The following is a 54044-nucleotide window of genomic DNA, read 5'->3' as shown; positions in this document are numbered from 1 at the left end:
GTGCCACCGCCCATTATGTCACCGCCGATTTGGACGAAGGACCGATCATCGAACAGGCGGTGGAGCGCGTCGATCACCGAGCGAGCGTCGAGGATCTCGTCCGCATCGGTCGCGACGTCGAAGCGCAGGTGCTGGCCCGCGCCGTCGGCTGGGCGGCGGAGCGGCGCATTTTGATGAATGGCGGCAAGACGGTGATCTTCCGGTGAGGCGCGCGCGTGCGGGACGTTGTGATCCTTCGACCCACTCGCTAGGGCTGGGCTTGTCGAAGTCCGGTCCGGCACATGCTCACGCCCTTCGACAGGCTCAGGGCTAGCGGAGGTGTGATGTGACTTTGGATACTCTCTGCACCAACAAGGCCCATGGCGGCACCCAAAGCGTGTACCGGCATACGAGCCGCGCGACGGGCACGGACATGACGTTCAGCGTCTTTCTCCCGCCACAGGCCGTCGGGGGGGCGAAGTGCCCCATCGTCTGGTATCTTTCGGGCCTTACCTGCACTCATGCAAACGTGACGGAGAAGGGCGAATATCGCCGCGCCTGCGCCGAACTTGGCCTAATCTTCGTTGCGCCCGATACATCTCCGCGCGGCGCGGAGGTTCCGGACGACGAAGCCTATGATTTCGGCCAGGGCGCAGGCTTCTATGTCGATGCGACGGAAGAACCCTTTGCCGCTAATTACCGGATGTATTCCTACATCGTGGACGAGCTTCCGGCACTGATCGCGGCGAACTTCCCGGCGGATATGGCGCGGCAGGGCATTACCGGCCACTCCATGGGCGGCCATGGTGCGCTCACCATCGGCCTTCGCAATCCGGATCGTTTCAAAAGCGTCTCGGCCTTCGCGCCGATCGTCGCGCCGGGGCAGGTGCCGTGGGGCGAGAAGGCGCTGGGCCGCTATCTTGGGGATGATCGCGCGATCTGGCGGCGTCACGATGCGGTGGCGCTGATCGAGGATGGAGCGCGTGTGCCAGCTTTGCTTGTCGATCAGGGCGATGCCGACACCTTCCTCTCCGATCAGCTTAAGCCGCATTTGCTGGAGACCGCTTGCCGCGACGCGGGGATCGCGCTCACCCTCCGGATGCAGGAAGGTTATGACCACAGCTATTATTTCATCTCCACCTTCATGGAGGATCATCTGCGCTGGCATAGGGAAAGGCTGATCGGGTGAGAGCGGCCTGCTTTCTCTCCCTGTGCCGTCATGCTGGACTTTTTTCAGTATCCATGCCGGAGACATCTGGACAGGTGGACAGATGGACCCTGAAACGAGTTCAGGGTGACCACGGGGCTGGGGAAAGGGCATGAGTGACCTCCTCAACCTTCTCGTCCAGACGGCGCTCGAGGCGGGCGCGGAGATCGAGGCGATTTACGGCGCGGGTTGCGCGGCGGAGATCAAGGAGGACGGCTCCCCCGTTACCGAGGCGGACCGGAAGGCCGAGGCGATCATTCTCGCGCGCCTTGCAGCCGCTTATCCCGATATCCCTATCCTGGCGGAGGAGGAGGCCTGCGCGGGCCGCATCCCGGTGCTCGGCAGCCGCTTCTTCTGTGTCGATCCCCTGGATGGCACCAAGGGCTTCGTCCAACGCAATGGGGAGTTTACGGTCAACATTGCCCTGATCGATGATGGCGCGCCGGTCGCAGGGGTTGTCTACGCGCCTGACAGTCACGCTTTATTCTATGGGGCAAAGGGTGAGGGAGCGTTCCGCCAGCGCGAGGGTTCGGCTCTGCAGCCCATTCGCACCCGCAAGCCTCCGGCTGAGGGCCTCGTCGCGATCGGCAGCCGCAACCACCCCAAGCAGGAAACAGAATGCTGGCTCGCGGCGCATGGCATTACGGAACTCCTGCCGTCGGGATCCTCGCTCAAATTCTGCCTGATCGCGGAAGGCGCGGCGGATGTCTATCCGCGCCATGGACCGACGATGGAATGGGATACGGCGGCGGGCCAGGCGGTGCTTGAGGCGGCGGGAGGCCGCGTCGTCGTGCTCGACGGCGATTGCGAGGGCGGGCCGCTCCGTTATGGGAAGGTGGAGGCGGGATTCCTCAATTCGAATTTCGTCGCATGGGGAGTTTAAGGGGAAAACATGACGAAGACGATATTGAAGGCTTTGGCGCTCGGCACGGCGCTTGCGGGGAGCGCCGGTGCATCGGCTCAAACGCGCACAGACGAGACGGCGTTGATGTCCAACGATCCGGACACGCGACAATTCCAGGACGAATATGGATTTTCCGACGCGGTGATCGCGGGCGATCTCATCTTCCTGTCGGGCATCGTGGCTGGCAGCCCGGGCCGCGATCTCGAAAAATCATATGACAGCGCCTACAAGTTGATCGGTGAGATCTTGAACCGGGCTGGCGCCAGCTATGACGACATCGTCGACATCAACTCTTTTCACGTGGACGTGAAGGCAGAGATCGGCGCCTTGTCCAAGGTGCAGAAGAAATATCTGAAATCGCCTTATCCCGCTTGGACCGCGATCGATGTCGATCGGCTGCTACCCGACAATGCGCTGACTGAAATCAAGATCGTGGCGCGCAAGCCTGCGGCGAAATAGTCACGCGGCGGACGGCATAGTCGCTGCCAATGCGGTCTTCAAAGCTGACAAGGTTTAGGCGTTCGCACGCGCATCCTGTCAGCTTTGTCAGTTTTCGCCTGCTCTTTGTGGGCGTCGTTCCGAGTTCGCTTACAAGGAGAAAGAGCGACAGCGACATTATCATGGCCGCGGCCGTGTAGGAAAATGGTTTGGCGGAACCGGTGTGAGATCAGATGATCGGGTGCCGTTCCCAATTGCACTTGTCGACCCGGCCAGTCATCCGGCCGTAAAGGCCGCGGATCGTCTTGCTTCCCGTCTCGATGAACAGGAAGGGCAGCAGCGCGTGGATCATGCAGGCGAGGCCGCCGAGCATCATCTTGAGACCAAAGCCGCCCGCATGGACGAGGTGCTGCGAATAGCTTTCGCCAACTTCCGTAGGGTGCTTGGTGAAGAGATTGTCGGCCATGGCCGGATTATGCCTTCATCACACCGAAGCGTCCACCCCGCGCTTGTCGGATGGCGGTTTTACCCTTTAGTGCGGGCGGCAAGATCAAAGGGATCAGAGAGGAACGATCATGAAACTCGACAGCAATATTGCCGCCGTCGTCACCGGCGCCGCATCCGGCCTTGGCGAGGCGACGGCCCGCGCGCTCGCCGCCAAGGGCGTGAAGGTCGCCGTGTTTGATCGCGATGCCGAAAAGGGCGAAAAGATCGCGACGGAAATCGGCGGTATCTTTTGCCAGGTTGACGTCACCTCCGACGAAGCGGTCAATGCCGGGTTTGAAAAGGCCCGCGCGGCACATGGGCAGGAGCGCATTCTCGTCAATTGCGCGGGTGTCGCCAATGCCGTGAAGACGGTGGGCCGCGACAAGGAAACGGGCGCGGTCAATCGTTACCCGATCCACCAGTTCGAGCTTGCCATCCAGATCAACCTCATTGGCACCTTCCGCATGATCGCCGCGTCGGCCGCGGGCATGGCGGACCTTGAGCCGATGGAAGATGGCGAGAAGGGCCTCATCATCAACACCGCGTCGGTCGCCGCGCAGGACGGGCAGATCGGCCAGGCGGCCTATTCGGCGTCCAAGGCCGGCGTGCTCGGCATGGCGCTGCCGATTGCCCGCGACCTCATGAACGAAGGCATTCGCGTCAACACGATCCTGCCGGGCGTGTTCAAGACGCCGATGGTCGCGATGATGCCGCAGAATGTGCAGGACGCATTGGGTGCGCAGGTGCCGTTTCCCAAGCGCCTGGGTCAGGCTGAAGAATATGCGCGGCTTGCGGTGTTCATGGCGGAAAATGTATATTTGAATGCGGAATATGTGCGCCTTGACGGCGGCATCCGCATGGCGCCGCGTTGATTGCGGCAGGGAGGCGAAGAATGAAAAAATATGCCCTTGCGCTCATCCTGACCGCTGGTTGTCTGGCACCCGCCGGTGCTGCCGAAGCCCAGGCCGCTGCACCCAGTGTCGGGCGGCTGCAGGCTAAATTGGCCGAATATTTCAAACCCTCGCGCGACATCCTGCTCTACAATTGGCGCGGAACGGGCGAGGGGAAGGACGATTGGGGCATGTCGCGCAAGATATCGGGCGCGCGCACGACCAAGCGGTGCGTCACCGTTCTGGATGCTTCGATCATCGTCGAAAAATACAACACCAATCCGGTCGGCTATTACGGAATCGATTGGGCCTATCTAGAGGTCGAGAAGCGCGAGGGCAGGTCCATCTTCTTCTATGCTAGCCACATGGCGGACGATGAATATGGCCGGCTCGATCTCGAAACGGAGGCGGAAGCCCAAGATATCGAGGCGACGTTCCGGACGCTTTCGGCGGAGTGCCGTAAGCCTTAACGGGCAGGGGGAGATTAGGCCCTCCTCGATGTTTCGAGGCCTCACCTAGCCCCAGCATCACCCCTCCCCAACCCCTCCCCATCGAGGGGAGGGGCTTAAAGGCGACGAGCGAGGGTTATGTGTTCCGTCGACCTTCGATGAGGTTGTCGACGAGGCCGGGATCGGCGAGGGTTGAGGTGTCGCCCAAGTTTCCGAATTCATTCTCCGCAATCTTACGCAGGATGCGGCGCATGATCTCGCCCGAGCGGGTCTTGGGGAGAGCGGGGGTGAAGTGGAGGATGTCGGGCGTCGCGATCGGGCCGATTTCCTGGCGGACGAGTTGCTTGAGCTCAGCTTCTAGCGCATCGCTTGCTTCCTCACCCGCGATGAGGGTGACATAGCAATAGATGCCTTGGCCCTTGATGTCGTGCGGATAGCCGACGACGGCGGCTTCGGCGACCTTGGAGTGAAGGACGAGGGCTGATTCCACCTCCGCCGTGCCGAGGCGGTGACCTGAGACGTTCAGGACATCGTCCACCCGGCCGGTGATCCAATAATAGCTGTCCTCGTCGCGGCGGCAGCCGTCGCCGGTAAAATATTTGCCCTTATAGGCCGAGAAATAGGTCTGCACGAAGCGGTCGTGGTCGCCATATACTGTGCGCATCTGCCCCGGCCAGCTGCGGGCGATGCAGAGGTTTCCGGAGGCCGCGCCGTCCAGCACCTTGCCGTCCGCATCGACCAGTTCGGGCAGGATGCCGAAAAAGGGGAGGCCCGCCGATCCCGGCTTCATGTTGTGCGCGCCCGGCAGGGTGGTGATCATGATGCCGCCCGTTTCGGTCTGCCACCAGGTGTCGATTACCGGGCATTGCGCGTCACCCACCGTGTCGTAATACCAGCGCCATGCCTCCGGATTGATCGGCTCGCCCACCGTGCCGAGCAGGCGGAGGGAGGAGCGGTCATGCTTCTTCACCGGTTCCGCACCGTCGCGCATCAGGGCGCGGATCGCGGTGGGGGCGGTGTAGAAGATGTTGACCTTATGCCGTTCCACCATGTCCCAGTTCCGGCTAACGTCGGGGTAGTTGGGAACGCCTTCGAACATCAAAGTCGTCGCGCCGTTCGCGAGCGGGCCGTAGACGACGTAGGAGTGGCCCGTTACCCAGCCCACATCCGCCGTGCACCAGAAAAGCTCGCCTTCCCGGTAGTCGAACACATAGTGAAAGGTCGTCGCGGTCCACACCGCATAGCCGCCGGTGGTGTGGAGCACGCCTTTCGGTTTTCCCGTCGAGCCCGACGTGTAGAGGATGAAGAGCGGGTCTTCGGCATTCATCGGCTCGCAGGGGCAGTCGTCAGGCACATTGGCGCCCAATGTGTCGTACCAATGGTCGCGCCCGTCTTTCATCGCCACGGCGTTGCCGGTGTGGCGGACGACGATGACGGCTTCGACGCTGCTTCCTTCCAGTGCCTCGTCCACATTGGCTTTCAAGGGCACATGCTTGCCGCCGCGCATGCCGCCGTCGGCGGTGACAACGAAACGGCTGGCGCAATCGTCGATCCGGCCGCGCAGGGCATCGGGTGAGAAGCCGCCGAACACCACCGAATGGACCGCGCCGATCCGCGCGCAGGCGAGCATCGCGACCGCCGCCTCCGGGATCATCGGCATATAGAGAGTGACACGGTCGCCCTTCGTGGCGCCCAGCTCCTTCAGGCAATTGGCCATGCGGACAACGTCGGCATAGAGATCGGCGTAGGTCACGATGCGCGTGACCCCGGGCTCGTCGGCCTCCCACAGGATCGCGATCTGATCGGCCCGCGCTTCGAGGTGCCGGTCGACGCAGTTGAAGCAGAGGTTCAGCACGCCGTCCTCAAACCACTTGATGTCCACCGGGTCATAAGACCAGCCCGCAATCCTGCTTGGAAAACGGTCCCAGTCGATCCGCCGCGCCTGTTCAGCCCAAAAGCCGTTCGGATCGGCGATGGAACGATTATGGAGGTCCGAATATTGTTGCGCCGTGCAATGGGTGTTCGTGACCGCGTCTTGGGGAGGAGGAAGAGTATCGTCCATCTGAACCTCTTTTACCGGAGCGTCAGCCTAGACTAGCCGCTGGAAAGGCGAAGTCACCCCCGGTTCAGGCCGTCCGCTCTAGGGCACGATTGACCGGAGCATTGCCCCGGTTATTTGCTTTTTCGGGGCAGGAAGCGTAACCGCCCGCCCTTCCGGAGAGTCGAATGATTGCTGCGATCTTGTCGAAGCCATATCCGCGTATCCCGGAAATTCGCCGGGACCATTGGTGGAGCTCCCTGATGCTCGCCGTGGCGGTCGCGCTTTACCTGGTCGCGGGGCTCAGCGTCACGGGCATAGGCGTATCCGACGAGCGTGCCTTGGCCCAGGTGCCGCAGGCGCAGCCGAACACCTTTCGCCCACTGCCAAAGCAGGATGCGCTGACGCTGAACGCCGCCATGCCGGCAGCCGAGGGCCTGGTTCCGGCCGCGCGGCCGTTCAAGCTTCTCGCCCGGTCGGCAGCGGATCGCGAACGGTCCCTCGACTGCCTGACGTCGGCCATTTATTATGAAGCGGCGACGGAGCCGACGGACGGCCAGCGCGCCGTGGCGCAGGTCGTCCTCAACCGTGTCCGCCACCCCGCTTATCCAAGTAGCGTCTGCGGCGTGGTCTATCAGGGCTATGAGCGGGCTACCGGCTGTCAATTTACCTTTACCTGCGACGGGTCGCTGACCCGGGCGCCAATGGCGTCCTATTGGAGCCGGGCGCGCGAAGTCGCGAAGGCAGCGCTCAATGGCTATGTCCACGCGCCTGTCGGCTGGGCGACGCATTATCACACCAATTATGTCGTGCCTTATTGGAGCAGCAGCCTGGTGAAGCTCGGCACTATCGGCACGCACATTTTCTACCGCTGGTCGGGAGGATGGGGACAGCCCGCGGCCTTTACGAGCCGCTATGCGGGTATCGAACCAGATGTCGCGGGGATCGCACGCAACCTCGCGCCGATGAAGTTTGCGACGTTCAACGCACAATTGGCGGACGAGCCGGTGAGCTCCGTCGACAAGGCTGCGCAGCAGGCTGCGCTCGCCGCCGTTGCTGCCAATCCAGATATAGCTCTGAAGGCCGGTACAGGCGTGCCGGAAGGGCCGCGCGCAGTGATCCGCCGCTATGAGCCGGTTTCCCGCGAAGCCACGGGCTTGATCGCAACCACCGGACGCAAGGCGGAGGACGGCGTCCCCGCCAGCCTGCGCTGGGCGATGACGGGCGAGGATAAGGGGTCGGGCGAAGCGCTTGGAAAGAAGGCTGAGGCGGACGGGCCGCCTGCTGCGGCGCCGACGAAGTAGCGATTTTTCTGCCGGTCGGGCTGAGCCGGTCGAAGCCTTGCCTTATATTTTGTTTGAGTGATGAAGGAGAGGGCAGGCCTTCGGCAAGCTCAGGCCGAACGATGTGGGGGCGGACCTCGAACTTTCGCCATCGGTACACCATATCCTCCGCATGATCCCGTTTTCAGTCCTCGATCTCGCCCCTATCGTTGAAGGGGGTGATGCCTCCCAATCCTTTGCCAACTCGCTGGACCTCGCGCAGCATGCGGAGCGCTGGGGCTATAAGCGCTTCTGGATGGCCGAGCATCACAGCATGCCGGGCGTCGCGAGCGCGGCGACTGCGGTGATCCTTGCCCATGTCGCGGCGGGCACTTCGACCATCCGCTTTGGGGCAGGCGGAGTGATGCTGCCCAATCATTCGCCGCTCGTCATCGCCGAGCAATTCGGGACGCTGGCGGCGCTCCATCCCGGCCGGATCGATCTTGGCCTTGGCCGGGCGCCGGGGACCGATCAGGCGGCGGCCTATGCGCTTCGCCGCAATCTCGACAGCGATGCAAACCAATTCCCCCGCGATGTCGTTGAACTGCAGCGTTATTTCGACGCGCCGGAGCCTGGCCAGCGTGTTCGCGCCATTCCAGGCGAAGGCCTGAAGGTGCCGATCTGGATCCTGGGATCGAGTCTTTTCGGCGCACAGCTCGCCGCCGCTCTTGGCCTACCCTACGCCTTCGCCTCGCATTTCGCGCCGGGGCTGATGGAGGAAGCAGTCGCCATCTATCGCCGCGACTTCAAGCCTTCGGAGCAGCTCGACCGGCCCTATGTGATGCTCGGCTACAATGTCTTCGCGGCCAATACGGACGAGGAGGCGCATTTCCTTGCCTCTTCCATGCAGCAGGCCTTCGTCGCGCTACGCACCGGCCAGCCCACGCCGCTTCCGCGCCCGGTTGAAAATTATCTCGAGACGCTGCCGCCGCAATATCGCGCGATGCTCGATCAGGTGTTGTCCTGCACCGCCATCGGTTCAACGGATACGATTGCGGCGCGCATGCGGGACTTTGTCGATCGGACCGGCGCTGACGAACTCATGATCACATCGCAAATCCACGATCACAAAGCGCGTCTGCGCTCCTTCGAAATCGCCGCTTCTGTCCGTTGAGGGTTGGATCGGGGGCGATTCCTGCTAACGGGAAGATGAACTTTCTAGGGTGATTGAATGCGTATCACGATGATCGGGACGGGCTATGTCGGCCTGGTGTCGGGGGCCTGTTTTTCGGATTTCGGCCATGACGTTGTGTGCGTGGACAAGGATCAGGGGAAGATCGATGCGCTGCATCGCGGCGTGATGCCGATCTTCGAGCCGGGCCTCGACCAGCTTGTCGAGCGCAATGTGAAGGCCGGGCGCCTGTCCTTCACCACCGATCTAAAAGAGGGTGTGAAGGATGCCGAGGCGATCTTCATCGCGGTCGGCACGCCCTCGCGCCGGGGCGATGGCCATGCGGACCTGTCCTATGTGTTCGGCGCCGCGCGGGAGATTGCCGAAGCGCTGACCGGTCCTGCGGTTATCGTCACGAAATCGACGGTGCCGGTCGGCACGGGAGACGAAGTCGAACGGATCTTGCGCGAAGTGCGCCCCGACGCGAAAGCCTATGTCGTCTCCAATCCCGAATTCCTGCGCGAAGGCGCGGCGATCGAGGATTTCAAGCGGCCCGACCGCATCGTCGTCGGCAGCGATGAAGAGGATGCGTGCGAGATCATGCGCGAGGTTTATCGCCCGCTCTATCTCAACAAGTCGCCGCTTCTCTTCACCAGCCGCCGCACGGCCGAGCTGATCAAATATGCGGCCAATGCCTTTCTCGCGACCAAGATCACCTTCATCAACGAGATTGCCGACCTGTGCGAAGTGGTCGGCGCGGACGTGCAGGACGTGTCGCGCGGCATCGGCCTCGACAACCGCATCGGCGACAAGTTCCTGCACGCGGGGCCGGGCTATGGCGGCTCCTGCTTCCCCAAGGATACTTTGGCACTTTTGAAGACGGCCGAAGATTATCAGACGCCGCTGCGCATCGTGGAATCGGTCGTGTCGGTAAACGATGCCCGCAAGCGTGCCATGGGCCGTAAAGTCATCCAGGCTCTGGGCGGCGATGCGCGGGGCAAGACGGTCGCTTTGCTGGGGCTCACTTTCAAGCCCAATACGGATGACATGCGCGACGCGCCGTCCATCGCCATCGTTCAGGCGCTGCAGGATGCGGGCGCCACCGTGCGGGCCTGCGATCCGGAAGGCGTCGAGCAGGCGAGGGCCGTGCTCAAGAACGTCGATTTCGCGAGCGGCGCTTATGAAGCGGCACAAGGCGCCGACGCCGTCGTCCTCGTCACCGAATGGAATGCCTTTCGCGCGCTCGACTTAAAACGCCTTGCCTCCGACATGGCCCAGCCCATCTTCGTCGATCTGCGCAATGTTTATCCGCGCCACGAGATCGAAAGCGCGGGTTTCCAGTGGCATGGGGTCGGGAAACCGTCCTGAAGGCAACCGTTTCGGTTCCGGGCCGTTCCTTGCTCATCTAACAGGGAGTGATGAGATGAAGCCTGTGCTTTTCGGCGCCGCGGCGCTTTCGATGACGATGCTTGGCGCGTGTGCGCGGACGGACATGGCGCCCGCGCCCGTTCCCGCGCCGGGCCCATCCATGGTGAGCGCCAACCTCATGGACGCGAACGGCCGCGCTATGGGCACGGCGAGCGTCACCCAGGTGGGCGACAGCCTGCGCGTTGCGATTGACGGCATGAACCTTTCGCCGGGCGCCCATGGGGTCCATATCCATCAGGTCGGCCTCTGCACGCCGCCGGGCTTCGAGAGTGCCGGGCCGCATTGGAACCCGACCAATCATCAGCATGGCAAAGACAATCCGGCCGGCATGCATAAGGGTGACTTGCCGAACGTCCTGATCGGCGCGGACGGTCGCGGTTTGATCGAATATACGGTACCGATGGCAAGCCTTGCCAATCTGATGGATGCGGACGGCGCGTCGATAGTGGTTCACGCGACAGCGGACGATTACCGCACCGATCCTTCGGGCAATAGCGGCGGCCGCATTGCGTGCGGGGTATTGCGGTAAGCCATTTCCCTTCAGCGCTAATTCCCTCACCCGCTAGGGCTGAGCTTGTCGAAGCCCGTTCCAGCTGGAACCGTCCTTCGACAGGCTCAGGACTAGCGGGGCAGGATTAGTAAATTGGGTTGGAAGGAATGACAGTTTCGGTTCTTTTCGTCTGCCTCGGCAATATCTGCCGCTCACCGCTTGCTGAAGCCGCGTTTCGGGACGAGGCGCAGCGGGCTGGGCTTGCGGTGACGGTGGATTCGGCGGGTACGGGCGACTGGCATATCGGCCATCCGCCCGATCGCCGTGCGCAGGCCGTAGCGCAGCGCAACGGCGTCGATATTTCCGGCCTCCGCGCGCGTCAGGTGCTGGCGGCGGACTTCCATGCCTTTGACCATATCGTCGCGCTGGATGCTCAGAATTTGCGGGATCTCACCGCCCTTGCGCCTGTAAATGCGACGGCGCGGCTGTCGCTGCTCCTCGATCATGTCGAGGGGCGGGCAGGGGAAGCGGTCGCCGATCCATATTATGGCGAGGATACGGGCTTCGACATCACCTGGGCCGATGTCGTGGCGGGTGCCAAGGGTCTTGCCCAGAGGATTGCGGCCGAACGGTGAGCGCCTTTGTCGCCCGCGTCGCCGCGCTGGCGGGCGTGGCAGAGGACAGGCTTCAGCGCCTTCATGGCGGCGATCTGTCCGAAGTGCTGATGATCCCGGGCGGTCTCGTGGCGAAAGGCGGCCCGGCTGTTCCGACCGAGGCCGCCATGCTCCGCGCCCTCCATGCGGCCGGAGCGCCCGCGCCGGGAATCGAGGGGGAATATCAGGACGTCCTGCTTCTCCAGCATATCGACAATGACGGCGTGATGAGCCCGCGCGCATGGGGGGATATCGGCCGGGCGCTTCGTGACCTCCACGACCATCGCGGCGAGACTTATGGCTGGCCCGCCAATTACCGGCTGGGAACGGTGGAGCTCGACAATCGCGAGAATGGTGACTGGCCAGCTTTCTGGGGCGAACAGAGGCTGGCCCATACGGCAGCGATCCTCGACCGGCCGTGGCGGGAGCGGGTGGCCGCACTCCTCCCGCGCCTCGTCGATCTCCTTCCGCCCAGCCCGCTTGCCGCCTTGCTTCATGGCGATTTGTGGGGCGGCAACATCCTGGTGAAGGACGGCGCGCTTGCCGCCTTCATCGATCCGGCCTGCTATTACGGCCATGTCGAGGTGGACCTTGCCATGCTCCACCTGTTCGACGCGCCGCCCGAGGATTTCCATGAGGCCTATGGGCCGCTGGAGCCGGGATGGGAGGAAAGGCGGCTGGCCTATCAGCTGTTTCCCGCCCTCGTGCATTTCCGGTTGTTCGGCGCGACTTATGCGCCGATGGTGGACCGGCTGTTGAGCGCCTTAGGGGTTTAGCGGATAAGTCTCGGCGATCCGGTAGATCGGGCCGCTGGGCGTCAGGTGGCTTTCGAAAAGGTGGAAGGCGCTGACGGTGAAGGGCAGCGAGCTGAGGCCGCCTTCCGCCGCCAACATCCCGCCGACCGGCCCGGAGGAGCGGTTGAGCCGCGCCAGCGTGATATGGGGATGATAGGCGCGGCCTTCGGGCGAGAGCCCTGCGCGTTGACAGGCCTGATCGACTTTTCTGTGAAGATCACTCAGGGCTTCGCGCGGGTTCACGCCTGCCCATAAGGCCGTGGGTTCGCCGCGCCGGTCGAAGGTGCCGAGGCCTGCCAATGCGATGTCGAACGGGGCCTGTCGGACCCCGGAAAGGGCGGCGTGAATGTCGTCCGCTTGGCGCCCGTCCACTTCGCCGATGAAACGGAGGGTGAGGTGAATTTGCTCATCACTTTGCCAGCGGGCGCCGGAAACGCCGCCCATGATGTCGAGCAATTGGCTCCTGATCGAAGCGGGCGGGCGGATGGCGACGAAAAGCCGGTGCATGGGGGGAATTTACTCCTCCCGTCACGTCATTCCAGTGAAAGCTGGAATCCCTGAAAGGAAGCGTGCCGAGACTCCGGCCTTCGCCGGCGTGACGTTCCGAGAAAGCTCAATGTCCGGTTTTCCTTGAAAGCGCGGCGAATCCCTACGATATTGTATCTCAACGGCCCCTTTCGCCGTGAAGGAGAGATATCGAAGATGGCAAATTGGTCTGACCCGCGAGCGACCGCGTCGCCGCAGCCGGGTACGCTCGGCAGGGAGAGCGTGGCCCAGGACGCGGGCCTGCGATCCTACATGCTTTCTGTCTATAACTACATGACGTCCGGCGTTTTGCTGACTGGTATCGTCGCACTGCTGTTCGCCAATTCGGAGTTCGGGCGTAATATCCTGATCAACGGCGGCGGGCTGCGCTACCTGATCATGTTCGCGCCGCTGGCCTTTGTGATGGTCCTGAGCTTCGGGATCAACCGCCTGTCGACCGGCGCCGCGCAGGCCCTGTTCTGGGCATTCGCTGTCGTCATGGGCATTTCGCTCTCGTCGATCTTCCTGGTCTTCACCGGCCAGTCGATCGCGACCACCTTCTTCGCGACGGCTGCGGCCTTTGCGAGCCTTAGCCTGTGGGGTTATACCACGAAGAAGGATCTGTCGGGCTTCGGCACCTTCCTCGTCATGGGCGTGTTCGGCTTGCTCATCGCGATGCTGATCAACATCTTCGTCCAGTCGACGGCCTTCCAGATGGCGATCAGCTTCATCGGCGTGCTGCTCTTCGCTGGCCTGACGGCTTATGACACGCAGCGCATCAAGAGCATGTATTTCTACGTGCAGGGAACCGACATGATCGGCAAATCGGCGATCATGGGCGCGTTGAGCCTGTATCTGGACTTCGTGAATATGTTCACGTTCCTGCTCCAGTTCATGGGCAGCCGCGACTAAGCGGTTTGTGCGGAATTGAATTAAAGAGGCCCGGTGGCGACACCGGGCCTCTTTTTGTGCTCGCGTCATCCCGGCGGAAGCCGGGATCTGGTGACTAAGAGGGTGCAGGCTGGTCCTGAGGCCCCGGCTTTCGCCGGGGTGACGTGTTAGGTGAGATGGCGTTTGAAGAAGCCGACCGCCTCGCCCCAGGCCTTGTCCGCAGCCGCCTTGTTATACCGCTCGGCCGACGTATCGTTGTGGAAGGCGTGGTTGACGTCTGGATAGGTGATAGCGGTGACGCTGTGGCTGCTCTTCTTCAGGGCTTCCGCCCATGGGAGTGCGGTGGCGTTGACGCGCTGGTCGAGGCCGGCGAGCAGCAGGAGGAGGGGTGCCTTCACTCGCGCGGCCTGCGAGGGATCGGGCGCGCTGCCGTAGAAGGAGACGCCTGCGTCGAGCTTGTCGCCTGCCGCCACCGCGAGGCGGTTGACGAAAGCGCCGCCCCAGCAGAAGCCGACCGCGCCGACCTTTCCATTGGCATGATCCAATGTTCGGAGATGATCGGTAAGGGCGACCGCGCTCGCAACGCTTTCCTCAAGATTGAGCTTGCCGATCTCCTCCCGTGCCTTGTCCTCATTCGTGGGCGTGCCGCCGAGTGGGGTGAGGAAATCGGGCGCGACCGCGAAATAGCCCGCTAGCGCGACGCGGCGCGTGACATCCTCGATATGCGCATTGAGCCCGCGATTTTCGTGGATGACGATGACGGAGCCGATCTTCTTGCCCGCCGCCGTGCGCGGGACCGCGATATAGCCGTTCAAGGCGCCCTGCTGCTGGCCGAGAGGGCCGCGCTTCGTGATGAGCCGGGGATCGTCGACGGGGACGATGGCCGCCGCCGCCGGGCTCGCGGCGATGGAGGCGATGAGGGCATTAGCCGCCGCGACGCCGCCCGCGAGCTTCGTCATATCGGCCATGAAGGCGCGCCGGCCCATGCTGCCGTGGGTGAAGCGATCGTAGAGGTCGATAGCGGTTTGTCGCGTGCGGGCGTCCATGGGGGCTTCCTTTCCGTGGTTATGAAGCGGGCTTCTCCGGCATGAGGGCGTTGTCGATCTCGTTCGCACGGGCGGCGGCTGGGCGGGACTGGATGCGGGCGAGATAATCCATGAAAGCGGGGCGCTTCTCGATCGTGCCGAACATCGTGCCCCAGCCGATCTGGGAGCCTGCATAGAGATCGGCGGCGGTGAATTGATCGCCGCAGATATAAGGGTTTTGCGAGACCGCATATTCGAGCGCGTCGATGACGGCCTCATAGGTGCCGTAGCCGACGCTCGCGCTCTTGTCGGCGGGCGGGAGGAGGCCGAACGCCTTGGCGGTCACGGCGGCCTCCACCGGGCCCGCCGCGAAGAACAGCCAGCGATAATAAGTACCACGGCGCGGATCGCCGGGCGGCGGTGCGAGCTGCTTTTCCGGGAACGCGTCGGCGAGATAGGCGCAGATGGCGGCGGCCTCGGTGACGACAATGCCGTTGTGGACGATGGTCGGCACCTTGCCCATGGGATTGAGGGCGAGGAAGTCTTCGCCCTTCATCGTCGTGCCGTAATCGAGGACGATGGTTTCATAAGGTTCGCCAACCTCCTCCAGCATCCAGCGGACGATGCGGCCCCGGGACATGGGGTTGGTGTAGAAGGTGAGGCTGGTCATGGCTGGGCTCCCTTGATTGTGACTAACCTACATCTTCACGCGCTCCTGCGAAAGCAGGAGCCCAGCGGCGCCGGGCGTTTCATCTGGGCTCCTGCTTTCGCAGGAGCACGGGAAGCGTCATGCTGAACTTGTTCAGCATCCATCGTCGAGCAACGCGATGGCGGACAGATGACCTTGAAACAAGTTCAGGGTGACGGCTGTGATAAGGCGGAAAGAAAAAGGCCCTCCGGTTAGGGAGGGCCTCTTCGTTCAAGCCTTGGTGGCTTCCGTCTTTTTCCCGCCGCCCTTCTTGCGCGGGGCTTTGGGAGGAGCGGAGATGATTTCGAAGCTGGGTGCATTGTCCTTGATGCGGACCTTCACCTCGCCGCCATTCACTAGTTTGCCGAAGAGGAGTTCCTCGGCGAGCGGCTGCTTGATCTTCTCCTGGACGAGGCGGCCCATCGGGCGGGCGCCGTAGAGCTTGTCGTAGCCGCGGATAGTGAGCCACTTCTTCGCTTCATCATCGAGGCTGATGTGGACGTTGCGGTCCGCCAGCTGCAGTTCGAGTTGGAGGATGAACTTGTCCACGACCCGGGCGACGACTTCCGGAGGCAAATAGCCGAACGGCACGACGGCATCGAGGCGGTTGCGGAATTCCGGCGTGAACATCCGCTTGATCGCTTCTTCATCCTCGCCCTCGCGGGTGATGTTGCCGAAGCCGACGCCTTCGCGCGCCATGTCGCTGGCGCCCGCATTAGTCGTCATGATGAGGATGACGTTGCGGAAATCGACCGTCTTGCCGTGGTGATCGGTGAGCTTCCCATTGTCCATCACCTGCAACAGGATGTTGAACAGGTCTGGATGCGCCTTCTCGATTTCGTCCAAGAGCAGCACGCTGTGCGGATGCTGGTCGACGGCGTCGGTCAGGAGCCCGCCCTGATCGTAACCGACATAGCCCGGAGGCGCGCCGATGAGGCGGCTGACCGAGTGGCGTTCCATATATTCCGACATGTCGAAACGCTGGAGCGGGATGCCCATGATGGACGCAAGCTGACGGGCAACCTCGGTCTTGCCGACGCCGGTGGGGCCGGAGAAGAGATAGTTGCCGATCGGCTTGTCCGGATCGCGGAGACCCGCGCGGCTGAGCTTGATCGCCGAGGACAGGACGCCGATCGCGGCATCCTGGCCGAACACAACGCGTTTCAGGTCGCGCTCGAGATGCTCGAGCTGCTTCTTGTCGTCGCTCGACACCGATTTCGGGGGAATGCGGGCCATGGTGGAGATAACGCTCTCGATCTCCTTGGTCGTGATCGTCTTCTTCCGCTTGTTGGGCGGCACGAGCATCTGCATCGCGCCGACCTCGTCGATCACGTCGATCGCCTTGTCCGGAAGCTTGCGGTCGTTGATGTAGCGCGCCGAAAGCTCGACCGCCGCCTTGATCGCATCGGGCGTATATTTGACGCTGTGATGTTCTTCGAAGGCTGAGCGAAGCCCGGTGATGATCTTGATCGTATCCTCGATCGTCGGTTCATTCACGTCGATCTTCTGGAAGCGCCGGAGTAGCGCCCGATCCTTCTCGAAATGATTGCGGAATTCCTTGTAGGTCGTCGAGCCGATGCAACGGATCGTGCCCCCGGAGAGAGCCGGTTTCAGCAGGTTCGAGGCGTCCATCGCGCCGCCGCTGGTTGCGCCCGCGCCGATCACCGTGTGGATTTCGTCGATGAAGAGGACGGCGTGGGGAAGCTTTTCTAGCTCGTTCACAACCGCCTTCAGCCGCTCCTCGAAATCGCCGCGATAGCGGGTGCCCGCGAGGAGCGCGCCCATGTCGAGCGAATAGATGATTGCGGGCTTCAGCACGTCCGGCACATCGCCTTCGACGATCTTGCGGGCGAGGCCTTCGGCAATGGCGGTCTTGCCGACGCCCGGATCGCCCACATAGAGCGGGTTGTTTTTCGAGCGGCGGCAAAGGATCTGCACGGTCCGGTCGACTTCCGGCCCGCGCCCGATCAGCGGATCGACGCGGCCTTCCAGTGCCTTTTCGTTCAAATTGACGGTGAATTGCTTGAGCGCGCTTTCGCTCTTCTTCTTGCCATCCTCGACCTTGGTCTCTTCGGCCGCGCCCTTCACCTCGGGCGTTTCGCCTGGCGTCTGGCCCTTGCCGACGCCGTGGCTGATGAAACTGACGGCGTCGAGGCGGCTCATATCCTGCTGCTGCAGGAAGTAGACGGCATAGCTTTCGCGTTCGCTGAACAGGGCGACGAGCACGTTGGCGCCGGTTACTTCATCGCGGCCCGAGGACTGGACGTGAAGGATCGCGCGCTGGACAACGCGCTGGAAGCCGCTGGTCGGGGAGGGGTCGGTTTCGCCCTCCACCTTCAAGGCTTCGAGTTCGGTATCGAGATAGGTGCGAACGGATTCGCGCAGATCGGTGGTGTTCACCCCGCACGCCTGCATGACCTTCGAGGCATGTTCATCCTCGATCAGGGCAAGCAGGAGGTGCTCGAGCGTCGCATATTCGTGCCTGCGGCCGCTCGCTTCGGCGAGCGCCGTGTGGAGCGTCTGCTCCAGTTCGCGGGCAAATGACGGCATGTCTTACTCCTTACTGCCCGGCTGTGACGCCGGGCGCCTTGCCCTCAATGTCGGGACGCGGGCCCCGATCATCAAGCTACAGTCTCAAATCGCTGGAGGGTCGACCGATGTTCCCCCCGCTTCCCGAGTCATTTCTTGAATAGAGACTCAGCGCTTGCCCGGTGGTTAACCGCGGCAACGATTTTCCCCTTCGTGCGCGCGATTTCGCCTTCGAGTGCCGCAATGCGGGCATGAAGCTCCTCGACCGACAGGGGATCCAGATCCTGCTTCAAAAGCTGGGTCAGCGGATCGCCGGGTTTATTCGGGAAGAGTTCGTCCAAATCCATGGTCGCAGCGTTGACCCCTTGGGAACCCGAGTCAATAAGCCCCGCGCGCTCTTGCGACGAAATGTGGAGATGACATGGCCGCTTTGCCCGAACGCATGATCGCCATCGATCTCAAGGGGGCGGGCGGGCCGGAGGTTCTGGTGCCGGTGGAACGGCCAGTGCCGGTGCCTGCGCAAGGCGAGGTGCTGATCCGCGTCGCCGCCGCCGGGGTTAACCGGCCGGATGTGATGCAGCGCCAAGGGCTCTATCCGCCGCCGTCGGGTGCGCCGTCCATTCCGGGGCTGGAAGTGGCGGGGGAGGTGGTCGCTACAGGCAAGGGCGTCGAAGCCGACTGGCTCGGCAAGCCTGTTTGCGCGCTCGTCTCCGGCGGTGGCTATGCGCAATATTGCGCGGCGCCAGCGGGCCAGTGCCTGCCGGTGCCGGAAGGTCTCACCATGATCGAGGCGGCGGCCATTCCTGAAACGCTCTTCACGGTCTGGACCAACCTTTTTGAACGGGGCGGCGCGAAAGCGGGTGATGCGGTTCTCGTTCATGGCGGAACGAGCGGCATCGGGACGATGGCCATTCTCCTCGGGCGGCTGTTCGGCCTCAAGGTGATTGTCACAGCCGGATCAAACGAGAAATGCAGCCGCGCGCTGGGCCTCGGCGCGGCTAGGGCGATTAACTACCGCTCCGACGATTTTGTCGAGGCGGTGAAGGCCTTCACCGATGGGCGGGGTGTCGCGGTCGTCCTCGACATGGTGGGTGGCGATTATGTCGCGCGCAACATTGCCTGCCTCGCCGTGGAGGGCCGCCACGTGTCGATCGCGGCGCAGCGCGGCGCCAAAGCGGAAATTCCGGTCTGGCAGGTGATGGCGAAGCGGCTGGTTTTGACCGGCTCAACGCTCCGTGCAAGGGGCGGGGCGTTCAAAGCCCGCGTGGCCGCCGATCTTGCCGCCAAGGTCTGGCCCAATGTCGCAGCGGGCGATTTGAAGCCGGTGGTGGATGCGGTGTTTCCGCTTGAGCAGGCGGCGGAGGCCCACAAGCGGATGGAGGAGGGGAGTCACGTGGGGAAGATCGTCCTCACGACGTAAGCACCGATCGGTCATGCTGACGGCTAGAGCTGGGAAGCCCCCCCGATCCTCACCTTCCGCTTGCTTCGACTCGTCCTTCCGCCTACATCCTGCGCCAGCTTCGGCCGCTCCGTGAGGGGCGGCCCTTATTGTTTTTGGGAGGATTACGTGGCCCAGCCGCTCATGCCGCATGCGACCGCTTCCTGGCTGGTCGACAATACCGCTCTGACGTTCGAGCAGATCGCCGCTTTTTGTGGCCTCCACGTTCTGGAAGTGCAGGCGATCGCCGACGATGCCGCCGCGACCAAGCTTACCGGCCGCAGCCCGCTGCGCGCAGGCGAACTGACACAGGAGGAGATCGACAAGGGTCAGGCCGATCCCAATTACCGGCTCGTCATGCAGAAGGAGCCGGATCAGGCCATTCGTACCAAGGGGCCGCGCTACACGCCGGTTTCCAAGCGTCAGGACAAGCCGGACGGCATCGCCTGGATCATCCGCAACCATCCGGAAATTTCGGACGGCCAGATTTCCAAGCTGATCGGCACCACCCGCACGACGATCGCCGCGATCCGCGACCGCACGCACTGGAACATCGCCAACATCCAGCCGAAAGATCCGGTGACGCTCGGCCTCACCTCGCAGCGTGAGCTGGATGCGATCGTCGCCAAGGCCGCGAAGGCCGCTGGCACGGACGGCCAGCCGCAGGACGCGCGCCTCGACGGCGACCGCGAAGCGCTGATCGAAGAACTGCGCCGCGAGCGCGAAGCCGCCGCCCGCGAGGCGGAGGAAGTTCACGCGCAGGAAAAGGCTGGTTTCGACTCCGGCGAAGACGATCTGGGTTTCGTCGATCCGTTCAAGAAGTAACTGCTTAGGTTAGCTCGGTGACACTGTGGGCGCCGCTCCACAGTATCACCGAGTGGCCGTCGAAATCGAGTTGCTGACATTGATGTCAGCAAAGCGCTTGTCAGCGCTGAAACGCGCGCTAGGTTGGCACTATGGCCGACCCCCAAGCCCCCCATCTCGCTCTAAATCCCGAAGCCCTGTGGCGCAGCGCCGCCTATCAGCATCCCGCCCCCTGGGACCGCAGCTATCCGCCCTTGTCGCTCCCCGATCTGTTCGACGAAGCGGCCCGAGCGGTGCCCGATGCGATCGCGATCGATTTTCTGGGCCGGAAATATAGTTACGCGGAGACGGCGGACGGCGTGAACCGCGTTGCGTGCGGCCTTCAGGCTCTGGGCGTGACCAAAGGGGACAGGGTTGGCCTGTTCCTTCCCAATGTGCCTCATTATGTGGCGGCTTATTATGGCGCGCTGAAGATCGGGGCGACGGTCGTCAACTTCTCGCCGCTCTATACGGCGGATGAACTCATCCACCAGATCGCCGATTCCGGCACGCGCCTGCTCTTCACCATCTCCGCCACCGCGCTTTTGCCGAAGGCCATCCAGGTGATGGAAAAGAGCGGGGCGGAGCGCCTGATCGTCGGATCTGTCGCGGGTGCGCTGCCGCCCGCCAAGTCGCTATTTTACCGCCTGTTCCGTAGCGCCGACATTGCGACGAAGCCGCACGATCCCCGCATCATGGCTTTCTCCCAGCTCATCGCCAATGACGGCATCTGCGCCGCCGCGCCGATCGATCCGGAAAAGGATGTCGCCCTCCTCCAATATACCGGCGGGACGACCGGCGTGCCGAAGGGCGCGATGCTGACCCATCAAAATCTGAGCGCCAATGCGCGCCAGGTCGAGGCGTTGGATCCGCAGCCCGGAGCGGAAGACCGGATCATGGCCGCGCTGCCCCTGTTCCACATCTTCGCGCAAACCTGCGTCCTCAACCGCACCATCCATAAAGGCGGAGAGATCGTCATGGTGCCGCGTTTCGACGCCGGGCAGGTGCTGGCGACGATCGAACGGGCGCGGACGACGTCCTTCCCCGGCGTTCCGACCATGTATCAGGCTTTGCTCGACCATCCGCGCATCGGCCGCGCCGACCTCTCCTCGCTCCGCATCTGTATCTCGGGCGGCGCGCCCATGCCTGCCGAGCTTAAGGAGCGGTTCGAAGCGGCCACCGGAGCGAAGCTGGTCGAAGGCTATGGCCTCACTGAAGTGTCCGGCGTCGTTTCCTCCAACCCATATGAAGGGCTGAACAAGCCCGGCACGATCGGCCAGCCGATCGCGGGTACGCGAGTAAAACTGCTCGACCGCGAAGACCCCACCCGCCCAGCGCCCGAAGGCGAGCCCGGCGAGATCGTCGTGCAGGGACCGCAGGTGATGAAAGGCTATTGGAATCGCCCCGATGCCGATGCCGAAGTGTTCGCCGACGGCTGGCTGCGCACGGGCGATGCGGGCGTGATCGACGAAGACGGCTATATCCGGATCGTCGATCGCCTGAAGGACATGATCGCCGTGTCGGGCTTTAAGGTCTTCCCGAGTCAGGTTGAACAGGTGCTCTATTCGAATGACGCGGTGAAGGAGGCGCTGGTGATCGGCATTCCCGATCTTTATGCGGGCGAGCGACCCAAGGCCTTCGTGACCCTCGCCGACGATGCGGACATCGATGCCGAAGCTTTGCGTGACTGGCTTAACGCTCGCCTTGGCAAGCACGAACGGGTCGTCGCGTGCGAAATCCGTGAGACATTGCCCAAGACCCTGATCGGAAAATTGAGCCGCAAGGAGTTGCAGGCAGAAGAGCGGGCAAAAGCGTCCGCCAGTTAAAGCCGGGTGCCTGGCAATTCCTCGTCCGGATAGCGCGGGCCGACGATTGCGGGCCCGCTGGCCAGTTGCGCGAGATATTCGGTGGTCAGCGCGATGTCGGCGGCGCCCATGCTGTCCTCCAGCCGCGTTGGCTGGCCGGTGAGGAAAACGCGCCCGGCGGGCAATAAGGCACGAAGCCAATGCCGAGTTCGCGGACCATCGGCAGATTTCCTTTTCCGCCCTACGTTCACAAAGCGAATATTCGGACTGGATCGCGGAGGCACAGCCGATTCCGCTCGGGCTCTTCAAACTGACGTTGACTGGGTAGGGTGCATGCGGACCTTTGGCGGCGCCGGATGATCCAGAAGCATTTGGCCATTAAATCAGAGATAAGCCGCGAGGGTTTGCTGCCCGAAGAAAAGCCCGCTCCGATCATCCGTATCGGGCTTTTCACTAGTCAAGGTTGGGCGGCAACTGCCCACTTAAGAAGGGGCGTTTTAAAGGACTTTTTTCAGAAAACCGCCCATCCCCTTTTTCTTCTTTTCAGGCTTCTCTTCTTCGGCTTCGTCCGTATCATCATCGCCCATCATATCGCTCATCGACATGCCAAGGACGCCGACGTAGGCGGACTTGGTAAGGAGCTTCGCCGTCCATTCGACGTTCCACGGCGCATTGCCCGATGGTTTCGGTGGATAGCTGAAATTGGCTTCCGGACCATAAGCGGTGAAGTGGAACATGCCGTTTTCCCCAACCGCGCGAACGACTTCGGCTGGGACGGCACATTGGGTCTGCTGCGGGGTCAGCAAGGCCTTTTGGCCGAGCAGGCGGTTGATTTCCGACGCGTCCATGAAATCGCCCGCGCTGCCGATGAAAGTCTTCGCGTTGCTGGACGTCCAGAGGATGACCGTGCCGTCCTTCGCCTCACCAACCAAGAAGCCGAAATAAGCGCGCGCATTGGCGATCGGTTGCCAGGCGAGTTGCACCGCTCCCGACGGCAAACGGCTGTTCCGCGTGACGTTCAAAGCAGGCATGAAATTTTGCGACTGGTTGAGCGAGAAACGGATTTCCGGCGTGTAATTGCCGCGAACAACATGTTCGCCCACAAGTGAGGCGTCGCCAGCAATTCCGCGGCTCGTCTTCTGATTGGGCCATGCGCCATAGGTTGTGCTGCTGGCGGGCGAAGGAAGGGATGCCCGCTTGAAGATCAGGCCACCGAACGAGGCCGGCGCTTCGTTCGTGGCCATTTTGCCGACATCCAGAAGCACGGCTGCCCCGCAGCTGCCTTTTCACCGCAACCCCAATAAACCCGGACCTTGCCGCTCGGCAGCTTGCCCCCCGATTGGCCCTCCGATTTCGGCGGTCCGGAAAGCAGCGGCAAGGTAGCGCCAGCCTTTAGCGCAGCGGGAGGAATGTGGTCGGCCTTGGCTTCCCCGGCCGCCTTGCGCGTCGATCCGAGGTAGAGGTTCAGGCGGCGCGTGGCGGACGACCCCCCGCCCATCATCGCGCTCATCATGCTCGCCGCGCCGCCCGACATCCCGGCATCCGTCGAGGCGGTCATCACATAGGTCGCGACAGGCCCGGCGGCTTTGCCTTGAGCATTTGCCATGGCGGCGAAACCGGCGACAGTTGCCAGTGAAATACCGGCAAGTCATACCTTCTGAGATTTCATGAACTCACTCCCCATCTAGCCGAACACGCGCCCGGATATTCCCCATCCCAATTACTCTAAGCCATGAAGAACCCAGTGAAAAGACGTTATGCGTAGAAGCGAAGAAGGGCTCCCGGGTCGATCCGGGAGCCCTTCTTTTTATGGCTCAAAAATGAAACTCAGCCCGAATAATACATGTCGTATTCCACTGGGCTTGGGGTGGTTTCCCAGCGTAAAACTTCTTCCCATTTGAGTTCGATGTAGGCGTCGATCTGATCTTCGCTGAAGACGTCGCCGCGGGTGAGGAAAGCACGGTCGTTCTGAAGGGAGATGAGCGCCTCGCGCAGTGATCCGCAAACGGTGGGAACGTCGACCAGTTCCTGCGGCGGCAGGTCGTAGAGGTTCTTGTCCATCGGATCGCCCGGATGGATGCGGTTCTGGATGCCGTCGAGGCCCGCCATCATGATCGCCGCATAGCACAGGTATGGGTTGGCGAGCGCGTCCGGGAAGCGGAATTCAACGCGCTTCGACTTTTCGCCGGTGCCGTAAGGAATGCGGCAGGAGGCCGAGCGGTTGCGCGAGGAATAAGCGAGCAGAACCGGCGCTTCGAAGCCCGGGACGAGGCGCTTGTAGCTGTTCGTCGTCGGGTTGGTGAAAGCGTTCAGCGCCTTGGCATGCTTGATGACGCCGCCGATGAAGAAGAGAGCAGTTTCGGAAAGGCCCGCATAGCCATTGCCCGCAAAGAGCGGCTTGCTGCCGTTCCAGATCGAAATATGGGTGTGCATGCCCGAACCGTTATCCTGTGCGATGGGCTTGGGCATGAAAGTCGCGGTCTTGCCGTAGGCGTGGGCGACCTGGTGCACGACATATTTGTAGATCTGCATGCGGTCGGCGGTTTCGACGAGCGTGCCGAAGGTGAGGCCGAGTTCGTGCTGAGCCGCCGCGACTTCGTGATGGTGCTTGTCCATCGGCAGACCCATTTCGATCATCGTCGAAACCATTTCGGCGCGGATGTCGATGGCGCTGTCCACCGGAGCGACCGGGAAATAGCCGCCCTTGGCGCGCGGACGGTGGGCGAGGTTGCCGCCTTCATATTGGCGGCCCGAATTGGTCGGCAGTTCGATATCGTCGATCTTGAAGTAGCTGGTGTTGTAGCCGTCTTCGAACCGCACATCGTCGAACATGAAGAATTCGGCTTCCGGGCCGACATAGACGGTGTCACCGATACCGGTCGTCTTCAAATAGGCTTCGGCGCGCTTGGCGGTCGAGCGGGGATCGCGGGCGTAAAGCTCGCCGGTGCCCGGATCGACGATGTCGCAGACGAGGATCAGCATCGGCGTCGCGCTGAACGGATCGACATAGACGGCGTCGAGGTCCGGACGAAGGATCATGTCGGATTCATTGATCGCCTTCCAGCCGCCGATGGAGGAGCCGTCGAACATGAAGCCGTCGGTCAGCTGGTCTTCATCGATGAGGCCGGCGCACATGGTGAGGTGCTGCCACTTGCCCTTGGGATCGGTGAAGCGAAGGTCGACCCATTCGATCTCCTGATCCTTGATCATGTCCAGGATTTTGCCCGCGTCGTTCGCCATTTGCCTGTCCTCGCTCAAAGTGGAATCGCCGCCGGAATCGGCTGCGCTGGCCGGCTTTTACAAGTCCGGAAAGGGAGCCTCCAGCGGGCGGTGAATATTTCACATGGTTAGTAGACGCGGCGTTGCGCGGCGATCAGCATGCGCAAGAGCATGGCGACGGGGCGGGGGACGCCGACCTTGCCTTCCAGCCACAGGCTGACGGCGGAGCGGCTAACGCCAATTGCATTGGCGAGATCATTTTGCGTCCTGTAGCCAAGGGTACGCATAGCGGACCGAAGCTCGTCGGGGTGCATTTGGGCGAGGCGGGGATCATCCATTGCGCGAATCTCGCAGGGGTTCAGATTGCGTCCGAGCCGCGCTCCCCGGTGCGGATGCGGACTGCCTGTTCGATGGAGGAGACGAAAATCTTGCCATCCCCGATCCGGCCCGTGCGCGCGGCATTTTCGATCGCCTCCACCGCGCGGTCCGCAAGGTTGTCGTCGACGACTACCTCCAGCTTCATCTTTGGCAGGAAATCGACGACATATTCGGCGCCGCGATACAGTTCCGTATGACCTTTCTGACGGCCAAAGCCCTTGGCTTCCGTCACGGTCATGCCTGACACGCCGATATCGTGAAGCGCCTCCTTCACCTCATCCAGTTTGAAAGGCTTGATGACCGCTTCGATCTTCTTCACGCGAATCCCCTCGTTCTGGTGCGGCGCACAAAGATAGCGTGCAGAAGAGGCGGTGCAAGGCGGCGGCGTTGGCACCGCGCCTTCCAATCGCTATATGGCGGCCATGGTTGATGTAATCGAACAGAATGATGCGGTTATCGGGCAGAGCGGCCAGATCAAGCTGCATGGGCCCAAGGGTTTTGAAGGCATGCGCGCTGCCGGGCGGCTGGCTGCCGAGATTCTGGACGAGCTCACCAAATTCGTCGTGCCCGGCATCACGACGCAGGAAATCGACGATCTCGTTTTCAAGATGATGCGCGACGGCGGCGGTTATCCGGCGACGCTTGGTTATCGCGGTTATACAAAAAGCTGCTGCACTTCGATCAACCACGTCGTCTGTCACGGCATTCCGGGTGACCGGATGCTGAAGGACGGGGACATCATCAACATCGATGTGACGCCGATCCTGAACGGCTGGCACGGCGATACGAGCCGTATGTATCTGGTCGGCGACGCGGTGCCGGTGAAGGCGAAGCGGTTGGTCGATGTCACCTATGAAGCGATGATGCGCGGCATTGCGATGGCGAAGCCGGGCAACCGGCTGGGCGATATCAGCCACGCGATCCAGAGCTATGCGGAAAGCTTCCGCTATGGCGTCGTCCATGAATTTTGCGGGCATGGCCTGGGACAGGATTTCCACAGCGCACCGGAGGTGGTCCATGTCGGCAAGCCCGGCACGGGGCCGGAGCTGAAGCCCGGCATGTTCTTCACGATCGAACCGATGGTGAATATCGGCAAGGCGGCTTGCAAGGTGCTGGACGATGGCTGGACGGCCGTGACCCGCGATCGCAGCCTTTCGGCCCAGTTCGAACATTCGGTCGGCATTACCGAGGACGGCTGCGAGATCTTCACGAAGAGCCCCAAGGGTTTGGATAAGCCGCCTTATTATTGAGCATGTATGCCACAGCGTTCCTGTGAAAGCAGGAATCCGGTTCATCAGCCGGTGCCGCTAGGCTCCTGCGTTCGCAGGAGCGCAACGTGCAAGATCCTTAACCCCTCGACACGCGCCTAAACCCCCGGCACAGTGCGCCCTCCAAATAAGGAGGAGGGAGGCCGTGGACTTCATCTCGATCCTGTCGATCTTCGTACTGGCCTGTTTCGTCGGCTATTACGTCGTCTGGTCGGTGACGCCGGCACTGCATACGCCGCTCATGGCCGTCACCAACGCCATTTCCTCCGTCATCATCGTCGGTGCCTTGATCGCCGCGGCCGCTGCGGGCGTGCCGGGCGCCAAATGGCTTGGCCTTGCGGGCGTGGTGCTAGCGAGCATCAACATCTTTGGCGGCTTTGCGGTTACGGAGCGGATGCTGGCCATGTACAAGAAGAAGGAGCGGAAGGGATGAAATACTCTTTCTTCACCCTGAATTTGGTTCAGGGTGCATCGTCGTGCATCGTGACCGCGTCCGCATGGATGCTGAAACAAGTTCAGCATGACGGATTGGGAAGATCCGATCATGCATGACGCCGCCGCTCCGCCCGCTTGGGTATCGCTCGCTTACCTGATTGCGGGCATCTGTTTCATTCTCGCGCTGCGCGGCCTTTCGAGTCCGGAGAGCAGCCGCCGGGGCAATCGCTTCGGCATGGCGGGCATGGGCATTGCGGTGGTGACGACGCTCGTCACGCATGAGGTGGCCAGTCTCGTCGAAATCCTGATCGCAATCGCGATCGGCGGCGCGATCGGTTTCGTGGTGGCGCGGCGGATCGCGATGACGGCCATGCCGCAGCTTGTCGCGGCCTTCCACTCACTGGTCGGTTTGGCGGCGGTTCTGGTTGCCGCCGCGGCATTTCTCAATCCTTCGGCATTCGGGATTACGGGCGCGGACGGCCTGATCCTGCCGGTAAGTCGCGTGGAAATGGGCCTCGGCATTGCCATCGGCGCGATCACCTTTTCGGGGTCGGTCATCGCCTTCCTGAAATTGAACGGGAATATGTCGGGCAAGCCGATCCTGCTGCCCGTGCGGCATGTGATCAATCTCGGCACGTTGGCGGCGATTATCGGCCTCATTGCCTATTTCACCACGGACCAGAGCCCTTGGATCTTCTGGACGGTAACGGCTTTATCCTTCCTGATCGGCTTCCTGCTGATCATCCCGATCGGCGGGGCGGACATGCCGGTCGTCGTGTCGATGCTGAACAGCTATTCCGGCTGGGCGGCGGCGGCGATGGGCTTCACGCTCGGCAACAGTGCGATGATTATCACCGGCGCTTTGGTCGGGAGTTCGGGTGCGATCCTATCCTACATTATGTGCCGGGCCATGAACCGCAGCTTTCTGAGCGTCATTGCGGGCGGCTTTGGCGGCGATGCGGCGGCGGCTTCCGGTGGCCCCACAATCGACCGGCCCTACAAGCGCGGATCGGCGGAGGATGCGGCCTTTCTGATGAGTCAGGCCGAGCAGGTCATCATCGTTCCCGGTTACGGCATGGCCGTGGCCCAGGCGCAGCATGTCCTCCGCGAAATGGGCGATTTGCTGAAGAAGGAAGGCGTGCGGGTGAAATATGCAATCCACCCGGTCGCGGGCCGCATGCCGGGGCATATGAACGTTCTGCTCGCAGAGGCGAACGTTCCCTATGACGAAGTGTTCGAGCTGGAGGATATCAACAGCGAATTCGCGCAGACGGATGTCGCCTTCGTGATCGGCGCCAATGACGTGACCAATCCGGCGGCGAAGACAGACCGCTCCTCCCCAATTTACGGCATGCCGGTTCTGGACGTCGAAAAGGCCAAGACGGTGCTGTTCGTGAAGCGGTCCATGGGCGGCGCGGGTTATGCGGGCGTGGAGAATGAGCTCTTCTTCCGCGACAATACGATGATGCTGCTCGCCGATGCGAAGAAGATGGTTGAGGATATCGTGAAAGCGCTCGGGTGAGGGGGTGTCCCGACTTTAACCGTCTAACTGCTTGATGGCAGGCCATTATATCCCTAAGGCCCGAAGGGCGGTAAGGCTGGCGTCCGTCAGCAACAAGCAATCGCGCCGCTTCTTTTTTAGAACATTTGGCCGCCGCCGGCAGCAATGCCGGGCTTTGGCGCGCGGGGGAATGACGTGCGGAAATTGGGGCTGATCGGCGGGCTGAGCTGGACGTCGACCGCGCTTTATTATGAGGCTATCAACAAGGAAGTGGCCCGGCGCATGGGCGGGCTGCATTCTGCGCCTCTCGCGATCGAAAGCCTGGACCTTGCGCCCATCGTCGCCGCGCAGGATGCGGGCGATTGGAATGGGGCCGGGGACATGCTCACGGCCGCCGCAGGACGGCTGGCAGCTTCCGGCGCGGAAGGCATCGTTCTGTGCAGCAACATGGCCCACAAATATTCCGATGGGATTGAACGGAGCACAGGCCTGCAGCTCATCCATATCGGTCACGTCACGGCGGACCGACTGGCGGAAGATGGTGTGAAGCGGGCGGGTCTGCTCGGCACCCGGCAGACGATGACCGACGACTTTTATCGGGCCTGGATCGAAAGCCGCGATATCGAAGTCGCAACGCCCGAACCCGCAATGATGGACGAGATCGACCGGATCATTTTCGAGGAACTGGTTCTGGGCAAGGTATCGCGCATTTCGCAGCGCACGCTGAAAACCGCGATTACGAACCTGGCCCAGACGCGGAACCAGGCGGTGATCCTGGCCTGCACCGAATTGGTGATGCTGGTTGACCCTCTCGCGAATGTGCTGCCTGTCTATGACACGACAGCGCTCCACGCCCATGCCGCCGTCGACTGGATTATGGGTTAGGCTGGTTTGGCCTTTGCGCGGCGAGGAAGCTCGACCACGGCCGGTGAGGATAGAGCCGACAGGATGTTGGGCCAACGCTTCCGGTCCCGCTCCATCCGGTCCCAGAATCCGTCCGCTGAAATCTCGGTGCCAGCGATCGGAGTGCCGAACAGATAGCCTTGGCCGATGTCGCAGCCCTGAGCCTGCAGGTAGGCGGCTTGTCGCAAATCCTCCACACCTTCGGCGACCACCTTCATGCCAAGATTATGGCCGAGCATTATGACGGCACGCACAATCGATGCGTCCTCGCCTTCCTGGGCGAGGTCGTGGATGAAGGTCTGATCGATTTTCAGGATATCGACGGGGAAACGCTTCAGGTGCGACAAGGAAGCGTAGCCGGTCCCGAAATCATCCAGCGCGATCCGGACGCCCGCCTTGCTCAAGGTTCGCAGGGCCTGCTCAACGCCTTCACCGCCATGACCGAGGAAGACGGTTTCCGTCACCTCGATCTGGAAATGGCTGGGGTCGATGCTGCGGTTGCTGAGTGTATCAAGCAGTCGCGCGGCGAAATCCGCCTGCCGGAATTCGAGCGCCGAGACGTTGACGGCAACATGGCCGAAGGGCAGGCCGCGATCGAGCCAGGATCGGATGTCATCCAACACCTTGCCGATCATGCGGTCGCTGATCGCGGCGGCGAGTTCGGCATCCTCGAAAGCGCTTGCCGCCGATCCGGGGCGCTGGATTTGGCCATCTTCGCCGCGCCAACGTAGAAGGGCCTCGAAGCCGAGCAGGGCGCCGTCGGCAAGAACGATCTTCGGCTGGTAATAAGCGATGACCCGGTCTTCATCCAGGGCCGCCTTGAACTGGCGGATGGCCATCACGCGCCGCTGCATCTCGCTTCGCATCGCGGGAAGATAGTGCATGGCGCGGCCTCTGCCGGCGGCTTTCGCTGCATAGAGAGCGAGATCTGCATTTTTGAGCAGGTCGGAGGGCGCCCTGTCGTCGTCCGGGAAAAGGGTTGCGCCGATGCTTGCCCGGCTGTCCAGAACCTTGCCCCCGAAGGAAACCGGCTCCCGCAGGCGCTGAAGGAATGTTTCGACGGTGGCGGCAAAGCCCTCGCGGCTCTCGACATTGGGGACGATGACCGCAAATTCGTCGCCGCCCAAACGGGCGACCGTCCAGCCCGATCGGCCGCACTCGCGGATGCGCCTGGCGGTCTCGCAGAGAAGCGCGTCGCCAGCATCGTGACCGAGCGTGTCGTTCACCTGCTTGAAATTGTCGAGATCGATGATGAGAAGGCCCGCTTTGCGCTTGCCGCTGCCGCTGGTCGCAAGCTGAAGCCGCTGCTGAAAGAAGGCACGGTTGGGGAGGGTGGTGAGGGGATCGTGGGTGGCAAGCCACTCCATTTTTTCTTCCGCCCGTTTTCTGTCCGTAATGTCGCGGGCTACGGACAGAACGGCCCAAACCTTGCCGTCGCTGGATTTGAGCGGCGCGAGGCGCACTTCTGCACAGCGCCCCTTTCCGCCCATTTCCATGATGTCCACCTCATAAGGCTTGTCGTGCGCAGCGCCGTCCAGACATTGCACGTGAAGATCTCGGACTGCATCCTGGTGGTCGGGGTCGATGAAGGTCAGTACGTTTCGTCCGACAATCTCCGCCGCCGACATGCAGCCGAGCATCGCAACGCCGGCCGGATTGACCTTCACGATCCGCCCGCCGGCCGAAACGACCATCACGCATTCCGGCTGTGCGTCCAGCATCGCGCGCAACTGCTCCTCGCTGTCCCGCAGGGCCGCTTCGGTTTCCTTCTGGTCTGTAATGTCGCTGACAAAGCCTTCCAGCCAGATCGGGAGTCCCTTTTCATCATAGACCGCGTGACCGCGATCCAGCACCCAGACGTCGCGCCCGGTCTGATGGCTGACCCGATAGGTTAGTGAAAAACTGCGTCGCGCTGTTACTGCCGCAGAAACTTCCCGCTGGACTGCAGCGAGGTCTTCGGGATGGACAAGATTTTTCCATGCCGATCGGCCGAACCAGAAATCTTCTGCGGAATAGCCGGTCAGCGCATAGATGCCGTCGCTGACATGTTCGTTGACGAGCAGGCTGCCCTGGGGGTCGGGAAGGGGACAGCGATAGGCGCAGCCCGGCAAACTCTGAAGCAGAGAGGCGAGATGATCGTCATTTTCGAAGGCGCCCGGCGCTGAAAACAGTGCGGACATCGGCTGGGGCTGGGGGGCACCACCATCCTTCAATGTCAACGGGTGTTCCAGTGCCCGTTCCTTTTCAGCACGACCACCCGGCGCGGTGTGGTTTCTGGAACTATATCAAACAGCAAAGCCGTGAATATTTTCTAAAGATCGTCGCGATTGGATGAGATTGCGGGACGCGATCAGGCCTGGTCCGACACGCTTTCCACCTCATCGGTCTTGGCCTCACAGGTCTTGCCCTCATCGCCCGTCGCGGCGATCCGGTCGTAAAGCTCCTGCTGGCGGGCGCGAAGACGTTCGCCGAGCGCGTCGAGGTCGATGCGGCCCTCGCGATGAGCGGCCTTCGCATCCTGGAACATCTCTTCATCTTCTTCATCGATGTGATGTAGGGTTTCTTCGCCAAGGACATGGACCTTGCTCGCGAAGAGCGGCTCATCGCCCGTCAGCTGCTCGATTTCCGCAGCCAGCGTCTTTCCTGCCTGATGCTCTACAATGCCCTCATTCACTTCATCCGCGTCGATGATGCCCTTCAAGGCGGGATAAAGAACTTCCTCCTCGATCGTCATGTGAACGTTGAGCCTCAGGCACAGCTCGCGGGCGATTTCCGCAAGGCGGCTTCCTTCAGCATTCTCGGCCTTGTCGAAGAGGGCGCGGAAGACCTGGTGTTCCTCCTTCAGGAGGGCGATGGCGAGCGGGTCGTCCGCTGCGACTTTGTGCGGCCGCTTATCATTCCGCTCTGTATAATTCGCCATGCATAGTTCCTTTCATCCGTGAAACGGCGAGCAGGGCGGTCCGTTCCGAAATGCAGATTGATCCGAAACGGATGTACTTTGCCGACAGATTTGGAGCGGATTTGCGACTAGGATCACTCTGAACGAAACCTAGCGAGCAACGGCATCCGTGGGCGCGAAGAGCACGGTTCCGCCAGGGTTCCATCACGTCAGTGAAGTTTGGTCGGATACGCCTCCGGCATTTGGGGCCGTTTTGGACATCGGGCCGGCTGTTTTTCGTCCGCTACGGCGCCATTCTGGGGGAAGGAAGGCCGGATAAACGGCTGTTGAGGAAGCGATAGCCATGGCCGGCCAAATGACGCATGATGATCTTGCAATGATCGAATATCGCGATGATCCCATGCTGCTCCTCCTCGCCCGCAGCGAAGCGGTCAATGACCGGAGCGGCCAAATGCTGGGATCCCTCGGATGTCGCCAAACGGCTTTGGCTGGCTTTGCCGCAGCCGCCGACCGGCTGGACGAGGGCGCTGCGCCAGACGTCGTCTTTTTGGAGTTGGATGGCGACGAAGGTGAGGGTCTCGACCATTTGCTCGACCGGATCGATCAGGGAACGCGAACGGCGCGTTTTTCAAGCATCATTGCTTCGCCGCCAAGCCTGATCGACGTCGTGACAGCACGCGCTTTCCACGCGGGCGTCTTTCATCTGATCGATCCAAGCGATGAGCAGCGTCGCGATGCCGTGCGGTCTCTGCTGGGCGGACAATGGGCCTCGCTTCACGACGTTGGCAAGGGTGGGCCACCGATCAAGCTTCAGCAGTTGAGCGAGGAAGTCGGCCGCATTGCAACCATTCTTGCGACCTTGTCCGAACATGAAGACGATAATGGCCTGGACGGCGCGGCCGAGGACAATGTTTCGGCACAGCAAGTCCGCAACATCATTCGCGCCCGGCGCCTGCGCGATCAATATTTCGGGGCGGACCTGTTCGCCGATCCGGCCTGGGATATGCTGCTCGACCTGATGGCCGCGCGGCTTGAGCAGCAGCGAGTTGCCGTTTCCAGCCTTTGCATTGCCGCATCCGTACCCGCGACGACCGCCCTGCGCTGGATCAAGGCGCTGACCGAGCAGGGGCTGTTCGTCCGTTCCGCCGATCCGCAGGACGGCCGCCGCGTCTATATAGAATTGTCGGAAACGGCGGCGGCAGCCTTGGCCGCTTATTTGCGGGCGGCGCAACGCATCTCGTCATTTCTCGCCTGAAAACGACTTGCTTCGTCCGGGCGAAGCTGGCAGTGCGGCGCCTGCCGGGGCGCTTAGCTCAGTTGGTAGAGCATCTCGTTTACACCGAGAGGGTCGGCGGTTCGAGCCCGTCAGCGCCCACCATCCTTTCCGGCAGCGATCAAAGCGGGCGAACCAGCTTGACGGTTACCGCGATCCACGGCGCATTCGAAATCACCATCTGACGTTGGCCGGCGCCGAGCGGCAGGACGTGTAGCTTGCCGTCCTCCTTGCCGATCATCCGCCCGAAGACGAAGCGGCCCGCCGACCGGGGAAACAGGCAGTCGCGGTTCATCGCCTGCCCGAACGCATCAGGCGAAAGGCGGCGAAGCCAGATTTCGTCCCCGCTTCGATAGTCGCCCACGGCGGAGGTCACGCAGACCGCGACCATGCCGGGTTCGGGCCGGGGCGGCAGAACAACGCCTTCGCGGCGAGGCGCGTCGGCGCCGTCCGCGCCAAGCATGGCGGCAATTGGAATATCTTCCTGATCGGGGAGTTTCACCAAGTCCGCGGCCTCGACACCCAATGCCTTGGCAATCCGGTTGAGCCAGCCGACCGAAACGGTGCGTGTGCCCGTTTCAAGCCGCCCGATCGTTTGCGGCGTCGTCGGCGGATCGCAGCGATCCGCAACATCTTGCAACGTCATCTTTTTGGCCCGGCGCACTTCGCGGATTCGGGTAATCATGGCGACCATCCTATAACCATCTAGGTTATTCGCTTTCCTACAATATCCCCGTTGTGGCAACGACATTTCGCAAATTTAAGCAGGAGGACGCGAAATGGTTCAAACGATGGCGAAAAGCGGCAGCCGAATACTCGTCGAGCGGCCTCTTCCAACCCAGGGCGACGTCAAGGCGACGGGGAAAAAACGGGCACGAAGCGTAACGGTCAATCTCGCGGAATCGCCGCTCGGGTGGCTGAAGGCGCGCGGCCTGATTACCGATCGGCAATTCGACGCGGGCGAACAATTGCGTGTGGATTGGGAGCGCGCCCAGCTGGGGCCGCGCGTAACCATGTGCTGGGACGCGGCAGCAGCGCCAAGCCGTACGGCGCGCGGCGCACCCGCGGCCAACGATCCGCTGATCCATCAGTTGAGCGCTCGAGATCGGTTCGACGCCGCAGTCGCCGCGGCTGGACCGGGTCTCTCCGACATCCTTTGGCGGATCGTCTGCGCGGGCGAGGGGATGCGCGATGCCGAACAGGCGCTCGGGTGGCCGGCAAGAGCAGGTAAGCTCGTCCTCACGCTGGCACTTGATCGTCTCGCCGATCATTATCGCCTGCGTTGAAGGGTTTGCCGTGCTTAACTTACTCTTTGTTAAGCACGGCAAACCATAGTGGCGCCATGACATTGGGGGATTGGATCAAGCGCGCCATGGGGCGCGGGGCGGGAGAGGATGAACTGTCCTTCGAGACCGCTTGCGTTCAACTCACAACCCAGATTCCGCGACCCACGGATCGCCGCGCCGATCCCAGGGTGCTACCCTTCCTGCCCATCGCCCGGTTGGAAAGGGCGATGGGCGAGAGCCTTTGCCGTATTCGCAACATTTCGGCGGGCGGCATGATGGCGCAATGCGCTGATCCGCTGGAGGCGGATGAGGCGGTGACGATCGAGGTCCACTCCGACCGCCGCATTCCCGCCCGTGTCGCCTGGATCCGCGAAGGCAATGCAGGTTTTCGCTTTGACGCGGCGGTGGACGTCCGGACCATCTTTTCCAGCGGGCGTCCGCGCATCGGCTATCGCCCGCGTCCGCCGCGCATGGAAATAAGCTGCGCGGCAACAATCCGCATCGCGGGCATTTTCCATCATGTGACGATCGAGGATATCTCGGCGGGCGGCATGAAGGTGGCATTGCCGAAGCGGGTCAGGGACGGCACGCCGGTTATCGTCACCGTCGACCACCTGAAACCCGTGCGCGGGCGCATCCGCTGGTGGAAGGACGGCATCGCGGGCATCGCCTTCGATCGGATGCTGCCGTTCGAAGACCTGATCCTCTGGCTCGGCAAGAGGATCGAGATCGCCAGCGTGATGGGCGCCGCGCGACGGCCGTAAGGCAGGGGCAGTACCTTAAGGGAGGCCCTGCGCCGCCCATTTTTCAGCGTAAGATTCAGTCTTAGCTCATGACGCTCACCGCCCGTCCGGCGAAAGCGGGCCTCTAGCAAGGAGGCGAAACATGACTTTAAATGTGACAGCGGGAAAAACTTGGCGCGCAAGCTGGTGGCGTTGGGGCATGTGGGCCGGAGCAGCGACGCTACTGATCCTGCCCGCCGTCGCGATGCGGTTTACGCGGGAAGTGAACTGGACGGGATCGGACTTCTTATTCGCCGCCATTTTGCTGTTCGGATCGGCAGGCATCATCGATGCCACGGCACGGTCGAGCCAGAACATTACTTATAAAGCGGGCGTCGCTATCGCAGTGGGCACGGCCTTGCTGACAATTTGGGCCAATGGCGCGGTCGGCATGATCGGGAGCCAGGACAATCCCTACAACCTCTGGTTTCTGGGCGTGGTCGCACTAGCACTTATAGGTGCGATTGCTTCACGCTTCCGCGCCAAGGGTATGGTGTGGACCATGACCGTGGCAGCTATGGTGCAAGCGGCACTTGGCTTGGCCGGAATGAGCGCCGATCCGCGCGGCGGCATCTTTTCGACGGGGTTCGCTTTCCTGTGGCTCCTGTCCGCTGCGTTATTAAGGGCGTCTGGGAGCGAAGCTGAAAAAGCGCGCTAGAAAAGGCGCTTCCGCCATGCAGCCATCATCGCGGTAACAAGGCATGAGGAGAAGAGGGCAGCTTCCAGGGCGGCGGAAGCTGCACGGGCGATGGGGCCAAAGCCGGTCTCCCCGAAAAAGGATCCCATCCCTTCCAGGCGCAGGCGCGAGCCGGGAAAGCTTTCGGTCAGGAGGGCAAGGCTGCCCCCAAGAAGCTGTCCGCCAAGGAGGGAGATGAGGAGGCCGGCGGCTGCGCCCATAGCCGCCGCGATGGCGGCCGAGCGGCGGAGCGACAGGTCTTTCCGGATAGTCATTCCAAAAGCGAGGCCGATGACGGCGCCTAGGATACCGCCTTCGCGAGCGCCTGTGATGCCGACTGGCGCCTGGCCCAGCAGAAGGCTGAACGCATCCAGACCAACGAGATTCACGAGAGCGCCGACGAAAAGGCCGCCCGCCGCGCCGCCTATGGCATCGCCGAACCAGGTTCGTTGCTGCCGGGCGGATGCAACGGCGATGCCGAAGCCGACGCCCGCTCCGCCTGCCAAACCGACCAGCCCGGTTACGGCGGTGAGGACGAGGAGGATCGACAAGGCACCCATTGCTGGCTGCAGCGATTGCGCGGCAATGAGACCATAAAGAACGCCCCCGACCACGCCCGCGCAGCCGCCGCCGATCGTTCCAGCAAGACCGAGCGGGAGAATGCTTTTGCTTGGGCTCAGCGGGGCTTCCGTCTGTACGGAAGACCCTTCATCAGCGGGGCCGACGGAGGCGATGAAGCGGTAGCCGTGCTTCGGCACGGTCTCGATGAAGCGCGGGCGGGCGGCATCGTCGCCCAATTGCCGCCGGAGCGTCCGGACGCATTGTGTGAGGGCTTCGTCCGTTACGGGCACACCCCGCCATACGTCCGCCAGGAAGCGTTCCTTGGAGACGAGCTTGCCCTGTTCGCCGACCAGCAAAACCAGAGCGTCGAAGTAGCGGCCGTTGAGGTCGACCGGCTGGCCGTCGTGGAGCAGGCGGCGGTTGTCCGGATCCAGCTGGAAGCGATCGAAATGAAAACCGCCGGATGTCATGATGCTCCGGAAAACCCTTCAGCCCTGTTTCGATTGGCCTATCAGGCTTGCGCCCGCTGATCCATGTTTCTCAGCCTCTAAGACGAGGGGGCCGCGCATCCGTCGCACGTTGCCCCACCTCTCAAACATCGATACCCCTTCGTCCCGACTCGAATGGGAGGGTGCTCTTGAAAATGCGTCAGTTTATCGCAGCCATGTTGCTTGCCAGCGTTTCGATGCCCGCGGCCGCCGCGCCGGACGCTGGAATGATCAACAAGATCGTCGATCAGGCGATGAACCATGGTGAGGTGGTGGAAACCACGGCCTATCTCACTGACCGGATTGGCGGACGGCTCACCAACTCCCCCTCCATGCGCGTTGCCGAGAAGTGGGCGCAGGACAAGTTCAAGGATTACGGCCTGAAGAAGGTCCGGGCCGAAGGTTTTGAATTCGGCCGGGGCTGGTGGATCGAAAGCGCGAACGTGAAGATGGTGGCCCCGCGCCCTGTCACGCTGCGATCCATCCCTGTCGCTTGGACGCCTGCCACCAACGGCGCCATCACCGCGCCCGTTATCGTCGCGCCGATGACGAAGAAGGAGCATTTCGAAGAGTGGCGCGGCAAGCTTGCCGGAAAGATCGTGCTGGTGAGCTATCCGGACGACCCCACGGACGCCACCAGCCCTTTGTTCAAGCGCTACGAAAGCGCGGACCTCGCCAAGATGGACGAATATGAGCAACCGGTTACCGAAAAAGATGCGCTGAAACGGCGCATCGAGCGGCGGGCCTTTCCAAAGGCGCTTGATGCTTTTCTGAAGGCGGAAGGCGCTGTTGCGTGGGCGCGCATGGCCTATCGCAACAATGGCCTCGTCCACGGCACGGGCTATGCTTATGGGGCCGGCGAAACGCCCGCGCTTCCGGCGGTGGAACTGGCGGCGGAGGATTATCGCCGCCTCGCGCGTCTCGCCAAGACCGGTGACGTCACGTTGGAAGTGAATAGCGACGTCCGGTTCGAGGACAGCGACACCAAGGCCTATAACATCATCGCCGAAATTCCCGGCACGGATCCCAAGGCCGGCTATGTGATGGCGGGCGCGCATCTCGACAGTTGGGTCGCAGCCGACGGCGCTGCGGACAATGCGGCGGGAAGCGCGGTGGTGCTGGAGGCGGCGCGCATCCTCCAGACATTGGGCGTGAAGCCCAAGCGAGGCATCCGTTTCGTGCTGTGGTCCGGCGAGGAGCAGGGTCTGCACGGATCGCTCGCCTATATCGACCAGCATCTTGCCAAACGGCCGATGCCGGTGGGCGAGCAGGCCGAAGCGGGGCGTTATGGCGCGCTCTACAATTATCCGGTGACGACGCTGCCGGGCTTCAAGGACATGGTTGCCTATTTCAACATGGACAATGGGGGCGGCAAGCTGCGCGGCGTCTATGCGGAGGGTAATTTCGCGGCCGTGCCGGTGCTGAAGGAATGGCTGTCGCCGCTCGCGAGCCTTGGCGCGACCAATGTCGTCGCGGCGCCGACCACAGGCACGGACCATGTCGGCATGGCGGCGATAGGGCTTCCGGCCTTCCAGTTCATTCAGGATCCGCTGGACTATGGCTCGACTGTTCACCATTCGGATGTCGACACGTTCGATCACCTCCGTCCGCAGGATTTGCGGCAGGCGGCGGCGGTGATGGCGAGCGTGCTGCTTTCGGCTGCGGATAGCGACAAGGCGATCCCGCGCAATGTGCTGCCGCAGCAGCCCAAGCCCACCAATCCATTCGAATATGATCATCCCGACGAGGATTGAGTTCCTTGAGCGTCACCCCGGCGAAAGCCGGGGTCTCGCGACGATAAGGCGCCAATCCTGAAAAAGATTCCGGCTTTCGCCGGAATGACGGGAGAGAAAATGGAATTCGGCTTCGACACATTCCTCCTGCTGATCGCGGCGGCGGGGGCGGCTGGATTTATCGATGCCATAGCGGGCGGGGGCGGTTTGCTGACCGTGCCCGCCTTGCTGACCGCAGGCATTCCGCCCGTAGCTGCCCTGGGTACGAACAAGCTGCAATCGAGCTTTGGCACAGCCTTCGCCTGTTTTCGCTTCTACCGGGCCGGGCTGATCGATGCCCGTGCGAGCCTTGTCCCGATCCTTTTCGTGCTTGTCGGCGCAGCAGGCGGTGCGCTCACCGTACAGGCGGTCGACCCCGCCTTCCTCGCCGCCATTTTGCCGGTGCTGCTCGTGGGGATTGCGGCCTATTTCCTGCTATCACCCAAAATGACGGACGAAGATAAAGTGCGGCGCCTGGGCCCGCTGGGCTTCGGCTTCGCGGCAGGCTGCGTCGGTTTTTACGACGGCTTCTTCGGACCGGGCGCCGGATCATTCTACACCTTATGTTTCGTGACGCTCGCAGGCTTTGGGCTGTTGAAGGCGACGGCGCATACGAAGCTCCTTAATTTCACCAGCAATATCGTGGCGCTCGCTGTGCTGGCGGCGGGTGGCAAGGTGCTGTGGCTGACCGGCCTTTCCATGGCGGCGGCGAACATGGTGGGGGCGCATTTCGGCACGGGCATGGCGATGCGGTTCGGCGCGCGGGTGATCCGGCCACTGCTCGCCGCCATGTCGGTCGCGCTGACCGTGAAGATGGTATCCGATCCCGCCAATCCCATTGCGCAGCTGATCTGGGCGGGATAAGTTTTCGAAAGAAACTAAGTGGGAGGTTGCAATGATCGTCTACGGTTCGTCCATGTCGCCCTTCGTGCGCAAGGTGCTGGCCTTCGCGGCGGAAAAAGGGATCGCACTTGAGGTCAAGCCGATTGGGCTTGGGGCCGACGATCCGGACTTTGTCGCGGCAAGCCCGTTCAAGAAAATGCCGGGCTTTCGCGACCGTGATTTCGCGATTTCGGATTCTTCAGCGATCATCGCTTATCTCGATGCGATCCAGCCGGAGCCGAACCTTATTCCGGCCGAGGCAAAAGCGCGGGCGCGGACGATATGGTATGACGAATTTGCCGATACCTTGCTCGCAGCCTGCGGGGGCAAGATGTTCTTCAACCGCATCGTCGCACCCGTATTCATGAAGCGGGAAGGGGATCTCGCGGTGGCTGATGCTGCGGAATGCAATGAGCTTCCGCCTTTGCTCGATTATCTTGAAGGCGTCATTCCGGACAGCGGCTTCCTGGTCGAAGACCGGCTGACCTTGGCGGACATTGCGGTGGCCAGCCCCTTTGCCAATTTCCGATTGCTCGGCCTGACGCTGGATGCGGCGCGCTGGCCCAAGACGCTCGCCTATGCCGACGCGATCCTCGCAAGGGCGAGCTTCAAGGCGTGGACCGATCGGGAAGCGGCCTTCATGGACAAAATGCGCGGCTGAGCTTCGAAGGCTCCCAAGGAACCTGAAAGGCCGTTGCGGGGTTGCAACGGGACTATCGACGGGAGGCGGGTGTGAATCGAGGCGGAAGGCGAAAAGGCATTTTGGGTACGAGCCGCCGCCATCTGGTTGAGGTTGGCGAAAGCTATTTCGATCATCTCCGTTTCGCCGCAACCGTTGGCCGCTTGATGGTCGCGGGCGGCATTGCCTGTCTGATCCACGCCTTCATCCCCGCGCTTTTCCCGACGACTGCCAGCAAGACGATCCGGGCCCTCCATGCCGTACTCGACGATCGCCGGAACGCGGCTGCACTCGTCGAGCGGGATGTGCCGCCCTTTGGACCATTGTTGCTGCTTTCCTTGAGCGGTGCGGCCTCGCCTTGGGCTGCCGGTGCTGAACCGGTCATGGCGGCAGCGCTTTCGATTTTGGCGCTTGGTTTCCCCGTCGCCTTCCTGATCGCGATGAGTGATCGGGATATGGCTCGCGCAGACTGAGCGGATCTCAGAGTATGGATTTCAGCGCCTTTTCGTTCGCCGACCTGCTGCCCTTCATCGCGATCGGCTTTGCCGCCCAGATGGTGGACGGGGCGCTCGGCATGGCCTTCGGGCTTATCTCGAGCACGCTCCTTGTCAGCATCGGCGTTCCGCCAGCCGTTGCCTCGGCCCGGGTGCACGTGGTGGAATGTTTTACCACCGGCGTATCGGGGATCAGCCATATCCTGCACCGGAACGTCGACTGGAAATTGTTCGGGCGGATCGTCGTCCCCGGCGTTATCGGGGGAGTGCTTGGCGCCTATGTGCTGACCCAGATTCCCGCTGAGACCGCGCGGCCATTCGTGCTCGGCTATCTGGCCATCATCGCCGCCATGCTCTTCTGGCGCGCGATCCGGCATGAGCATAAGGAGAAGAAGCCGAAGATCGTCGAGCCGCTCGGTTTGGTCGGCGGCTTTCTTGACGCAGCGGGCGGCGGCGGCTGGGGGCCGATCGTAACGTCCAACCTGCTGGTCCAGGGTGCATCGCCCCGCAAGGTGGTGGGGACGGTCAACACCGCCGAATTTTTCCTGACTACGACGATTTCGGCGACCTTCATTGCATCGCTCGGGCTCGGGTCGATCGGAGCGGCGACTGTGGGGTTGCTGATCGGCGGCATTCTGGCCGCGCCGCTTGGTGCCTATGTCGCGAAGCTGGTGGCGCCCAAGACGCTGCTGCTGATGGTCAGCGTCGTGCTGATCGGGACGAGCATCTACGGCATCTACAAGGCGCTTTAACCCGCGTCTTAGATGATGTGCTGCGCGACCGGGCTGGGCGCAGCGATGTGCAGGAAGGCGCGGATCGAGTCCACGACGCGGGCGGCAGCGGATTCACGGCTGAGCAGAATATCACTGGCGATATCCAGCGTCACCAGGGAGGCGCCCGGTCGTCCGGTATGTCGAAGAAGATTTCGCATAGCCGCTCGCGCCGCACCGCCTTCTGGCGAGCAGCAAGTAAAAGAAGAGGGCGCGGTCTTGCCCCAGGGGGAAGGGGAGCGCGCCCTCGCGGTGGGCAAGGCGCAATTCGCCGATCAGGGAGATGCAAGGCATCGCGGCGCGGGCATCCGGTGCGGCCAAGACCGGCTCCATCGTCCTTCCAACGTCAGTTTCCACCCTCGCGCATCGATTTCAACGCGCTGTCAAACGCTTCGCACAACGCAGCGCCGGTAGAAAGCGGCTTATCTCGACAGCGTATCAATACCCCACAAGGAGATTAGCGATGCGACGCAACATGCGATTTGGAGCTGGCTGCTGCTGCTGCAACTGACCCTGATCCCGCAGATCATTCTGATCTGATCTCGAGCAGATAATCCAAGAAGGAGAGCCCCCATGTGCAACACCCTGACCCTGCTTGAAACCGGCCCGCTTCCCTCCGGCACGGCACCCGCAATGACGCCGGATGAGGAAGCCTTTGCCCAGCGGCTCGTCGCGATGATCGACGATGCGGGCACGGCTCTGATGCTGTCAATCGGCCACCGCACTGGTCTATTCGAGGCGATGAAGAAGGGGCCCGTGACTAGCGCCGAGCTGGCGGAGCGGGCGCGGCTGCATGAGCGCTATGTGCGCGAATGGCTGGGGGCGCTGACTGCGGCCGGCATCGTAACGATCGATCCGGAAACGCGCCGCTACAGCCTGCCCGAGGCCCATGCCGCCTTGCTGGGCCGCGACGCGGAGAAAGGGAATATGGCGACCATGTTCCAGTTCGTCGCGGTGCTGGGCGGCGTCGAGAGCCGGATTGTCGACTGCTTCCGCACCGGCGGCGGGGTGCCTTATGGCGGGTTCGACCGCTTCCATGAAGTGATGGCCGAAGAGAGCGCCCAGACGGTGATCGCCGGGCTGGAGGAGCATATCCTGCCGCTCGTCCCAGGTATCCAGGAGCGGCTGGAGGCGGGGATCGATGTGGTCGACATCGGCTGCGGGTCGGGGCGGGCGATCAATGTGCTCGCCGCGCGCTACCCGAACAGCCGCTTCACCGGATATGATCTGTGCGAGGATGCGGTCGCGGTCGGGCGGCGGGAGGCCGAACAGAAGGGGCTTGCCAATGCGCGGTTCGAAGCGCGGGACGTTGCGAACCTTGATGGTGAAACGTTCGACCTAGCGCTGACCTTCGACGCGGTTCATGACCAGGCGCAGCCAGCGACGGTGCTGGCCAATATCCGCAGGCTGCTGCGGCCGGGCGGGGTGTATCTGATGCAGGACATCGACGCCGCGACCGATGTGGCCGAGAATGTGGGCAAGCCGCTGACGCCGTTTATCTATGCGATCAGCTGTATGCACTGCATGACCGTTTCCCTGTCGCAGGGCGGTGAGGGGCTGGGCGCGGCCTGGGGCGAGCAATTGGCGCTCAGGATGTTGAACGAGGCCGGTTTTTCGCGGGTCGAAACCCACCGGCTGCCGCACGACATCATGAACATTTATTATGTCTGCCGCCCCTGATTGGTCGCGAATGAATTGACTTGCTCCCGCATTGCATAGACGCCCATCCGATCACTGGTGGGAGGATATGCAATGCGGGGATTTTTGACGGCTTTGGCAAGTGCGGCGCTCGTCGCGGGACCAGCGACCGCGCAGGAGTGGCAACCGCAGCCGGATTTGAGCTGGATAGCCGGATATTGGCTGAACTGCGACGATGATCGCGAAGTGGCCGAAACGTGGGGCGAGCGCGTTGGCGGGATCCAGCTCGGCTATAGCGTCACGACGGGCAAGCAGGCCTTTTCCTGGGAGCAGATGCTGATCGAATCCGAAGGGTTCGAGCCAACCGACCTGGTGTTTCACGCCCAGCCGCGCGGACAGGCGCCGGCATCGTTCCGGCTGCTGAGCGCCAAGGGGCAGGAAGTCGTGTTCGAGAATAAGGACAACGATTTCCCCCAGCGGATCATTTACCGCCGCAATGGCGACACGTTGATTGGGCGGATCGAGGGCATGTCCGAGGGCAAAATGCATCAGCTGGAGTGGCAATATCGTGCGGCAGTGTTCAACAGCCATTGCGTTAAAAAGTAACCTATCTGGAAAATATGGCTTGACATCGTCACGCTCATATGGCACATGAAGTGAACGCTGAAGAATTGTAGCTGAGCAGGACGGAAGGCGCTGATGGGTGCTTCCCGGCTGTTGTTTGAAAAGGGCCGGGCGAGCGCGCCGCGGCCCTTTCTGTTTTGGGAGCGGGCGATGGCGAAGACGGTGAAGGGCGTTGGTGCGCCCGATGCTTTGGCTGGACCTGAGGCGACGACGTGCCGCGAAGCCGGAAACAGCATGGCGGCCCCGGTCACGCAAGGCGGCGAGGCAAGCGCCGCTTCGGCCAAGGTGGGCAAGGCGCGAAAAACGGCGCGCGGGACTCCGGGTAAAGCCGTGTTGCACGGCGGGGCGCGGCCGCGGGTTCAGGTGGAGAAAGCGGGAAGCTGGACGGCGGCGAAGCGGAAGGCCTTCCTCGCCGAGCTTGCCGCGACCTGCAACGTCAAGCGGTCGGCGCGGGCGGCGGGGATGCATGAAAGTGGCGTCTACCAGTTGCGGGCGCGATCGGCGGAGTTTCGCGCACAATGGGCGGCGGCGCTGGATGAGGGCTATGCGAAGCTCGAGCTGATGATGCTCGAGCGGGCGATGAACGGCACGATGAAGAAGGTGACGCGCGCGGGCGGGGTCGTCGACCGCTTTCGCGAATATTCCGACGCGACGGCGCTGCAGCTTTTGAAAGCGCACAAGGATCGCAGGCCGCCGAGCAGCGACATGCCGGAAGAGGATGTCGAGGCGGTGCGCAAGCGCATCCTGAAGAAACTGGAGATCGTTGCGCGGCGCGAGGCGAAGAAGGCATGAGCGCGCCGCAGACGCTGGCGGAGCTGACGCGGGTGCTTGCCCACCGGGAGCCGCATGAGCGCGAGGCCGTGATTGGGCGGGTGCCGCCCCAAGAAGTCCCTCTTTACGACCGAGACTTTCTGAGCTGGGCCCATCCGGGGCAGGAGCCGCCGGAGGGGGATTGGCGAGTGTGGATGATGCTCGCCGGGCGCGGTTTCGGCAAGACGCGGGCGGGGGCGGAGTGGGTGACGTCGCTCGCCACGCGATTGGGGGCGCCGGTGCGCATCGCTCTGGTCGGCGCGACGATTGCCGATGTGCGGCAGGTGATGATCGAGGGGGAGAGCGGGCTGCTGGCCGTGGCGCCGAAGAACCGTCCGCCGAGTTGGGAGCCGAGCATTGGGCAATTGCGCTGGCAGGGCGGGAGCATCGCCTCTGTCTATTCGGGCGAAAATCCGGAGAAATTGCGCGGGCCGGAGCATCATTTCGCCTGGTGCGACGAGCTCGCCAAATGGGCCTATCCGGACGCGACGTGGGACAATTTGCAGATGACGCTGCGGCTGGGCGAAATGCCGCGCGCGCTCATCACCACGACGCCGCGGCCGATCGGCCTGATCCGCAAGCTGGATGGCGCGCCGGGGGTGAAGACGACGCGGGGGCGGACGGTGGATAACGCCAATCTGCCGGGCGCCTTTATCGCGGCGATGACGGAGACTTATGGCGGCACGCGTCTGGGGCGGCAGGAATTGGACGGCGAGTTGATCGAGGATGCGGAAGGCAGCCTTTGGCCGCGCGCGCTGATCGAGCGGTGCCGGGCGCCGGGTGCCTTCGCGGTGGACGAAGGCAATTTCGTGCGAGTGGTGATCGGGGTCGATCCGCCTGCCAGCGCGGGGGGCGATGCGTGCGGGATCGTCGCGGTGGGGCTCGCAAAGGACGGACAAGGTTATGTGCTGGGCGACCATAGTGTGCGGGGTCTGAGCCCCGACGGCTGGGCGCGCGCGGTGGCCGAAGCTGCCGAACTGCACGGCGCCGACCGGGTGATCGCGGAGGCCAATAATGGTGGCCAGATGGTCGAAAGCGTGCTGCGCGCGGTGAAAGCGGGGCTGCCGATCACCCTCGTCCACGCGAGCCGGGGCAAGGTCGCGCGCGCGGAGCCGGTGGCGGCGTTATTCGAGAAGAAACGCGCGTGGTTCGCGGGGGCTTTTCCGGAATTGGAGGATGAGCTGGCGGGACTGACGGCGGGCGGCGGCTATGAAGGGCCGGGCCGGTCGCCGGACCGGGCGGACGCGATGGTTTGGGCGATGACGGAGTTGATGTTGGGGAAGGGTGTGGTGGAGCCGAGGGTGCGGTGGGTCTAAATCTGCTGGACAATAATAAGACAATTAGCTAAACGTCGAATTATGAGCCAGGTATTCAAAGCCCTTTCGGATCCGACGCGGCGCCGCGTTTTGCAGCTTTTGCGGCAGGGCGCGATGAGCGCGGGCGCGATTTGCGAGCATTTCGAGGTTTCCAAGCCCACCATGTCGGCGCACTTCGCGGTCTTGAAGGAAGCGGACCTTGTTCATGCGGAAAAGGCCGGGAAGTCGGTCATCTACCATCTGAAGCTGTCGGTGCTTGAAGAGGCGCTGCTCGGCTTTGCCCATACGTTCGGCCTCGGCACCGACGCGGCCCCAGCCCCAATGGAGACATCGCAATGAAGAAAGAACTCATCACCGGAATGGCGTGGGGTGGCGGGATCGTGCTGCTGGCACTGGCCGCCACCTTCGCCCGGAACCAGGGCTATATCGACCAGGATACGGTTTTGCGGATCGTCATTGGCGTGAACGGCCTCTTGATCATTTATTATGGTAATCGCACGCCTAAAGCGGTGACGGGAAACGCCTGTGCGCAGCGGCTTACAAGGGTTGCGGGCTGGTCCCTGGTGCTGAGCGGCATCGTCTATGCCGGACTGTGGGCCTTCGCCCCGATCCCGGTGGCGGTTGCAGCTGGAACCGTGGCGGTAGCGGCGGGCATGATCGTGACGTTCGGCTATGGACTGAAGCTTCGGAAGGAGATGCGCAGCGAGCGTCAGAACGTGGGGGTTTGACGCATATTGGTCCGCGCCTTGATTGACGAGGATCACCCTCACCCCAACCCTCTCCCGGCGGGAGAGGGGGTATAGGAGATTTTCATGAAATTGTTTGGTCGTAAGGCCGCTCGGGATGCCGGGCGGCCTTTTTTGTTGGGTGCGTCTTTTGGGGAGATTGGGGCCGCGTGGCCCCGGTCTTATGAGGGGCAGGTGCGGGAGGCTGTGCTGGCCAATCCGGTGGCTCAGCGGGCCTTGCGGCTGGTGGCCGAGGGGGTTGGCGGGGCTCCGGTTTTCGGGATCGAGGGGAGTGCTTCGAGACGCCATTTCGACAGGCTCAATGGCTCCTCAGCACGAACGGATGGGGCGGAGCATGTTGGGCGGGGTGATTCCTCAGGACGAACGGATAGCGGGGCGCTGGCGGTTTCTCTCGTCAAGAATGGCGCTTTGCTGGAGACGGTGGCGGCGCATTTGCTGTTGCATGGCAATGCCTTTGTTCAGGTGATCCAGGATGCGGGTGGGGAACCGGTGGAGCTGTTTGCGCTCCGCCCTGAGCGGGTGAGCGTGGAGACGGATGGGGGCGGGTGGCCTTCCGCTTATCTTTACAAGGCGGGGGCGGCGCGGACACGGTTTGCGGCGCGGGACGGGCTGGGGCGGCCCTCCATTCTGCATTTGAAGGCGGTGCATCCGCTGGACGATCATTATGGCCTGGGGTGCTTGGGCGCGGCGGCGGGGGCGGTGGCGATCCACAATGCGGCGACGCGGTGGAACAAGGCTTTGCTCGACAATGCGGCGCGGCCTTCGGGGGCCTTGGTTTACGAACCGGGGGACGGTGCGGCCCTGTCCCGCGACCAATATGGGCGGTTGAAGGCGGAAATGGAGGCGGCGTTTCAGGGCGCGGCCAATGCCGGGCGGCCGATGCTGCTGGAGGGCGGATTGAAGTGGCAGGCGATGAGTTTGACGCCGGCGGACATGGATTTTGTCGGGCTGAAGGCGACAGCGGCGCGGGAGATTGCGCTGGCATTCGGCGTGCCGCCGATGCTGCTCGGGCTGCCGGGGGATGCGACTTACGCCAATTACCGGGAGGCGAACCGGGCGCTTTGGCGGCTCACCTTGCTGCCGATGCTGGACAAGATTCTGGGTGGGATTTCGGCGGGGCTTTCGAGCTGGTGGCCGGGCGTGAAGCTGGAGGTCGACCTCGATCTCGTCACGGCGCTGGCGGAGGATCGCGAGCGGCTTTGGGCGCAGGTGAGTGCTGCGGAGTTCCTGACGGCGGACGAGAAGAGGGAGATGCTGGGGTTTTCGCCCATTCGTCATGCTGAACTTGGTTCAGCATCTATCTCTCCGGCAGCCGGATAAGTGGAAGCATGGACCCTGAAACAAGTTCAGGGTGACTAAGGGGGTTTTCGCCGGGGTGACGACTATCAGGCAAGGAGAATAAAGGTGAGCGAGGGGCAGGGGGTCATGCTCGCGCGGCTGATGGCGCAGGCGGAGGGGAAGGGCGTGGAGCTGGTGACGCTGCGCGCGCTCGTCGAGGAGGCGAGCCAGGCGGGGGCGGAGCGGGCGCTGGGCGCGATCGGGCTGAACGAGCCCGGCGCGCGGCGGGACATGGATGAGTTGCGTGAGCTTTTGCAGGCGTGGCGGGATGCGAAACGGTCCGCGCGGGCGGCCTTTGTGGGCTGGGTGGTGCGGATCGGGTTGGCGCTGCTGGTGGTCGGCATGGCGGTGAAGATGGGAGTGAAGGATTTGATCCTTCCTTAGGACCGATCACCATCCAGCTGATGCCGGGCTGCAAATGGCGTTTTCCTGCGCTTCCGGTGCTCACGTACTGAAGTACGCTGCGCTCCAGTTCTCGAACAACACCATTTTCGCTCTGGCCTGAGCTGAATGGCGATCGGTCCTGAAAACGCTTCTCGACTTCGCTCGAAGCGAACGGGTGGGAGGTTTTGATGAGATTTGCGGGTTATGCCGCCGTGTTCGACCGGGTCGATCGCGGGGGGGATGTCGTGCGGGCGGGGGCCTTTGCGCGGGCGCTGAAAGACGGGGGCGGGGTGCCCTTGCTGTGGCAGCATCAGGCGGGGCGGCCGATCGGGCGGATCGAGATGCTGGCGGAAGACAGGCGCGGGCTGCGGGTGATCGGGCGGGTGCTGGATGGCGAGGCGGCGCGGCTGCTTGGCGCGGGCGCGGTGCGGGGGCTTTCCTTTGGCTATCGGGTGCGGGCGGGCCGTCCTTCGACAGGCTCAGGACTAGCGGGGAGGGAGCTCACCGACCTTGATCTTGTCGAGGTGAGTTTGGTGACTTTCCCGATGCAGCCCCAGGCGCGGGTGCATGCGGTGGAGGGGTGAAGACCTCTTCGCAATTTCGAAAATGGCGGTGTTCATGGACCCCGGATCAAGTCCGGGGTGACGGTTTGGTGCGTGAGGAGAATGTGCATGTTGGAAGTGAAAGCGGGTGCGTTGGAGGCTTCGTTCGAGGCGATCGAGGGCCGGGATGAGGATGTGGCGGCGCTTCGTGATGAAGTGGCGGCGTTGAGGGGCAGGCTCGACGCGGCGGCTGTGGCGGGGGCGCGGGCGCCTTTGTCGGGCGTGAAAAGCGCGGCCTTTGGCGATTATCTGCGCAAGGGCGCCGAGAGCGGGCTTGAGGTGAAGGCGGTGTCGGGCGCCACCGATGCGGCGGGCGGCTATGCGGTGCCTGAGGAAGTCGATGCGGTGATCGAGAAGACGCTGAGCGCGATTTCGCCGATCCGCGCGATCGCCAATGTCGTGAAGGTGGGTTCGGCCGGCTATCGCAAGCTCGTGACGACGGGCGGCACGCCTTCGGGCTGGGTTTCGGACAGCGCGGCGCGTCCGGAGACGGACACGCCGGATTTTGCCGAAGTGGCGCCGCCCTTTGGCGAGCTTTACGCCAATCCGGCGGCGAGCCAGGCGATGCTCGACGATGCGGCGTTCGATGTCGAGGCGTGGCTGGGGCAGGAGATTGCCACGGAATTTGCGCGGGCCGAGGGGGCGGCGTTCGTGTCGGGTTCGGGGACGAACAGGCCGCGCGGGTTTCTGGCTTCGCCCAACTCGGCGCAGGCTGATGGGGTGCGGCCGTTTGGCACGCTGCAATTTGTCGCAACGGGCGCGGCGGGTGCGTTTCCGGGGAGCAATCCGCAGGACAAGCTCATCGACCTCGTCCAATCCTTGCGGGCGCCTTATCGCCAGGGTGCGGTGTTCGTGATGAATTCGGCGACCGCGGCGCGGATCCGCAAGTTCAAGACGAGCGATGGCGCGTTCCTGTGGCAGCCGGGGCTTGTGGCGGGGCAGCCGGATACGCTGCTTGGCTATCCGGTGATTGAGGCCGAGGACATGCCGGATGTGGCGGCGGATAGCCTTTCGATCGCGTTCGGCAATTTCAAGGCGGGGTATTTGATTGCAGAGCGGAGCGAGACGCAGATTTTGCGGGATCCGTTCACGAATAAGCCGTTCGTGCATTTCTATGCAACGAAGCGGGTTGGCGGGGCTGTGGTGAATAGCGAGGCGATCAAGTTGCTGAAGTTCTCGGCCTGATGAATCGAGGGGGGCCGCGCTTGGGCGCGGTTACCCCTCACCCAGCTTCGACTAGGCGGCAGAGCCGCCAAGTCTGCGCAACCCTCTCCCACAAGGGGAGAGGGGATTTCTTGGGGCGGGGCTTTATGGGACAGGTGATTGAGGGTGGGGCGCTGGAGGCGGCTCTGGCGGCGGTGAAGGCTTATGTGCGGGTTGAGGGCACAGGCGAGGATGCGGTGCTTGGCGCAATGACGGCGAGTGCGGTGGAAATGTGCGAGGCATTTATCGGACAGTGGCTGGTGGCGCGCGACGGCAGTGAGGCTGTGGAGCGCGGCGTGCGGTGGCAGCGGCTGAAAGCGCGGCCGGTGGTGGCGATTATGGGTGTCGAGCCGCTCGTGATGGGGGCGTTTGAGATCGACATCGATGCCGACGGATGCGGCTGGGTGCGGCTTCTCGAAGAGACGGCTGAAGTGCCGCGAGCCTTGTTCCGCGCGGGAATGGCGGCGGAGTGGGGCGGACTGCCCGAGGCGTTGCGGCATGGGATCGTGCGGTTGGCCGCGCATCTTTATGCGGCGCGCGACGGCGCAGGAAATGGCGCGCCGCCGGCGGTGGTAACGGCGCTGTGGCGGCCATACCGACATATCTTGTTCGGGCGGGCAAGCTGATGCTGGCCGGGTTGGAGCAGCGCGTGCGGGCGCTGGGCGACGCGAGGATCGCCGCGGCTGCCGAACGGGTGGCGGGGCAGATCCGCGCGGCACTGCCGGGCGACGTGACGGTGGATGCGGTGGAGGGCGGTATCCTGCTTTCAGGACGGGCGCTGCAACGGCGCTTCGTGCTGGACGATCGGTTCAAATGGTTGATGGCGGAGATCGGGCGATGACGGCGGTGTTGACGGAAGCGGTCATCGCCGCGCTGGAAAAGCTGGATATTCCGGGCGGCGTCCATGACGCGGCGCCGGAGCGGGCGGCCTATCCCCATGCGTTCGTGGATATTGGACCCGTGAGCGACTGGGGAAATAAGAGCGGCGCGGGCCGGGAGGCGAGGATCGCGGTGACGATCGCCGACAAGGGGCGGAGCGCGGCGAGATTGCACGGGCTGATGAACGAGGCGGAAGGCGCGGTGTCGGCGGTTGGCGCGGTGTCTGGGTGGTCGCTCGTGAGCCTGCGCTTCTTGCGGAGCCGTGTGGCGCGGGACCGGGACGGACGCTGGGCCGGTGTGATTGAATTTCGGGCGCGGATGCTGGCCGCGTAAGTTGTGCCGCTGGGCTCCTGCTTTCGCAGGAGCACATTGGGCGGGCTTAGTTTGGCTGCGTGCCGGATTCCCTGAAGCCGCGATAATCTTCCATCGCGACGGCGAGATAATCTTCGATCTGCAAGTTTGCGCCTTCTTCGGCGTCGGCGCGCTTAAAGCCGCGTGCCAGGTCCGAATTGATGAGCGCGGTGCGAAGCGCCGCTTCCTCCGTCGCGCAGGCGGGCTTGACCGCCGCGTCGAAGGCTTCGGGCTCGTCCTTCTTGGCGAGATGATCGCGTGTCACCTTGGTCAGGCATTGGGCAAAGGCCTTGCGGGCCGGAATGACAGGATCGGCTTGTGCGGCGGCGAGAGCCAGGACCGCGCTGAACGTGAAAGAAAACATGGCGAATTCCATCGCTGTTTTGACTGTAAGGAGAATGACTCATGCCAGCGGAAAAGGGAAGCGCGTTCCTGCTGAAAATCGGCAATGGCGGCGCCCCGCCCCAGTTCAGCACAGTTGCCGGAATGCGCGCGACACAAATGTCGGTGAGCGGTGAGGCGGTGAACATCACGAGCAAGGATAGCGGCGGGTGGCGCGAGCTATTGTCGGGCGCGGGGACGCGATCGGTGGCAGTGTCGGCGAGCGGGATTTTTACCGGATCGGCCGCCGAGACGCGACTGCGCGGCCATGCGCTGTCGGGCACGATCGACGATTATGAACTGAGCTTTGAAAGCGGGGAAAGGATGCGGGGGCGCTTCCTGGTCACGCGGCTCGATTATTCGGGCGATTATAATGGCGAGCGCAACTATGCGCTGAGCCTGGAAAGCTCCGGCGCGGTGACGTCTTTATGAGCGGGGCGAAAAAGGCGGCCGGGACGGGTGGGGACCGCGCCCGGCCTGCATCGGGGATGGGGGATACGATCCCGATAACGGCCCGGGGCGAAGCGGCTTTAATCGTGCGGGGGCAGAGGGTGCTGATCCGACCCACTTTCGCGGCTTTGGTGGCGGCGGAAGAGGAGCTGGGGGCGCTGTTTCCGCTGGCCGAACGGGCGGCGGCGGGCGGGCTTGGCATCGGCGAGATGGCTGGGTTGATCTGGCATTGCGTGGAGGCGCGGGACGGATTGAGCCGCGAGGATGTTGGCGCGGCGGTCGTCGAGATGGGGATTGCGAAAGCGGTGCCGGTGCTGCGGACGGTGCTTGTGCAGATTTTGCAGGGGCGGTGAGCTCCCTCTCCCCTTGGGAGAGGGCAGGGGTGAGGGCGAGCAATGGTTGAGGATATTTTGCGATCACCCTCACCCTCACCCTCACCCAACCCTCTCCCGGGGGGAGAGGGCTTTGCTGGCGCGGCGGCGCGGCTGGCGGGGATGGCGGGGGCGGTGCTGGGCTGGCGGGCGGACGAGTTTTGGAGCGCGACCCCTGCCGAGCTGGCCGCTGTGATCGGATTTCTGGCGCCTGAAAGCGAGGCAGTTGGGCGCGGGGAGCTGGAGCGCTTGATGGCGCTTTATCCGGACGGGGCGGTGTTCAGAGATCCCGGACTTGATCCGGGATGACGACAGGGGGTTTCGGGGCATGGATGAGGAAATCGAACGGCTGCTCGTCAGTGTGCGGGCGGATACGGGGGCGTTTGCGCGCGATGTTGCCGAGATGCGCGGGCAGCTGGATGGACCTTTGGCGGCCGGCGCGGACAAAGCGGGGCGGGCACTGGAGACGGCGCTGACCCGGGCGGTGATGACGGGGAAGATGGGCTTTGACGATCTGAAGCGGGTCGCCTTGTCCGCGATGGCGGAGATTGCCGGGTCGGCGATACGCGGCGGGATCGGGGCGATTCTGGCCGGCGGGAGCGGTGGCGGGCAGGGGTTGCTGGCTTCGGCGGGGCAATTGCTGGCCGGTGCCTTGGGCGCGCCGGGGCGGGCGACGGGCGGGCCGGTGGCGCCCGGGCGGGCCTATATGGTCGGCGAGCGTGGGCCGGAATTGTTCGTGCCGACGACGAGCG

General features: G+C 62.9%; 65 protein-coding genes and 1 tRNA gene (2 of these 66 only partly in view). 47 read left to right on the top strand and 19 right to left on the bottom strand.

What is annotated here, in order from left to right; translation table 11 throughout:
• From purU to C7I56_RS07530, 4 genes are all read left to right on the top strand, one after another.
• A protein-coding gene (purU, locus tag C7I56_RS07545; protein WP_106639976.1) for a formyltetrahydrofolate deformylase crosses the window boundary here: on the top strand, positions 1-206 show its 3' portion. The gene continues 661 nt to the left of window position 1, outside the view; only the last 206 of its 867 coding nucleotides appear in the window; its start codon lies beyond the left edge, outside the window; it ends in the stop codon at positions 204-206.
• A gap of 125 nt (positions 207-331) precedes the next feature.
• Positions 332-1168, top strand: a complete 837-nt coding sequence (fghA, locus tag C7I56_RS07540; RefSeq protein WP_199792370.1) for an S-formylglutathione hydrolase — start codon at positions 332-334, stop codon at positions 1166-1168.
• Between the two features lie 130 nt (positions 1169-1298).
• A complete protein-coding gene (gene cysQ, locus C7I56_RS07535) occupies positions 1299-2069 on the top strand; it encodes a 3'(2'),5'-bisphosphate nucleotidase CysQ (RefSeq protein WP_106639972.1) in 771 nt (256 codons plus the stop codon).
• Between the two features lie 9 nt (positions 2070-2078).
• Complete coding sequence (locus C7I56_RS07530) at positions 2079-2549, top strand: Rid family hydrolase (protein ID WP_106639970.1); 471 nt, start codon at positions 2079-2081, stop codon at positions 2547-2549.
• A 208-nt stretch (positions 2550-2757) separates the two neighbouring features.
• On the opposite strand, the gene C7I56_RS07525 is transcribed toward C7I56_RS07530, so the two are convergent.
• Positions 2758-2994 carry a DUF6356 family protein gene (locus C7I56_RS07525; protein ID WP_106639968.1) on the bottom strand — a complete coding sequence of 79 codons (237 nt, stop codon included), beginning with the start codon at positions 2992-2994 and terminating at the stop codon, positions 2758-2760.
• Positions 2995-3103: 109 nt separating this feature from the next.
• Between C7I56_RS07525 and C7I56_RS07520 the strand changes: the two genes are divergently transcribed.
• Positions 3104-3886, top strand: coding sequence for an SDR family NAD(P)-dependent oxidoreductase (locus C7I56_RS07520; protein WP_106639966.1), 783 nt, complete (start codon positions 3104-3106; stop codon positions 3884-3886).
• 20 nt (positions 3887-3906) lie between these two features.
• A complete protein-coding gene (locus tag C7I56_RS07515; protein WP_106639964.1) occupies positions 3907-4374 on the top strand; it encodes a hypothetical protein in 468 nt (155 codons plus the stop codon).
• Between the two features lie 115 nt (positions 4375-4489).
• Here the strand turns inward: C7I56_RS07515 and acs are convergent, their stop codons facing one another.
• A complete protein-coding gene (gene acs / locus C7I56_RS07510; RefSeq protein ID WP_106639962.1) occupies positions 4490-6415 on the bottom strand; it encodes an acetate--CoA ligase in 1926 nt (641 codons plus the stop codon).
• A 164-nt stretch (positions 6416-6579) separates the two neighbouring features.
• Here acs and C7I56_RS07505 point away from each other — a divergent pair, with 164 nt between their 5' ends.
• From C7I56_RS07505 to C7I56_RS07480, 6 genes are all read left to right on the top strand, one after another.
• Positions 6580-7695, top strand: coding sequence for a cell wall hydrolase (locus C7I56_RS07505; protein ID WP_106639960.1), 1116 nt, complete (start codon positions 6580-6582; stop codon positions 7693-7695).
• Between the two features lie 151 nt (positions 7696-7846).
• Positions 7847-8827: an LLM class flavin-dependent oxidoreductase gene (locus C7I56_RS07500; protein WP_106639958.1), complete on the top strand. Its 981-nt coding sequence runs from the start codon at positions 7847-7849 to the stop codon at positions 8825-8827.
• 57 nt (positions 8828-8884) lie between these two features.
• A complete protein-coding gene (locus tag C7I56_RS07495) occupies positions 8885-10192 on the top strand; it encodes a UDP-glucose dehydrogenase family protein (RefSeq protein WP_106639956.1) in 1308 nt (435 codons plus the stop codon).
• A 55-nt stretch (positions 10193-10247) separates the two neighbouring features.
• Complete coding sequence (locus C7I56_RS07490) at positions 10248-10781, top strand: superoxide dismutase family protein (protein WP_245409628.1); 534 nt, start codon at positions 10248-10250, stop codon at positions 10779-10781.
• A 128-nt stretch (positions 10782-10909) separates the two neighbouring features.
• A complete protein-coding gene (locus tag C7I56_RS07485) occupies positions 10910-11377 on the top strand; it encodes a low molecular weight protein-tyrosine-phosphatase (RefSeq protein WP_106639954.1) in 468 nt (155 codons plus the stop codon).
• Positions 11374-12171 carry a fructosamine kinase family protein gene (locus C7I56_RS07480; protein WP_199792358.1) on the top strand — a complete coding sequence of 266 codons (798 nt, stop codon included), beginning with the start codon at positions 11374-11376 and terminating at the stop codon, positions 12169-12171. Before C7I56_RS07485 ends, C7I56_RS07480 begins: the two co-directional genes overlap by 4 nt.
• Here C7I56_RS07480 and thpR read toward each other — a convergent pair.
• Positions 12160-12696 carry an RNA 2',3'-cyclic phosphodiesterase gene (thpR, locus tag C7I56_RS07475; protein ID WP_106639953.1) on the bottom strand — a complete coding sequence of 179 codons (537 nt, stop codon included), beginning with the start codon at positions 12694-12696 and terminating at the stop codon, positions 12160-12162. The two genes, C7I56_RS07480 and thpR, sit on opposite strands and share 12 nt — an antisense overlap.
• A gap of 195 nt (positions 12697-12891) precedes the next feature.
• Between thpR and C7I56_RS07470 the strand changes: the two genes are divergently transcribed.
• A complete protein-coding gene (locus tag C7I56_RS07470) occupies positions 12892-13626 on the top strand; it encodes a Bax inhibitor-1/YccA family protein (RefSeq protein ID WP_106639951.1) in 735 nt (244 codons plus the stop codon).
• A 146-nt stretch (positions 13627-13772) separates the two neighbouring features.
• Here the strand turns inward: C7I56_RS07470 and C7I56_RS07465 are convergent, their stop codons facing one another.
• The 4 genes from C7I56_RS07465 to C7I56_RS07450 all read right to left on the bottom strand — a co-directional run bounded on the left by C7I56_RS07465 (position 13773) and on the right by C7I56_RS07450 (position 18194).
• Positions 13773-14651: a dienelactone hydrolase family protein gene (locus C7I56_RS07465; protein WP_106639949.1), complete on the bottom strand. Its 879-nt coding sequence runs from the start codon at positions 14649-14651 to the stop codon at positions 13773-13775.
• A 19-nt stretch (positions 14652-14670) separates the two neighbouring features.
• Positions 14671-15300, bottom strand: a complete 630-nt coding sequence (locus tag C7I56_RS07460; protein ID WP_106639947.1) for a glutathione S-transferase family protein — start codon at positions 15298-15300, stop codon at positions 14671-14673.
• A gap of 249 nt (positions 15301-15549) precedes the next feature.
• Entirely contained in the window at positions 15550-17868 is a 2319-nt protein-coding gene (gene clpA / locus C7I56_RS07455; RefSeq protein ID WP_106639945.1) for an ATP-dependent Clp protease ATP-binding subunit ClpA, read from the bottom strand.
• A gap of 128 nt (positions 17869-17996) precedes the next feature.
• Positions 17997-18194: a DUF1192 domain-containing protein gene (locus C7I56_RS07450; RefSeq protein ID WP_106639943.1), complete on the bottom strand. Its 198-nt coding sequence runs from the start codon at positions 18192-18194 to the stop codon at positions 17997-17999.
• Between the two features lie 74 nt (positions 18195-18268).
• Between C7I56_RS07450 and C7I56_RS07445 the strand changes: the two genes are divergently transcribed.
• The 3 genes from C7I56_RS07445 (at position 18269) to C7I56_RS07435 (ending at position 21954) form a co-directional block, all read left to right on the top strand.
• Positions 18269-19267 carry an NAD(P)H-quinone oxidoreductase gene (locus C7I56_RS07445; RefSeq protein ID WP_199792357.1) on the top strand — a complete coding sequence of 333 codons (999 nt, stop codon included), beginning with the start codon at positions 18269-18271 and terminating at the stop codon, positions 19265-19267.
• Positions 19268-19414: 147 nt separating this feature from the next.
• Positions 19415-20110: a DUF1013 domain-containing protein gene (locus C7I56_RS07440; RefSeq protein WP_106639941.1), complete on the top strand. Its 696-nt coding sequence runs from the start codon at positions 19415-19417 to the stop codon at positions 20108-20110.
• Between the two features lie 131 nt (positions 20111-20241).
• Entirely contained in the window at positions 20242-21954 is a 1713-nt protein-coding gene (locus tag C7I56_RS07435) for a long-chain-fatty-acid--CoA ligase (RefSeq protein ID WP_106639939.1), read from the top strand.
• A 476-nt stretch (positions 21955-22430) separates the two neighbouring features.
• On the opposite strand, the gene C7I56_RS07430 is transcribed toward C7I56_RS07435, so the two are convergent.
• The 5 genes from C7I56_RS07430 to C7I56_RS07410 all read right to left on the bottom strand — a co-directional run bounded on the left by C7I56_RS07430 (position 22431) and on the right by C7I56_RS07410 (position 25849).
• Positions 22431-23177: a hypothetical protein gene (locus C7I56_RS07430; protein ID WP_106639937.1), complete on the bottom strand. Its 747-nt coding sequence runs from the start codon at positions 23175-23177 to the stop codon at positions 22431-22433.
• Complete coding sequence (locus C7I56_RS07425) at positions 23138-23539, bottom strand: hypothetical protein (protein ID WP_106639935.1); 402 nt, start codon at positions 23537-23539, stop codon at positions 23138-23140. The genes C7I56_RS07430 and C7I56_RS07425 overlap by 40 nt, the downstream gene beginning before the upstream one ends.
• Before the next feature lie 221 nt (positions 23540-23760).
• Positions 23761-25173, bottom strand: coding sequence for a type I glutamate--ammonia ligase (gene glnA / locus C7I56_RS07420; RefSeq protein ID WP_106639933.1), 1413 nt, complete (start codon positions 25171-25173; stop codon positions 23761-23763).
• Positions 25174-25280: 107 nt separating this feature from the next.
• Positions 25281-25490, bottom strand: coding sequence for a transcriptional regulator (locus C7I56_RS07415; RefSeq protein ID WP_106639932.1), 210 nt, complete (start codon positions 25488-25490; stop codon positions 25281-25283).
• Between the two features lie 20 nt (positions 25491-25510).
• Entirely contained in the window at positions 25511-25849 is a 339-nt protein-coding gene (locus C7I56_RS07410) for a P-II family nitrogen regulator (protein ID WP_106640201.1), read from the bottom strand.
• A gap of 103 nt (positions 25850-25952) precedes the next feature.
• Between C7I56_RS07410 and map the strand changes: the two genes are divergently transcribed.
• The 4 genes from map to C7I56_RS07390 all read left to right on the top strand — a co-directional run bounded on the left by map (position 25953) and on the right by C7I56_RS07390 (position 29619).
• Positions 25953-26780 (top strand): type I methionyl aminopeptidase, encoded by an 828-nt coding sequence (gene map / locus C7I56_RS07405; protein WP_425352379.1) that lies wholly within the window; start codon positions 25953-25955, stop codon positions 26778-26780.
• Between the two features lie 163 nt (positions 26781-26943).
• Entirely contained in the window at positions 26944-27231 is a 288-nt protein-coding gene (locus C7I56_RS07400) for an NAD(P) transhydrogenase subunit alpha part 2 (protein ID WP_106639930.1), read from the top strand.
• A gap of 111 nt (positions 27232-27342) precedes the next feature.
• Positions 27343-28755, top strand: coding sequence for an NAD(P)(+) transhydrogenase (Re/Si-specific) subunit beta (locus C7I56_RS07395; RefSeq protein WP_106640199.1), 1413 nt, complete (start codon positions 27343-27345; stop codon positions 28753-28755).
• Positions 28756-28929: 174 nt separating this feature from the next.
• On the top strand, positions 28930-29619 hold the full coding sequence (locus C7I56_RS07390; protein WP_158703045.1) for an aspartate/glutamate racemase family protein: 690 nt from the start codon (positions 28930-28932) through the stop codon (positions 29617-29619).
• Here C7I56_RS07390 and C7I56_RS07385 read toward each other — a convergent pair.
• Both C7I56_RS07385 and C7I56_RS07380 read right to left on the bottom strand, forming a co-directional pair.
• Positions 29616-31817 (bottom strand): putative bifunctional diguanylate cyclase/phosphodiesterase, encoded by a 2202-nt coding sequence (locus C7I56_RS07385; protein ID WP_106639926.1) that lies wholly within the window; start codon positions 31815-31817, stop codon positions 29616-29618. The genes C7I56_RS07390 and C7I56_RS07385 overlap by 4 nt on opposite strands.
• A 170-nt stretch (positions 31818-31987) precedes the next feature.
• Complete coding sequence (locus tag C7I56_RS07380; RefSeq protein ID WP_106639924.1) at positions 31988-32557, bottom strand: hemerythrin domain-containing protein; 570 nt, start codon at positions 32555-32557, stop codon at positions 31988-31990.
• A 322-nt stretch (positions 32558-32879) separates the two neighbouring features.
• Between C7I56_RS07380 and C7I56_RS07375 the strand changes: the two genes are divergently transcribed.
• Both C7I56_RS07375 and C7I56_RS07370 read left to right on the top strand, forming a co-directional pair.
• The gene (locus C7I56_RS07375; RefSeq protein WP_106639923.1) at positions 32880-33791 is read left to right on the top strand and encodes a winged helix DNA-binding protein; all 912 of its coding nucleotides are present in this window, start codon (positions 32880-32882) and stop codon (positions 33789-33791) included.
• 47 nt (positions 33792-33838) lie between these two features.
• A tRNA-Val gene (locus tag C7I56_RS07370) sits at positions 33839-33914 on the top strand.
• Between the two features lie 16 nt (positions 33915-33930).
• On the opposite strand, the gene C7I56_RS07365 is transcribed toward C7I56_RS07370, so the two are convergent.
• The gene (locus C7I56_RS07365; RefSeq protein WP_106640198.1) at positions 33931-34494 is read right to left on the bottom strand and encodes a helix-turn-helix domain-containing protein; all 564 of its coding nucleotides are present in this window, start codon (positions 34492-34494) and stop codon (positions 33931-33933) included.
• A 94-nt stretch (positions 34495-34588) separates the two neighbouring features.
• Between C7I56_RS07365 and C7I56_RS07360 the strand changes: the two genes are divergently transcribed.
• The 3 genes from C7I56_RS07360 to C7I56_RS07350 all read left to right on the top strand — a co-directional run bounded on the left by C7I56_RS07360 (position 34589) and on the right by C7I56_RS07350 (position 36535).
• The gene (locus tag C7I56_RS07360) at positions 34589-35095 is read left to right on the top strand and encodes a DUF6456 domain-containing protein (protein ID WP_245409627.1); all 507 of its coding nucleotides are present in this window, start codon (positions 34589-34591) and stop codon (positions 35093-35095) included.
• Positions 35096-35151: 56 nt separating this feature from the next.
• Positions 35152-35859, top strand: coding sequence for a PilZ domain-containing protein (locus C7I56_RS07355; RefSeq protein WP_106639921.1), 708 nt, complete (start codon positions 35152-35154; stop codon positions 35857-35859).
• A gap of 121 nt (positions 35860-35980) precedes the next feature.
• The gene (locus C7I56_RS07350; protein WP_158703044.1) at positions 35981-36535 is read left to right on the top strand and encodes a hypothetical protein; all 555 of its coding nucleotides are present in this window, start codon (positions 35981-35983) and stop codon (positions 36533-36535) included.
• On the opposite strand, the gene C7I56_RS07345 is transcribed toward C7I56_RS07350, so the two are convergent.
• Positions 36532-37584, bottom strand: a complete 1053-nt coding sequence (locus tag C7I56_RS07345; protein ID WP_106639918.1) for a winged helix-turn-helix domain-containing protein — start codon at positions 37582-37584, stop codon at positions 36532-36534. The genes C7I56_RS07350 and C7I56_RS07345 overlap by 4 nt on opposite strands.
• A gap of 173 nt (positions 37585-37757) precedes the next feature.
• Here C7I56_RS07345 and C7I56_RS07340 point away from each other — a divergent pair, with 173 nt between their 5' ends.
• From C7I56_RS07340 to C7I56_RS07320, 5 genes are all read left to right on the top strand, one after another.
• Complete coding sequence (locus C7I56_RS07340) at positions 37758-39356, top strand: M20/M25/M40 family metallo-hydrolase (protein WP_106639916.1); 1599 nt, start codon at positions 37758-37760, stop codon at positions 39354-39356.
• A gap of 99 nt (positions 39357-39455) precedes the next feature.
• On the top strand, positions 39456-40238 hold the full coding sequence (locus C7I56_RS07335) for a TSUP family transporter (RefSeq protein WP_106639914.1): 783 nt from the start codon (positions 39456-39458) through the stop codon (positions 40236-40238).
• A 31-nt stretch (positions 40239-40269) separates the two neighbouring features.
• Positions 40270-40917, top strand: coding sequence for a glutathione S-transferase family protein (locus C7I56_RS07330; protein WP_106639912.1), 648 nt, complete (start codon positions 40270-40272; stop codon positions 40915-40917).
• 101 nt (positions 40918-41018) lie between these two features.
• Positions 41019-41408 (top strand): DUF6356 family protein, encoded by a 390-nt coding sequence (locus tag C7I56_RS12470; RefSeq protein WP_199792356.1) that lies wholly within the window; start codon positions 41019-41021, stop codon positions 41406-41408.
• A gap of 14 nt (positions 41409-41422) precedes the next feature.
• Positions 41423-42181 carry a sulfite exporter TauE/SafE family protein gene (locus tag C7I56_RS07320; RefSeq protein ID WP_106639910.1) on the top strand — a complete coding sequence of 253 codons (759 nt, stop codon included), beginning with the start codon at positions 41423-41425 and terminating at the stop codon, positions 42179-42181.
• A gap of 8 nt (positions 42182-42189) precedes the next feature.
• Here the strand turns inward: C7I56_RS07320 and C7I56_RS12730 are convergent, their stop codons facing one another.
• Together C7I56_RS12730 and C7I56_RS12330 are read right to left on the bottom strand one after the other, a co-directional pair.
• Positions 42190-42315, bottom strand: a complete 126-nt coding sequence (locus C7I56_RS12730) for a hypothetical protein (protein WP_280951957.1) — start codon at positions 42313-42315, stop codon at positions 42190-42192.
• Positions 42293-42520, bottom strand: a complete 228-nt coding sequence (locus tag C7I56_RS12330) for a hypothetical protein (protein ID WP_158703043.1) — start codon at positions 42518-42520, stop codon at positions 42293-42295. The genes C7I56_RS12730 and C7I56_RS12330 overlap by 23 nt, the downstream gene beginning before the upstream one ends.
• 252 nt (positions 42521-42772) lie before the next feature.
• Here C7I56_RS12330 and C7I56_RS07315 point away from each other — a divergent pair, with 252 nt between their 5' ends.
• From C7I56_RS07315 to gp17, 13 genes are all read left to right on the top strand, one after another.
• Positions 42773-43879, top strand: a complete 1107-nt coding sequence (locus C7I56_RS07315; RefSeq protein WP_199792355.1) for a class I SAM-dependent methyltransferase — start codon at positions 42773-42775, stop codon at positions 43877-43879.
• Between the two features lie 72 nt (positions 43880-43951).
• Positions 43952-44443, top strand: a complete 492-nt coding sequence (locus tag C7I56_RS07310; RefSeq protein ID WP_106639908.1) for a DUF6265 family protein — start codon at positions 43952-43954, stop codon at positions 44441-44443.
• A gap of 93 nt (positions 44444-44536) precedes the next feature.
• Positions 44537-45253 (top strand): hypothetical protein, encoded by a 717-nt coding sequence (locus tag C7I56_RS07305; RefSeq protein WP_106639907.1) that lies wholly within the window; start codon positions 44537-44539, stop codon positions 45251-45253.
• Entirely contained in the window at positions 45250-46587 is a 1338-nt protein-coding gene (locus C7I56_RS07300; protein WP_106639905.1) for a DNA-packaging protein, read from the top strand. Before C7I56_RS07305 ends, C7I56_RS07300 begins: the two co-directional genes overlap by 4 nt.
• A gap of 42 nt (positions 46588-46629) precedes the next feature.
• Entirely contained in the window at positions 46630-46926 is a 297-nt protein-coding gene (locus C7I56_RS07295; protein ID WP_106639903.1) for an autorepressor SdpR family transcription factor, read from the top strand.
• Positions 46923-47315 (top strand): ammonium transporter, encoded by a 393-nt coding sequence (locus C7I56_RS07290; RefSeq protein WP_199792354.1) that lies wholly within the window; start codon positions 46923-46925, stop codon positions 47313-47315. Before C7I56_RS07295 ends, C7I56_RS07290 begins: the two co-directional genes overlap by 4 nt.
• Positions 47316-47399: 84 nt before the next feature.
• Positions 47400-48653 (top strand): phage portal protein, encoded by a 1254-nt coding sequence (locus C7I56_RS07285; RefSeq protein ID WP_106639901.1) that lies wholly within the window; start codon positions 47400-47402, stop codon positions 48651-48653.
• 105 nt (positions 48654-48758) lie between these two features.
• A complete protein-coding gene (locus C7I56_RS07280) occupies positions 48759-49055 on the top strand; it encodes a DUF6127 family protein (protein WP_106640194.1) in 297 nt (98 codons plus the stop codon).
• 188 nt (positions 49056-49243) lie between these two features.
• Positions 49244-49639: an HK97 family phage prohead protease gene (locus tag C7I56_RS07275; RefSeq protein ID WP_106639899.1), complete on the top strand. Its 396-nt coding sequence runs from the start codon at positions 49244-49246 to the stop codon at positions 49637-49639.
• Between the two features lie 81 nt (positions 49640-49720).
• Positions 49721-50842 carry a phage major capsid protein gene (locus C7I56_RS07270; RefSeq protein WP_425352378.1) on the top strand — a complete coding sequence of 374 codons (1122 nt, stop codon included), beginning with the start codon at positions 49721-49723 and terminating at the stop codon, positions 50840-50842.
• Positions 50843-50967: 125 nt separating this feature from the next.
• Positions 50968-51486 (top strand): head-tail connector protein, encoded by a 519-nt coding sequence (locus C7I56_RS07265; protein WP_106639897.1) that lies wholly within the window; start codon positions 50968-50970, stop codon positions 51484-51486.
• The gene (locus C7I56_RS07260) at positions 51486-51701 is read left to right on the top strand and encodes a hypothetical protein (RefSeq protein WP_106639896.1); all 216 of its coding nucleotides are present in this window, start codon (positions 51486-51488) and stop codon (positions 51699-51701) included. The genes C7I56_RS07265 and C7I56_RS07260 overlap by 1 nt, the downstream gene beginning before the upstream one ends.
• Positions 51698-52072, top strand: a complete 375-nt coding sequence (gene gp17, locus C7I56_RS07255; protein WP_158703042.1) for a tail completion protein gp17 — start codon at positions 51698-51700, stop codon at positions 52070-52072. The genes C7I56_RS07260 and gp17 overlap by 4 nt, the downstream gene beginning before the upstream one ends.
• A gap of 46 nt (positions 52073-52118) precedes the next feature.
• Here the strand turns inward: gp17 and C7I56_RS07250 are convergent, their stop codons facing one another.
• Positions 52119-52454, bottom strand: a complete 336-nt coding sequence (locus C7I56_RS07250) for a hypothetical protein (RefSeq protein ID WP_158703041.1) — start codon at positions 52452-52454, stop codon at positions 52119-52121.
• 41 nt (positions 52455-52495) lie between these two features.
• Here C7I56_RS07250 and C7I56_RS07245 point away from each other — a divergent pair, with 41 nt between their 5' ends.
• The 4 genes in view from C7I56_RS07245 to C7I56_RS07230 are tightly spaced (at most 42 nt apart) and all read left to right on the top strand, a layout consistent with a single transcriptional unit that may run on beyond the window.
• On the top strand, positions 52496-52903 hold the full coding sequence (locus C7I56_RS07245; RefSeq protein ID WP_106639893.1) for a phage major tail protein, TP901-1 family: 408 nt from the start codon (positions 52496-52498) through the stop codon (positions 52901-52903).
• Positions 52900-53274 carry a gene transfer agent family protein gene (locus C7I56_RS07240; RefSeq protein ID WP_342587703.1) on the top strand — a complete coding sequence of 125 codons (375 nt, stop codon included), beginning with the start codon at positions 52900-52902 and terminating at the stop codon, positions 53272-53274. Before C7I56_RS07245 ends, C7I56_RS07240 begins: the two co-directional genes overlap by 4 nt.
• A 42-nt stretch (positions 53275-53316) precedes the next feature.
• Positions 53317-53601 (top strand): phage tail assembly chaperone, encoded by a 285-nt coding sequence (locus C7I56_RS07235; protein WP_106639892.1) that lies wholly within the window; start codon positions 53317-53319, stop codon positions 53599-53601.
• 19 nt (positions 53602-53620) lie between these two features.
• A protein-coding gene (locus C7I56_RS07230; RefSeq protein ID WP_106639891.1) for a tail tape measure protein crosses the window boundary here: on the top strand, positions 53621-54044 show its 5' portion. 155 nt of this gene lie beyond the right edge of the window; 424 of the gene's 579 nt are visible here — the first part of the coding sequence; it begins with the start codon at positions 53621-53623; its stop codon lies off the right edge, out of view.

The organism is Allosphingosinicella vermicomposti (assembly GCF_003012815.1).
GTDB classification, from domain to species: domain Bacteria; phylum Pseudomonadota; class Alphaproteobacteria; order Sphingomonadales; family Sphingomonadaceae; genus Allosphingosinicella; species Allosphingosinicella vermicomposti.
Note: the sequence above shows the minus strand (reverse complement) of the source record. Positions and strands in the feature narration are given on the sequence as shown.

Coding starts and splice junctions, on each gene's coding strand:
- C7I56_RS07245 (WP_106639893.1), top strand. CDS start 52,496: ATGCCAGCGGAAAAGGGAAGCGCGTTCCTGCTGAAAATCGGCAATGGC.
- C7I56_RS07280 (WP_106640194.1), top strand. CDS start 48,759: ATGCTCGCGCGGCTGATGGCGCAGGCGGAGGGGAAGGGCGTGGAGCTG.
- C7I56_RS07515 (WP_106639964.1), top strand. CDS start 3,907: ATGAAAAAATATGCCCTTGCGCTCATCCTGACCGCTGGTTGTCTGGCA.
- C7I56_RS07445 (WP_199792357.1), top strand. CDS start 18,269: ATGGCCGCTTTGCCCGAACGCATGATCGCCATCGATCTCAAGGGGGCG.
- C7I56_RS07275 (WP_106639899.1), top strand. CDS start 49,244: ATGAGATTTGCGGGTTATGCCGCCGTGTTCGACCGGGTCGATCGCGGG.
- map (WP_425352379.1), top strand. CDS start 25,953: ATGGTTGATGTAATCGAACAGAATGATGCGGTTATCGGGCAGAGCGGC.
- C7I56_RS07305 (WP_106639907.1), top strand. CDS start 44,537: ATGGGTGCTTCCCGGCTGTTGTTTGAAAAGGGCCGGGCGAGCGCGCCG.
- C7I56_RS07270 (WP_425352378.1), top strand. CDS start 49,721: ATGTGCATGTTGGAAGTGAAAGCGGGTGCGTTGGAGGCTTCGTTCGAG.
- C7I56_RS07385 (WP_106639926.1), bottom strand. CDS start 31,817: ATGTCCGCACTGTTTTCAGCGCCGGGCGCCTTCGAAAATGACGATCAT.
- C7I56_RS07320 (WP_106639910.1), top strand. CDS start 41,423: ATGGATTTCAGCGCCTTTTCGTTCGCCGACCTGCTGCCCTTCATCGCG.
- C7I56_RS07490 (WP_245409628.1), top strand. CDS start 10,248: ATGAAGCCTGTGCTTTTCGGCGCCGCGGCGCTTTCGATGACGATGCTT.
- clpA (WP_106639945.1), bottom strand. CDS start 17,868: ATGCCGTCATTTGCCCGCGAACTGGAGCAGACGCTCCACACGGCGCTC.
- glnA (WP_106639933.1), bottom strand. CDS start 25,173: ATGGCGAACGACGCGGGCAAAATCCTGGACATGATCAAGGATCAGGAG.
- C7I56_RS07430 (WP_106639937.1), bottom strand. CDS start 23,177: ATGGCCACGAACGAAGCGCCGGCCTCGTTCGGTGGCCTGATCTTCAAG.
- C7I56_RS07285 (WP_106639901.1), top strand. CDS start 47,400: ATGAAATTGTTTGGTCGTAAGGCCGCTCGGGATGCCGGGCGGCCTTTT.
- C7I56_RS07470 (WP_106639951.1), top strand. CDS start 12,892: ATGGCAAATTGGTCTGACCCGCGAGCGACCGCGTCGCCGCAGCCGGGT.
- C7I56_RS07300 (WP_106639905.1), top strand. CDS start 45,250: ATGAGCGCGCCGCAGACGCTGGCGGAGCTGACGCGGGTGCTTGCCCAC.
- C7I56_RS07485 (WP_106639954.1), top strand. CDS start 10,910: ATGACAGTTTCGGTTCTTTTCGTCTGCCTCGGCAATATCTGCCGCTCA.
- C7I56_RS07460 (WP_106639947.1), bottom strand. CDS start 15,300: ATGACCAGCCTCACCTTCTACACCAACCCCATGTCCCGGGGCCGCATC.
- cysQ (WP_106639972.1), top strand. CDS start 1,299: ATGAGTGACCTCCTCAACCTTCTCGTCCAGACGGCGCTCGAGGCGGGC.
- C7I56_RS07415 (WP_106639932.1), bottom strand. CDS start 25,490: ATGGATGATCCCCGCCTCGCCCAAATGCACCCCGACGAGCTTCGGTCC.
- C7I56_RS07240 (WP_342587703.1), top strand. CDS start 52,900: ATGAGCGGGGCGAAAAAGGCGGCCGGGACGGGTGGGGACCGCGCCCGG.
- C7I56_RS07395 (WP_106640199.1), top strand. CDS start 27,343: ATGCATGACGCCGCCGCTCCGCCCGCTTGGGTATCGCTCGCTTACCTG.
- C7I56_RS07520 (WP_106639966.1), top strand. CDS start 3,104: ATGAAACTCGACAGCAATATTGCCGCCGTCGTCACCGGCGCCGCATCC.
- C7I56_RS07250 (WP_158703041.1), bottom strand. CDS start 52,454: ATGTTTTCTTTCACGTTCAGCGCGGTCCTGGCTCTCGCCGCCGCACAA.
- C7I56_RS07265 (WP_106639897.1), top strand. CDS start 50,968: ATGGGACAGGTGATTGAGGGTGGGGCGCTGGAGGCGGCTCTGGCGGCG.
- C7I56_RS07365 (WP_106640198.1), bottom strand. CDS start 34,494: ATGATTACCCGAATCCGCGAAGTGCGCCGGGCCAAAAAGATGACGTTG.
- C7I56_RS07315 (WP_199792355.1), top strand. CDS start 42,773: ATGTGCAACACCCTGACCCTGCTTGAAACCGGCCCGCTTCCCTCCGGC.
- C7I56_RS07350 (WP_158703044.1), top strand. CDS start 35,981: ATGACTTTAAATGTGACAGCGGGAAAAACTTGGCGCGCAAGCTGGTGG.
- C7I56_RS07380 (WP_106639924.1), bottom strand. CDS start 32,557: ATGGCGAATTATACAGAGCGGAATGATAAGCGGCCGCACAAAGTCGCA.
- C7I56_RS07260 (WP_106639896.1), top strand. CDS start 51,486: ATGCTGGCCGGGTTGGAGCAGCGCGTGCGGGCGCTGGGCGACGCGAGG.
- acs (WP_106639962.1), bottom strand. CDS start 6,415: ATGGACGATACTCTTCCTCCTCCCCAAGACGCGGTCACGAACACCCAT.
- gp17 (WP_158703042.1), top strand. CDS start 51,698: ATGACGGCGGTGTTGACGGAAGCGGTCATCGCCGCGCTGGAAAAGCTG.
- C7I56_RS07295 (WP_106639903.1), top strand. CDS start 46,630: ATGAGCCAGGTATTCAAAGCCCTTTCGGATCCGACGCGGCGCCGCGTT.
- C7I56_RS07375 (WP_106639923.1), top strand. CDS start 32,880: ATGGCCGGCCAAATGACGCATGATGATCTTGCAATGATCGAATATCGC.
- C7I56_RS07330 (WP_106639912.1), top strand. CDS start 40,270: ATGATCGTCTACGGTTCGTCCATGTCGCCCTTCGTGCGCAAGGTGCTG.
- C7I56_RS07505 (WP_106639960.1), top strand. CDS start 6,580: ATGATTGCTGCGATCTTGTCGAAGCCATATCCGCGTATCCCGGAAATT.
- C7I56_RS07360 (WP_245409627.1), top strand. CDS start 34,589: ATGGTTCAAACGATGGCGAAAAGCGGCAGCCGAATACTCGTCGAGCGG.
- C7I56_RS07310 (WP_106639908.1), top strand. CDS start 43,952: ATGCGGGGATTTTTGACGGCTTTGGCAAGTGCGGCGCTCGTCGCGGGA.
- C7I56_RS07450 (WP_106639943.1), bottom strand. CDS start 18,194: ATGGATTTGGACGAACTCTTCCCGAATAAACCCGGCGATCCGCTGACC.
- C7I56_RS07525 (WP_106639968.1), bottom strand. CDS start 2,994: ATGGCCGACAATCTCTTCACCAAGCACCCTACGGAAGTTGGCGAAAGC.
- thpR (WP_106639953.1), bottom strand. CDS start 12,696: ATGCACCGGCTTTTCGTCGCCATCCGCCCGCCCGCTTCGATCAGGAGC.
- C7I56_RS07235 (WP_106639892.1), top strand. CDS start 53,317: ATGGTTGAGGATATTTTGCGATCACCCTCACCCTCACCCTCACCCAAC.
- C7I56_RS07495 (WP_106639956.1), top strand. CDS start 8,885: ATGCGTATCACGATGATCGGGACGGGCTATGTCGGCCTGGTGTCGGGG.
- C7I56_RS07345 (WP_106639918.1), bottom strand. CDS start 37,584: ATGACATCCGGCGGTTTTCATTTCGATCGCTTCCAGCTGGATCCGGAC.
- C7I56_RS07465 (WP_106639949.1), bottom strand. CDS start 14,651: ATGGACGCCCGCACGCGACAAACCGCTATCGACCTCTACGATCGCTTC.
- C7I56_RS07435 (WP_106639939.1), top strand. CDS start 20,242: ATGGCCGACCCCCAAGCCCCCCATCTCGCTCTAAATCCCGAAGCCCTG.
- C7I56_RS07500 (WP_106639958.1), top strand. CDS start 7,847: ATGATCCCGTTTTCAGTCCTCGATCTCGCCCCTATCGTTGAAGGGGGT.
- C7I56_RS07530 (WP_106639970.1), top strand. CDS start 2,079: ATGACGAAGACGATATTGAAGGCTTTGGCGCTCGGCACGGCGCTTGCG.
- C7I56_RS07290 (WP_199792354.1), top strand. CDS start 46,923: ATGAAGAAAGAACTCATCACCGGAATGGCGTGGGGTGGCGGGATCGTG.
- C7I56_RS07425 (WP_106639935.1), bottom strand. CDS start 23,539: ATGGCAAATGCTCAAGGCAAAGCCGCCGGGCCTGTCGCGACCTATGTG.
- C7I56_RS07335 (WP_106639914.1), top strand. CDS start 39,456: ATGGAATTCGGCTTCGACACATTCCTCCTGCTGATCGCGGCGGCGGGG.
- C7I56_RS07340 (WP_106639916.1), top strand. CDS start 37,758: ATGCGTCAGTTTATCGCAGCCATGTTGCTTGCCAGCGTTTCGATGCCC.
- C7I56_RS07355 (WP_106639921.1), top strand. CDS start 35,152: ATGACATTGGGGGATTGGATCAAGCGCGCCATGGGGCGCGGGGCGGGA.